The organism is Paracoccus sp. 08, assembly GCF_024105395.1.
Taxonomy (GTDB): domain Bacteria; phylum Pseudomonadota; class Alphaproteobacteria; order Rhodobacterales; family Rhodobacteraceae; genus Paracoccus; species Paracoccus marcusii.
Genome location: NZ_WEKR01000009.1, coordinates 55,199 through 112,869, shown reverse-complemented (window position 1 = coordinate 112,869; position 57,671 = coordinate 55,199). Strand labels below are relative to the sequence as shown.

Below are 57,671 nucleotides of genomic sequence, written 5' to 3'. Positions count from 1 at the left end.
CGCATCGCGCTGTTCCGCGCCGCCCCCGGCCTGACGATGACCGCCGACCACCGCTTCTCGATCGAGGAGTACAACACCTACTCCTGTCCCTGGCACCACAACCTGACGGCCGCTGTGGCATCCTTTCGGGTCGCCAAGGCGCTGGTACGCAACCCCGGATCGCGCGAACAGGTCCGCGACATGACCTGGCGCAATTCGCACCGCTTCGACTGGACCAGCCAGCAGCTGATGGACCTGGGCCTGATGGAGCCGGGACAGTGGTTCTAGACGGCTGCGGCTTGCCCTTGCGCGGGTCTTGCCCCGGATGATAGACCCTGCGGCAACCTGAAAAACCGACCGGCCCGCAGGGGCTGCACAGATGAAGGCATGACCCGGATGGCATTGACCCAGACCAGCTTCGACCGCGACGACCTGCTTGCCTGCGCGCGCGGAGAACTGTTCGGCCCCGGAAATGCCCAGCTGCCCGAACCGCCCATGCTGATGATGGACCGCATCACCGACGTGTCCGAGGACGGCGGCGCGCATGGTAAGGGCCATATCGTCGCCGAATTCGACATCACGCCCGACCTGTGGTTCTTCGGCTGCCACTTTCCCGGCAACCCGATCATGCCCGGCTGCCTGGGCCTGGATGGGCTGTGGCAGCTGACCGGCTTCAACCTGGGCTGGCGCGGCTGGCAGGGGCGCGGTTACGCCCTGGGCGTCGGAGAGGTCAAGCTGACCGGCATGGTGCGGCCCGACCGCAAGATGCTGCGCTATACCGTCGATTTCACCAAGGCCGTCCAGACCCGTCGCCTGACCATGGGCGTGGCCGATGGCCGGGTCGAGGCGGACGGAGAGCTGATCTATCAGGTCAAGGACATGAAAGTGGCCCTGTCGGCCAGCTGACCCCACCCATTCAAGGAGGCCCCCATGCGTCGTGTCGTCATCACCGGGCTTGGTATCGTATCCCCCATCGGCAACAATGCCGACGAGGTCACTGACAGCCTGCGCGCGGGCAAGTCGGGCATCGTCTTCGCCCCCGAATATGCCGAGCACGGCTTTCGCAGCCAGGTCCACGGCATGCCGCAGATCGTGCTGGAGGACCATATCGACAAGCGCAACCTGCGCTTCATGGGTCCGGGTGCCGCCTACAACTTCCTGGCCATGGAACAGGCCATCAAGGACAGCGGCCTGGAGGAAGGCGACGTGTCGAACGAGCGCACCGGCCTGATCATGGGATCGGGCGGGCCGTCCACGTCGAACTTCTTTCTGGCGCATCAGACGGTGATCGAGAAGGGCAGCCCCAAGCGCATGGGCCCCTTCATGGTCACGCGCTGCATGTCCTCCACCAATTCGGCCTGCCTTGCCACGCCCTTCAAGATCAAGGGCGTGAACTACTCCATCACCTCGGCCTGCGCGACGTCGGCGCATTGCATCGGCAACGGGGTCGAGCAGATCCAGATGGGCAAGCAGGACATCGTCTTCGCCGGCGGCGGCGAAGAGCTGGACTGGACGCTGTCGTGCCTGTTCGACGCGATGGGCGCGATGTCGTCGAAATACAACGACACGCCCGAGACCGCGTCGCGCCCCTATGACGCGACGCGCGACGGGTTCGTGATCGCGGGCGGCGGCGGCGTCTTCGTGCTGGAGGAACTGTCCCACGCCCTGGCGCGCGGCGCCAAGATCTATGCCGAGGTTACGGGTTACGGCGCGACCAGCGACGGCTACGACATGGTTGCCCCCTCCGGCGAGGGCGGCGAGCGTGCGATGCGCGTGGCCATGTCCACCCTGCCCGAGGACCGAAAGGTCAGCTACATCAACGCGCACGGCACCTCGACGCCCGTGGGCGATCTGGGCGAAATCAAGGCCATCCGCCGCATCTTCGGCGAGGGGTCGACCCCGCCCGTCAGCTCGACAAAGTCGCTGACCGGGCATTCCTTGGGTGCGACCGGCGTTCACGAGGCGATCTATAGCCTGCTGATGTTGCAGAATGACTTCATCGCGGCCTCGGCGAACGTCACGACGCTGGACCCCGAGATTCAATCGGGCGAGATTGCGACCAGCCGCGTGGACAACGCCGGGTTGGATTCGGTCCTGTCGAACAGCTTCGGCTTTGGCGGCACGAATGCCACCCTGCTGATGTCGCGCTATCAGGACTGAGGCAAAGGACCAACGCATGGGCGATCTTCTGAAGGGCAAGCGCGGGCTTGTGATGGGGGTCGCCAACGAGCGGTCCATTGCCTGGGGCATCGCGCGCGCGCTGGCCGACCAGGGGGCAGAGCTGGCGTTCAGCTATCAGGGCGAGGCGTTCGGCAAGCGGGTCGAACCGCTGGCGGCCTCCGTCGGGTCGGACCTGCTGGTCGATGTGGACGTGACGAACGACGCGTCGCTGGACGCGGCCTTCGCCGCGCTGGCCGACCGGTGGGGGTCGATCGACTTCGTGATCCACGCCGTCGCCTTCTCCAACAAGGACGAGCTGACCGGCCGGTTCATGAACACCAGCCGCGCCAACTTCAAGCACAGCCTGGAGATCAGCTGCTACTCGCTGATCGAGGTCGCGCGCCGCGCCCATCCGCTGATGTCCGAGGGCGGGTCGATCATCACCCTGACCTATGGCGGGTCGAACCGCGTGACGCCGTTCTACAACGTCATGGGCGTCGCCAAGGCCGCGCTGGAAAGCAGCGTGCGGTATCTGGCCAACGACCTTGGCCCGGACGGCATCCGCGTGAACGCGATCAGCCCCGGCCCGATGAAGACGCTGGCAGGCGCGGCCATCGGCGGCGCGCGCAAGACCTTCCGCCACACCGAGGCCAATGCACCCTTGCGCGCCAACGCCACGCTGGAATCCATCGGCGGCACCGCGGTCTGGCTGCTGTCCGACTGGGGCGCCTGCACCACCGGAGAGATCGTGATGGTCGATGGCGGCTATCATGTGCTGGGCATGCCGCAGAGCGAGAACCTGTAGCGGCGATCACGACAGGGGGGCGGCGGCATGGCGGTTTTCACGGCGGGTGACGGGGCGCGCATCGCCTTTTCCGATCAGGGGACCGGCCTGCCCGTCCTGTGCCTGGCGGGCCTGACCCGCAGCATGTCCGATTTCGACTATGTCGCGCCGCACCTGACCGGGGTGCGCTTGATCCGCATGGATTATCGCGGCCGCGGCGCGTCCGAATGGACCGGGGCCGAAACCTATACCGTCCCGCGCGAGGCGCGCGATGCGATCGACCTGCTGGATCATTTGGGGATCGACCGTGCCGCGGTGCTGGGCACGTCGCGCGGCGGGCTGGTCGGCATGGTGCTGGCCGCGACCGCGCATGACCGCCTGTCAGGCCTGTGCCTGAACGATGTCGGCCCCGAGATCGCGCGTGCCGGGCTGGACCGGATCTTCGACTATGTCGGACGCAATCCGGCGGCTGCCAGCCATTCCGAACTGGCGGCGCGCCTGCCCGGGCTGATGCCGGGCTTTGCCGACGTGCCGCCGGGACGCTGGCTGGAGGACGTGCGCCGCCATTACCGCGAAACGCCGGAGGGGTTGGGCATCACCTATGACCCCGCCCTGCGAGAGGCGTTCCTGGCCGCGTTCCAGGGCGATCCGGTCGATCTCTGGCCGTTGTGGCAGGCGACGGCCGGCTTGTCGGTCGCMCTGATCCGGGGGGCGAATTCGGACCTTCTGTCGCCTGCGGTGGCCGCGCGCATGAAGGACATGCGCCCGGACCTGATCCTGGCCGAGGTGCCCGGCCGCGCCCATATCCCCTGGCTGGACGAGGCCCCTGCCCTGGACGCGATCCGGCGCTGGCTGGCGGCCTGCGGCGCCTAGCCGCCGATCGCCCGCAGCGCCCAGAACAGCGCCCCCGACAGGGCCGCCGCCGCCGGAACCGTGACGACCCAGGCCGCGCCGATGGTCAGCACATGCGACCGGCGCACCAGCTTGCGGCGGCGACGCTCCTCGGGGGCGGTGCGGGGGCGTTCGGGGGCCTGACCCTGCACGGCGCGGGCGCGGCGTGCCGCGTCCCATTCGCGAAAGAAGCCCACCCCGAAGATCGCACCGACGGCGATGTGGGTCGAACTGACCGGCAGACCCAGCCAGCTGGCCAGGATCACCGTCAGCGCCGCCGACAGCGACACGCAATAGGCACGCATCGGGTTCAGCTTGGTGATCTGGCTGCCGACCATGCGGATCAGCTTGGGTCCGAACAGGAACAGACCGAATGACAGGCCGAACGCCCCGATCAGCATCACCCAAAGCGGGATCGCCACGGTCTCGGCCGTGCCGCCCGATCCCAGGGCCTGCACGATGGCGGCCAGCGGCCCGACGGCATTGGCCACGTCATTGGCACCATGCGCAAAGGACAGCAGCGCGGCCGACACGACCAGCGGGATGCCGAACAGCACCTTGAGCGACTTGTTGCGGTTCTCCAGCCCGCGCGACTGGCGGCGGATCACCGGGATCATGACGACCCAGCAGACCAGGCCCAGCACCGCGCCGATCATCAGCGCCCCGGAAAAGGTCACGTCGACGATCCGGCTGAGACCCTTCAGCGCCAGATAGGCCGCGAACGCGCCCGCCATGATGCCGATCAGGACCGGCACCCAGACGCGCGCGGCCGCGATCTTGTCGTTGCGATAGATGATGCGCGCCTTGATGAACCACAGGAAGGCCGCGGCGATCAGCCCGCCCAGCACCGGAGAGATCACCCAGCTGGCCGCAATGGTCGCCATCGTGGGCCAGTTGACCGCGCCGAACCCTGCCGCGGCGATGCCCGCGCCCATCACGCCGCCGACGATGGAGTGGGTGGTGGAGACCGGTGCGCCGATCCAGGTCGCCAGGTTCACCCACAGCGCAGATGACAGCAGCGCCGCCATCATCGCCCAGACGAAGATGCCTTCGGTCCCGATCGTCTGCGGATCGATGATCCCGCGAGAGATGGTGCTGACCACGTCGCCGCCCGCGATAAGCGCGCCTGCGGTCTCGAACACGGCGGCGATGGCGATGGCGCCCCCCATGGTCAGCGCATTCGCGCCGACCGCCGGGCCCATGTTGTTGGCCACATCGTTGGCGCCGATGTTCAGCGCCATGTAGGCGCCGAAGATCGCCGCGACCACGACGATCATCGTGTTGTCGGTCTGTCCGAAGGCGACCATCGCCCCCAGCCCGGCCAGCAGCACGAAGGCCAGCGCGACGCCCGGCGCGACCAGCGGGCGCGCGACATAGGCGGTAGCGTTTTCCAGCGCCGAGAACCGCCCCAGGTCGCGGTCCAGCGTATCGAGATGTCGGGCTTCCAGGTCGTTTTGGGCCATGATGTCCTCTGGTTGGCGCAGCGGGGGCCTAGGGCGAAACGGCGCTCAGCGCAAGCATTGCGGCGGCAGGGTGCCGATCCGGGCAGCAAAAAGCCGGGCCTGTGTGAATGTAATCCTTTTCAGAAGTAATGAAATCCATTACATCTATGGACAACCCCCGGAGGAGCGGGGACCAGAGGAGAAGATCATGACATTTGCAAGAACCGCCCTGATCGGTGGACTGGCCACGTTGGTGGCACCGATGGCGATGGCCCAGGATGCGGCCACGTCCGACCTGCCCATCGCGGTCCAGATGTATACGCTGCGCGACCACGGCACGCTGGATGACCAGCTGGCCGCCGTCCAGGCGGCGGGCGTGACCGCGGTGGAGACCGTCGGTATGCAGGACAGCACCGCCGAGGACCTGTCGGCCAAACTGCAGGAATACGGGATCGAGGCGATCTCGACCCATGCCCAGCTGGCCGATCTGCGCGCCGACGCGCAGGCGGTGATCGATTTCAACAAGGCGATCGGCAACGACGTCATCACCGTCCCCTATCTGGCCGAGGAGGACCGCCCTGCGGATGCCGCCGGCTGGACCGCCCTGGGCGAGGAGCTGGCCGCGCTCAGCGAGACGCTGGAGGCGGCGGACATGACGCTGGCCTATCACAACCACGATTTCGAGATGGTCGAGTTCGACGGCCGCACCGCGCTGGAGATCATGATGGAGGCCGCGGGCGAGGACGTCATGGCCGAGCTGGACCTGGCATGGGTCGCGCGCGGCGGGTTGGACCCGGTCGAGTATCTGGGCCGTTTCGACGACCGCGTCTTTGCGATCCACGCCAAGGACAACGCCCCCGAGGGCGAGGCCGAGGACGAGCGGGGCTTCAAGGCGCTTGGCGAAGGCACGCTGGACTGGGCCGCGATCCTGCCCGCCGCCGAGGAGGCCGGCGCGCAGTGGTACATCATCGAGCATGACCAGCCCCTGGATGCCGCCGAGGTCGTGATGACCGGTGCCACCTTCCTGACGGAAAACCTGCCGGACAGCGCCACGCGCTGAACCCTCCCTGCCGGACAGGTTGACTGGGGCCGCGACATCGTCGCGGCCCCTTTTTCCGTATCGCGATGCCGCGTGGCGATGCCGGGGCCCGCCGCGGGGGCGGACCCGGCCGGATCACATCGGGCGGACCCAGATGTTGCGGAAGCTGACATCCGCGTCATGGTCCTGCAGCTGGATCGGCGCGCAGTCATGCGCCTCGTATGCCGGATAGCCGATCCATTCGGTCACACCTTGGATCTGGGCGTGGTTCTGCACCACGACGCCGTTGTGCAGGACGGTGACATGGGCCGGACGGCGCAGCGCGCCTTCGTCCGAAAACATCGGCGCCTGGAAGATGATGTCGTAGGTCTGCCATTCTTCGGGTGCGCGCGAGGCGTTCACCAGCGGCAGGTGCTGCTTGTAGATCGACCCCGCCTGCCCGTTCGCATAGGTCGGGTTCTCGAAGCTGTCCAGAACCTGCACCTCATAGCGGCTCTGCAGGAAGATGCCGCTGTTGCCGCGGTCCTGGCTGTCATGCCCCTCGTTGTTCGGCGGAGAGCGCCATTCGACATGCAGCTGCACGTCGCAGAAGCTTTCCGTGGTGCGGATGTCGCCCGATCCGCGCGCGACGCGCATCGCGCCGTCCTCGACGACCCACTCGGCGGCGCCGCCGTTCACGGATTCCCACCTGTCCAGGTTCGTCCCGTCGAACAGCACGACCGCGTCCGACGGCGGCTCGCCCTCGGGGGTCTGGACCAACCGCGGCTCGGGGCCCGCGATCTCGGTCACGCGGGACTGGGCCTGGCGTTCCTCGCGCGTCGGCTCGGGGGCGTCCTGGGCCAGGGCGGGGGCGGCCAACGCCAGCAGCGCGGCCATCGATGTCATCAGTTTCATGGCAATATCCTTTGCGAAAGAATGCGGCCCCGGACATGCCGGGGCCGTTGGCGGGATCACGTGGCCCAGGCCGGGCCGCCGTCGTATTCCAGATCGCCGATGTACTCGCCCGGCACCGGCTCATAGCGCAGCACCTGCGTCGCACCGACTTCGGAGGTGAAGAACCCGACCAGCGTCAGCTGCTGGATCGGCGTGAACCAGTGCAGCGCCGGCAGGTCCGCCTCGGTCTGGGCCTGCGCGGTGGCCGCGGTGTCAGCCGACTGCTGCTGGTCGCGGGCCTGGATGCGCATCTCCTCCTTGGCCTGGGCCACGACGGCAGCCTGGGCGCTGGCGGCGACCATGGCCTCCTGCAGCATCTGCTGGCGCTCCTCGGCGGTCAGGTCCTCGAACGGCTTGCCGAACTGTGCCTGGGCCTCGGATTTCAGCGTGTCGATGCTGTCGCGGAACGCCGCCTGCTCCTCGGCGTCATAGCAGTCGCTGACGAACTGGGTCATGAAGGCGCCCACGCCCGCATCCTTGGCGCCCGGCGTGTCGGTGGCGGGAATGATCGTTTCGGCCACCTCGTCCAGGAAGGCCGCATCCTCGGGGGTGAAGAGGTTCTCTCCGGTCTCGGTCGGGACATAGGCCATCACCCGGCCCGCACCCAGCATGGCCGTCCCGGTGACGGCGGCGATCATCGTCAGAAGGTCGCGACGGTTCATCACAGATCTCCGTTCTTGAGGGCTTTGACGGCGTGATCCGCCGCACGCGCGGTAAGCGCCATGTAGGTCAGCGACGGGTTCACGCAGCTGGCCGAAGTCATGCAGGCCCCGTCCGTCACATAGACGTTCGGCGCATCCCACACCTGGTTGTTGCCGTTCAGGACCGAGGTCTTCGGATCGCGGCCCATGCGTGCCGTGCCCATCTCGTGGATGCCCATGCCGGGGGCATAATCGCGGTCGACCGGCTTGACGTCCTTGACCCCGGCGGCCTCCAGGATGTCGACGGCGTCCTGCTTCATGTCCTCGCGCATGCGCATCTCGTTCTCGCGCAGGTCGACGCTGACGGACAGGACCGGCAGGCCCCACTTGTCCGTCGTGCCCCGGTCAAGCGAGATGGCGTTGTCGTGATAGGGCAGCATCTCGCCAAAGCCGGTCATGCCGATGGTCCAGTTGCCCGGCGTCGACAGGGCCTGCTTCAGGTCCGCACCGATGTTCAGTTCGGCAATGTCGCGCTGCCAGCCTTGGCGGCTGGCCGATCCCTGATAGCCGAAGCCACGGGTATAGGGCCGCTCCTCGCCGTCGATGTTGCGGAAACGCGGGATGTAGAAGCCCGCCGGACGGCGCCCGAAGTAGTACTTGTCGTCGAACCCCTCGACCCGGCCCTCGGCGCCGACGCGGAAGTGGTGGTCCATGACGTTGTGGCCCAGCTCGCCCGACGACGACCCCAGGCCGCCTTCCCAGACATCGGTCGCCGAGTTCATCAGCACCCAGGTCGAATTGAAGCTGGAGGCGTTCAGGAACACCACGTCTGCGGTGTATTCATAGGTCATGTTCGTCTCGGCATCGATGATCTCGACACCGGTCGCGCGCTTGCGGTCCTTGTCGTAGAGGACCTCCTTGACGATCGAGAACGGCCGCAGCGTCAGGTTGCCCGTGGCCATCGCGGCGGGCAGCGTCGCGGACTGGGTGCTGAAATAGGCGCCATAGGGGCAGCCCAGCCAGCACTTGTTGCGATACTGACAGGCGACGCGGTTCTGGTCGGGCAGCGCCTCGGTGATGTTGGCCACGCGGCTGTTGATTAGGTACCGCTTGCCGCCAAAGGCATTGCGCAGGCGTGCGGCCACGTCCTTTTCGACGATGTTCAGCGGGATGGGCGGCAGGAACTGCCCGTCGGGCAGGATGTCCAGCCCCTCGTTCGTTCCCGAGATGCCGGCAAAGCGTTCGGCATGGTCGTACCACGGCGCGATGTCGGCATAGCGGATCGGCCAGTCGGTCGCGATCCCCTCGCGTTCGTTGGCGGTGAAGTCGGTGTCCGAGAAGCGATAGGACTGGCGACCCCACATCAGGCTGCGCCCGCCGACGTGATAGCCCCGGAACCAGTCAAAGCGCTTGGCCTCGACATAGGGGTTTTCCTGCTCGTTGGCCCACATGCCGAAGGTCTGCTCGTTCAGGGGATAGTCGCGCGACAGGACGGGATAGTTGTCCTTCATCTCCATGGTCGCGGTGCCGCGGTGGGGATAGTCCCAGGCCTCCTTGTCCGCGTTCACATAGTCGGTCAGATGCTCGATGTTGCGGCCGCGCTCCAGCATCAGGACCTTCAGGCCCTTCTCCGTCAGCTCCTTTGCGGCCCACCCGCCGCTGATGCCCGATCCGACGACGATCGCGTCGTAATGCATGTTGTCTGCCATCTGGCGTTCCTTTCTAGAAATTGCTTGAGGCGTTCAGACGTCGCAGGTCAGCACCGCGTCGCGCAGCGATGCGGCGGCGGCCTGCGGGGCGGGGTCGCGCGGGATGAACTCCTGCGCCACCCAACCCTGATAGCCCGTGTCCCGGATCGCCCTGCAGATCGCGGGATAGTTCAGTTCCTGACTGTCGTCGGGGTCGTTGCGGCCGGGATTGCCGGCGGTGTGGTAATGCCCGAACCAGCGATGGTCGCGCATGATGGTGCGGATCACGTCGCCCTCCATGATCTGCATGTGGTAGATGTCATAGAGCAGCTTGAACTGCGGGCTTTGCAGCCGTTCGCACAGCGCCACGCCCCATGCGCTGCGGTCGCACATGTAATCGGGATGATTGACGCGGCTGTTCAGCAGCTCCATCTGCAGCACGACCCCGGCATCGCGGGCGGCAGGCAGGATGCGCGACAGGCCCTCGGCGCAATGGCGCAGGCCGTCTTCGTCGGACATGCCCCGGCGGTTGCCGCTGAAGCAGATCAGGTTCACATGCCCCGCCTCCGCGACCAGCGGGATGTGACGCAGATAGCGTTCGGTCAGTTCGTCGTGGTTGGCAGGGTCCGCCCAGCCATCCTCTAGGCTGATCTCGGCGCCGTTGCACATCGAACTGGCCAGCCCGTGTTCGGCCAGCACCGGCCAGTCGTCCGGACCGCACAGGTCGATCGCGCCCAGGCCGGTCTGGCGGGCCAGCTGGCACAGGTCGGCCAGCGGCAGGTCGCCAAAGGTCCAGCGCGCCACGGAATGGTTGATGTTTCCCTGCAACCCCGCAGGCTGCGCATCCTGGGCCATCAGGGGCACCGCCCCCAGCCCCGCTCCAAGCGCCGCGAGGCCGCTAGCGCCGTGAAACAGTCCGCGCCGGGTCATGGTCGCGCGGTCCGACAGATCGGTCATGGTTATCCTCCCTTTGATGCAGGCCCCGGCCACGCCCGCGGGCGAAATATGAAACCGTTTACATTTCGGGGCGGAACGACCCCCTCCTCCGGGGTCGGAATGCGGCGCGGGTCACATCCCGCGCCGCGTCGTCGTCAGTACGGGCTGTCTTCGAAATAGAAGCTCTCGGCGTTCTCCGGGGTGATCAGCTCGGAGGCGATGATGAATTCGCCCGACATGGGCGCGCCGGAGGTCAGGCCCAAAGCGGTCATCTCGATCGCGGTCGAGATCATCGCCGGCGGATAGGTCACGTTCACCGGCACCGTCGGATCGCCGTCCTGGATGCGCTGGACCATTTCCTTCATCCCGGCGCCGCCGACGACGAACATCTCCTCGGTGCGGCCGGCCTGGTCGATGGCCGCCAGCGCGCCCACGGCCATGTCGTCATCCGCCGCCCACACCGCATCGATCTCGGGGAAGCGCGACAGCCAATCCTGCATCAGGTTGAAGGCCGTGTCGCGGTTCCAATTGCCGTGATCCATGGCCAGCACCTCGATGCCCGACCCTTCCAGCGCAGCCTCGAAACCCGCCACGCGCTCGTTGTCGACGGTGGAGGCGATGCCGCGCATCACGACGACCTTTGCACCCTCGTCCAGGGTATCGGCGAAATACGTTCCTGCGGTGCGGCCGAAGCTGTCGTTGTCGCCTGCGACATACAGGTTCTCGATGCCCTCCTGGGCCAGGCCGCGGTCGACAACGGTGACCCAGACGCCGCTGTCGGCGATGCGCTGGATCGGGCCGGTCAGGGGCTCGGATTCGAAGGGCAGGACGACCAGTGCGTCGATGCCGCGGGTGGCCACCATGTCCTCAAGGTCCGACACCTGCTGCCCGGGATCGGAGGTCGTGGTCAGCACGAATTCCAGATCGGGGTTCGCCTCGGACAGCCGCGCGACGGTGCGTTCGGCGTGAAAGTTCAGCGCCCCCGCCCAGCCATGCGTCGCCGCCGGGATCGAGATGCCGATGGTTTCCGACAGCGCCGGGACAGCGGTCAGGCCCATCAGGGCGGTCGTGGCAATCAGGGTCTTTCTCATGGTGGTTACTCCTCCCACAGGTGAAAATCAGCGTGCGGCGCCAGTGTTTCGCTGCAGCACGACGGCAAGGATGATGACGACGCCCTGGATGGCACCGTTCAGATAGGGGCTGACGAAGTCGGTCAGGTTCAGCAGGTTGCCGATCAGCGACAGGATCAGGACCCCCACGACCGTGCCCCAGACCCGGCCGAAGCCGCCCTTCAGCAGGGTGCCGCCGATGATCACCGCGGCGATCGCCTCCAACTCCCACAGCAGGCCCGTGGTGGCGGATGCCGATCCAAGGCGCGGCACGTACATCACGACCGCGATGCCGACCAGCGTGCCCAGCAGGACATAGGTCATCAACCGCACCCGCAGCACCGCGACCGAGGAATAGCGCGCGACCTTCTCGTTCGAGCCGATGGCGGCGCAGTGGCGGCCGAAGGCGGTGTGGCGCATGGTGATCTCTCCCAGGATCGCCAGCACGGCAAAGACGATGATGGGCCAGCTGATCCCCAGGATGCCCTCGTAGTAGACGGGGCGGTACAGCTCGCGCATCTCATAGCCCAGGGACAGCGTGCCGCCGTCGGCCAGCCAGGTCACCAGGCTGCGATAGATGCCCATCGTGCCCAGGGTCAGGATGAACGCCTCGATGCCGGCGCGGGTGATCAGGATGCCGTTGATGAAGCCCGCGGCCAGTCCCGTGAACAGCGCCAGCGCGATGCCGATCAGGATGACGGGCAGCCCGCCGCCCATGCTTTCGGTCAGCATGTTCATCACCAGGATCATCAGCCCGGCGACAAAGGCCGCCATCGACCCGACGGACAGGTCCAGCCCGCCCGCGGTGATGACGAAGGTCATGCCGATGGCGATGATGCCGATGAAGGCCGACCGCGCCAGGACGTTCGTGATGTTGGCAAAGCTGAGGAAGTTCGGGTTCAGCGCCATGCCGATCAGGACCAGCACGATCAGCGCCACGATGGGCGCGACGACGGCCAGATTGACCCTGGGACGCCGGGTCGGGGCGGTGGTTGCCATGCTCATGCGGCGCTGTCCTTTTCATGTCCGCCCTGGGAATGGTCCATCCCCATGGCCAGACGCACGATATTGCCCTCGGTCACGGCCGCGTCGGCCAGTTCGCCCACGATGCGACCAGCGTGCATGACGACCACGCGGCTGGCCAGACCGATCAGTTCGGGCATTTCCGAGGAGATGACGATGATGCTGCGGCCTTCGGCGGCCAACCGTGCGATCAGGGTATAGATCTGCTGCTTGGTGCCGATGTCGATGCCGCGGGTGGGTTCGTCGATGATGACCACCTGGGGGTCCGACAGCAGGGTCTTGGCCAACAGCAGCTTCTGCTGGTTGCCGCCCGACAGATCGCCCACCGCCATGCCGCGTTCGGGCGCGCGGATCGCGAAGTCGGCGATGGCCGTGTCCAGCGCGGCCTCCTCGCGCTTGCGGTCGATCAGGGGGCTGCCGAACCGGTCCAGCTGGCCCAGGGTCAGGTTCTCGCGAAGCGTCTTGTCCAGCAACAGACCCGCGCCCTTGCGGTCCTCGGTCAGATAGACCAGGCCGGCCCGCATCGCCTGCGCGACGTGGTTGGCGGGCAGGTCCTGCCCCTTCAGGCGCACGGTGCCGCTGCGCGGGCGCAGGCCCGCGATGGCCTCGGCCAGTTCGGTGCGCCCCGATCCGACCAGGCCGCCGATGCCAAGCACCTCGCCCCGGTGCAGCACCAGGGACGCGTCATGGACCACACCGGGCACGCTGACGCCCTGCGCCTCCAGGATCGGCTCGGCCCCGTGGGCGGCCTTGGGCGGGAACAGGTCCGACAGCTCGCGCCCGACCATGGCGGTGGCCATGTCGTCTTCGGTGACATCGGCGGTCAGGTCCGACCGCACCATCGTGCCATCGCGCAGGACCGTCACGCGGTCGGCGATGCGCTTGACCTCACCAAGCTTGTGCGAGGTGTACAGGATCGCCACCCCTTCCGCCCGCAGGCGGTCGATCTGGGCGAACAGCACCTCGGTCTCGCGTTCGGTCAGCACGGCGGTCGGTTCGTCCATGATCAAGACGCGCGCCTTGCGCGACAGGGCCTTGGCGATCTCGACCATCTGCTTGTCGGGGACCGAGATGCGGTTGACCGGCGTGCCCGGATCGACCCGGCACTGCAGCTGACCCAGCAGATCGGCCGTCTGCGCCCGCATCGCCTTGTGATCCAGCAGCAGCCCGCGCCGCAGTTCGCGGCCCAGAAAGACGTTCTGGTCGACCGACAGGTGTTCGGCCAGGTTGAACTCCTGATGGATCATGATGATGCCCAGATCCTCGGCCTCGTCCGACCCGGCAAAGGTGATGGGCTTGCCCTGCCACGTCACCTGCCCGCCCGTGGGGTCCAGGTATCCGGCCAGGATCTTCATCGTAGTGGACTTGCCTGCGCCGTTCTCGCCGATCAGGGCGTGGACCTCTCCGGGATGCAGGGCGAAATCGACGCCGTGCAGGATCTCGATGGGACCAAAGGACTTGGTGACGCCGTTCAGCGCCAGGATGGGATCGGTCATGGCGTCACCTGGACCCAGGCCGCATCCGCCGCGTTCGACCGGATGCAGGCGTCGATGAACTGCAACCCCTCCAGCCCGTCGCGGACGCCGGGAAGGGTGTCGGGCATGGTGCCGCTGCGGATCGCCTGCGCGGCCTCGGCATAAAGGTTCGCGAACCCCTCAAGGTATCCTTCCGGATGGCCCGGGGGCACGCGGCTGCCGTCCTGGGTGCTGCCCGGCCCGGCGCGGCGCAGGATCTGTGCCGGCTTGCCGAAGGGGGTGTATCTCAGCGTCTCGGGCGTGTCGTGCTGCCATTCCAGGCCGCCCTTGTCGCCATAGACCCGCAGCCGCAGGCCGTTCTCCGTTCCCGGCGCCACCTGCGAGGCCCACAGCATCCCCTTGGCCCCCGACGCATAGCGCAGCAGGATATGCGCGTTGTCGTCCAGCCTGCGGCCGGGGACGAAGCTGGTCAGGTCCGCAGCCAGCCGGTCGGGCAATTCGCCAGTAACGAACCGCGCCAACTGGAACGCGTGCGTGCCGATGTCGCCGATCGCGCCGCCGGCGCCCGCGCGCTCCGGGTCGCCGCGCCATGCGGCCTGCTTGCTGTCCGTGTCCTGGGTCAGCCAATCCTGGGCGTATTCGACCTGGACCAGCCGCAGCGTGCCCAGATCGCCGCGCGCGATCATTGCCCGGGCCTGCCGGATCTGGGGATAGGCGGAATAGTTGTGCGTCAGGATGAACAGCGCATCGGACCGCCCGGCCAGGTGGGCCAAGGCCTGCGCCTGATCCAGCGTCGCGGTCATCGGCTTGTCGCAGATGACATGGATGCCCTGTTCCAGAAAGGCGCGTGACACGGGTTCATGCAGGTGGTTCGGGGTGCAGACCGACACGGCCTCGATCCCGTCGGGACGGGCAGCCTCGTCACGTGCCATCTGGCGGAAATCGCCATAACTGCGGGTGATGCCCAAGGCACGCGCACTCTCGGCCGCGCGCGTCTCGTCCGAGGACAGGGCGCCGGCGATCAGGTCGAACCGGCCGTCCAGCCGCGCGGCGATGCGATGGACGTTGCCGATCATCGCCCCCTCGCCGCCCCCGACCATGCCCAGACGGATCGGGCGGTTCATCGGGACAGCCCCAGCATGCGGCGGTTGGCTTCCATGTCGGCACCCCCATCGGCGAAATCGTCAAAAGCGCGGTCGGTCACGCGGATGATGTGGTCGCGCACGAAGGCCGCCCCTTCGCGGGCGCCGTCCTCGGGGTGCTTGATCGCGCATTCCCATTCGACCACGGCCCAGCCGTCGAACCCCATCACCGCCAGCTTGGAAAAGATCGCGTCGAAATCGACCTGACCGTCGCCCAGGCTGCGGAAGCGGCCGGCGCGCTGCGCCCAAGGCTGAAATCCGCCATAGACGCCCTGCCGACCAGTCGGGTTGAATTCGGCGTCCTTGACATGGACCATGCCGATCCTGTCGGCATAGATGTCCAGGTTCTCAAGATAATCAAGCTGCTGCAGCAGGTAGTGCGACGGATCATACAGCATCTTGGCCCGCGGATGCTGGTCCAGACGGTCCAGGAACATCTCGAAGGTGACACCGTCGTGCAGGTCTTCTCCGGGATGGATCTCGAAGCAGATGTCGACACCGCGGCTGTCGGCATGGTCCAGGATCGGACGCCAGCGGGCGGCCAGTTCGTCGAATGCCGCCTCGACCAAGCCCGCGGGGCGCTGCGGCCAGGGATAGAAGTATGGCCAGGCCAGCGCGCCCGAGAACGCCGCCATCCGGTCAAGGCCAAGGTTGGCCGACGCATCGATGGTCTTGCGCATCTGGTCCACCGCCCATGCCTGACGGGCCGTCGGATTGCCCCGCAGCGTGGCCGGGGCGAACCCGTCGAACGCCTCGTCAAAGGCCGGATGGACGGCGACCAGCTGACCCTGGATATGGGCCGACAGTTCGGTGATGGCCAAACCGTTGGCTTGCCCCTTCAGATCGTCGCAATACGTGGTCGAGGTCGCGGCCAGATCCAGGTCGATCAGTGCCTCCGCCCCCGACGGCACCTGTACGCCCAGATAGCCGCAATCGGCAGCCCATGCCGTGATGGCGCCAAAGCTGTCGAACGGTGCCTGCGGGCCCACAAATTGGGCCAGGAAAAGGCCGGGGCCCTTGATCGTCTTCATACATCCTCCCGGAACTTCCCCTCCGAAGTTCCCCTTGCCCGATTCCGCATCATGTAATCGGTTTCATCCGACGTTCTCACAGGATGAAAAGGTTTACAACATCAATTTTTCCGCTAAGCCTGAAGCTGTCCCGAACAAAGGTTTCTTGTGTCAGATCAATCCCGTCCGCCCCGAATCCATGATGTCGCCAAGCTGGCGGGGGTGTCCGTGGCGACGGTCAGCCGGGCCATCTCGAACCCGTCGATCGTGTCGGAAACCACGCGCAAGGCGGTCGAGGCGGCGATCGCGCAGACCGGCTACACGCTGAACTTCACCGCCCGGAACCTGCGTCAGCAGCAGGTGGGCGGCGTGCTGGCGCTGGTGCCGAACCTGGCCAATCCGTTCTTCTCGCAGATCCTGTCGGGCATCTCCGAGGTGCTGCGCCGCCACAACCTCAGCCTTTTGGTGATGGACACGACCGCGGTGCCTGACCAGCCGGCGATGAAGGTGCTGGGCCCCTATCTGACGCGGTCGCGCTCGGACGGGGTGATCGTGCTGGACGGGCAGATGGAGGCGGGCCTGTTCGCCCGTCCCGGCTGTCCGCCCCTAGTGCAGGCCTGCGAATGGATCGACGGCCTGTCCGCCCCCCGCGTGCTGGCAGACAATGTCGAAGGGGGCCGCCTTGCCGCGCGGCATCTGACCGACCTGGGGCACCGCCGCATCCTGCACCTGACCGGGCCGCAGGGCAGTTCGCTGACCCTGTCGCGCCGCCAGGGCTTCCTGCAGGGTCTGGCGCAGGCGGGGCTGCCCGATCCCGGCCCCGGGGACAGCATCACCGGCGATTTCACCGCCCGGTTCGGCCAGCAGATGGCCGCGCAGGTGCTGGCCATGCCCGACCGTCCCACCGCGGTCTTCTGCGACAACGATGAAATGGCGATCGGCCTGATGCACGGGCTGATCGTGGCCGGGCTGCGGGTGCCGCAGGACATCTCGGTCATGGGGTTCGACAACATCGAGATGGCGGCCTACAGCAGCCCCGGCCTGACCACGATCCGCCAGCACCGCGCCCGCCTTGGCCGACGCGCCGCCGAAGTCCTGCTGGCCCGCATGCAGGGCCAGCAGGTCACCGACAGCATCACTCTGGGCGTCGATCTGGTGGTCCGCGCCAGCACCGGACAGGCGGCAAAAACGTGACTTGTTCCAGGCGGCGGGGATTAATATTGTACGGTTGAACGTCGGGGACATGGCCCGCCGCAACAGGATGACGATGCCCGACCCCACGCTGCCCGAAGCCCTGCGCGCCCAGATCGCGCGGTCGCGGATCGCCATTTCCCTGGCGGCGGCGATGCCCGACATGCCGCTGTGCATGGTCAACGACGCCTTCTGCCGGCTGACCGGCTTTGACGCCGATGACAGCCTGGGCCGCAACTGCCGCTTTCTGCAATCCTCCGCCACGCCGCGGGACCAGATCGGCGCGATGTCGCGGTTCCTGGCCGACGATGCACAGGACGACGGGCGGTTCCCGGTCCTGAACCGCACCCGCGACGGGCGGTCGTTCATGAACTTGGTGTTCATGTCCAAGCTGCGCGGCCGCGACGGCACGCTGCGTTTCGTGATCGGGTCGCAGTTCGACGTGACCGCATCCGACGCGGCAGGAACGATCGCGCGCGATGATGCTGCACTTAGCCGCAACATGGCGGACTTGCGCCGCGCCGCGGGACAGTTCGGACTGATCATGTCGGATTCCACGGGGCTGATCGCCCGTTCGATCAGCACGCTTGCAAGGATCACGTTGCGCGATGAATGACGCCTCGCCCGCACGCGCCACCACGCGTCCGCCCTTCGCCGTCGTCGGCATCGGCGCCTCGGCCGGGGGGCTCGAGGCGCTCCACGACCTCCTGCGTGACGTCCGGCGCGAGGACCCGGCCGCCTATGTCGTCATCCAGCACCTGGACCCAACGCATGACAGCGTTCTGGCCGAACTGCTGGACCGGCGCACCGCGCTCAGCGTGCAGCAGGCGACCGACGGCACGGTGCTGCAGCCGGGTCATGTCTATACCATTCCCCCCGGTGCGCGGATGCTGATCAGCGACGGACGCCTGCATCTGACCGATTTCGACCAGCCGCGCGGGCTGCGCCGCCCGATCGACGACTTTTTCGAAAGCCTGGCGCATGACCGCGGCCCGGCCGCTGCCTGCGTGATCCTGTCGGGCACGGGGGCGGACGGCACGTTGGGGCTGCGCGCGGTCAAGGAACATGGCGGCATCTGCGTCATCCAGGAACCGCGTACCGCCCGGTATGACGGAATGCCCCTCTCGGCGCAGTCGACCGGGCTGGTGGACTATGTTCTGTCGCCGAAACGGATCGTGCCCGCCATCCTGCAGTTCTTCGATTCCAGCGAAACGCAGCAGGCCGACGACGCGATGCTGGCCGATGCGCGGCTGATCTGCCAACACCTGCTGGACCGGTGCGGGCACGATTTCTCGGGCTACAAGATGACGACGCTGGTGCGGCGCATCCGCCGGCGGCTGCAGGTCCTCAACATTGCCGGCACGCGCGACTATCTGCGCCACCTGCAGCGCCATCCTGACGAATGCGAGGCGCTGCTGAACGAGTTCCTGATCAACGTGACGCGGTTCTTCCGCGACCCCGAGATGTTCCAGGCCCTGCGCGAACAGGCGATCCGCCCGATGGTCGCGGCCGCCGACGGAGAGGAGCTGCGCGTCTGGGTCGCCGGCTGCTCATCCGGCGAGGAGGCCTATTCCGTCGCGATGCTGATCGATACGGAAATGCGCGCCGCCGGATTGCGGCCCCGCTTCACCGTGTTCGCCAGCGACATCGATAAGAAGATGATCGAGATCGCCCGCGCCGGCACCTATCCGATCAGCGCCCTGGCCGACATCCCCGAGGAGATGCGCGCGGCCTATACTACACATCGCGACGCGCTGATGCAGATCACGCCGCAGCTGCGCGACCGGGTGCGTTTCTCGCTGCATTCGGTGCTGCGTGATCCGCCCTTTGCGCGGGTCGACCTGATCTCCTGCCGCAACCTGCTGATCTATCTGGACGAAGATCTGCAGTCGCAGGTGCTGCCGCTGTTCCACTATGCCCTGCGCCCCGGCGGCTACCTGTTTCTGGGCCCGTCCGAAGGGGTGCGTCGCGAATCCATGCACTTCACCGAACTGGACCGCCCCGCGCGGCTGTTCCAGCGCGACGCGACGCCCGCGCGCCTGCCGCTGGACATGCCGTTCCTGCGGTCCGAGGGCGACCGCCCCTCCCCCGGCCCCCGCAGCCGCAAGGCCGAGGACGGCGCGGCCCGCGACGGGGCCCTTGCCGCACAGCGCAGGGTGCTGGACCGGTTCGCGCCCGCCTCGCTGCAGGTGTCCCCTGCGGGAGAGGTCCTGTGGACGGCGGGCAGGCTGGGCCGTTTCCTAGCCGTCGATCCGACCGCCAGAAAGCCGATCCTAGCACCGCAGATCGTGCATCCGGGCCTCAAGGAGGCGGTGACCGCCGCGCTGGACCAGGTGGCCGGAACGGGCCGCGCGGCGATCCTGCGCAACCTGCTGGCGCGGTCCGACCTGGGGGCGCAGCCAGTGACCCTGTTCGCAGAGCCCCTGCCCGACCGAAGCGTCCTGCTGGTGTTTCACGACGCGGGCGCACAGGCCCTGCCCGACACGCTGGACGAGACGGATGAGCTGAGCGTCACCGAATCCCGGTCTGACCTGCTGGAGGAGCAGCTGCGCCTGACGCGGATCGAGCTGCACGGCGCCGTCCAGGAGCTTGAGACCGCGAACGAGGAGCTGAAGAGCTCGAACGAAGAAATGATGTCGATGAACGAGGAGCTTCAGTCCACGAACGAGGAGCTGAGCACCGTCAACGACGAGCTGAAGTCCAAGATCGACGATCTGACGGCCGCCAACAGCGACCTGCAGAACTTCTTTTCCGCGACCAAGATCCCCCTGCTGGTGGTCGACCGCGACGTGCGGGTGCGCAACTTCACCGCCGCGGCGCTGCAGATCTTTCCGCTGCGTCGGTCCGATCACGGCCGCCCCCTGGCCGACGTGTCCAACGTCTTCGCCAGCGACGTCCTGCTGTCGATGGCGGCCGAGGTGGCCCGCCAGGGCGAGGCGCAGGGAACCGAGCTGGTCGAGGCCGGCGGCACCCGTGTCTGGCGCGTCGATGCCAAGCCCTATCGCGGCCCCGAGGGGCATCTGGACGGCGCCATGCTGGTCTTCGAGGACGTCACCGCGCTGCGCGATCTGCGCGTCGAGGTCGAGCGGCAGGAGGAGCGGCTGAACGCGGTGCGGTCCATGGCGCGGATCGCGGTCTGGCATTACGACGCCGCATCGCGGATGCTGACCATCGACGACAGCTCGGACCTGCTGGGCCTGGGCCAGACGGCGCAGCTGCCGCTGTCGGCCTTCGAGGCCCTGATCGCGCCCGCCGACCGTGACGGGCTGCTGGCCGACCTGCAGGCCTGCGCCGCGGGCACGGCCTTTCGGCGGGTGGTGTCGCCTTCGTCCGACGCACGCTCCGCCGTGCGGTTGGAGACGGCGGCCGCGCGGTTCGGGACCGACGACGGCGATTGCCGCGTGCTGGGGGTCATGCTGGACGTGACCGCCGCGCAATCGGCCGCCACGCTGCGCGAAGCGGTGATTTCCGAGATGGACCACCGGGTCAAGAACCTTTTCACCCAGATCTCGGCGATGCTGCGGATGGCAGCCCGCGAGACCGACGACGCCCAGACCGTGGTCGAGGAGGTCTCTGCCCGGATCAATGCGCTGGCCAGCTCTCATGGACTGACCACGGCGCGGGGCACCAAATCGCAGCTGCCTCTGGCCGATCTGATCGCGACCACGCTGGCGCCCTATGACGGTGCGCGGATTGACAGCGGCGGTGACGACCTGACCATCCCGGCCCGCTTGGTGGTCCCGATGTCGCTGATCCTGCACGAACTGGCCACGAACGCGTTCAAGTACGGCGTCCTGGGGCCGGTCGACGGTGCGCTGACGATCACGTGGCGACGCGATGGCGACGGGGCGGTGCTGGACTGGACCGAACGCTATGACGCGCCGCGGGCGCAGGACGAACCCGATGCGGGCTTCGGCTCGACCCTGCTGGAGGGGGCGACATCGCAGATCGACGGCACGTTGCAGGTGACGCTGGACGCGGACAGCCGCCGCACCCGCCTGACCTTCTAGGTCAACAACGCGCCGACCTGCCGCATCTGCTGGCGCAGCATGTCGGGAATGTCGGATTCGGTCATCGTCTCGTCCCCCGCCCAGGTGCGCACGGCATGCGACAGCGCGTGGGTCGCCAGTTCGGCGATCAGCATCGCCTCGGCCTGGCGGTCGGGGCCCAGGCGGGCGTGCAGCAGCCCGCCGATCGTCAGGGCGATGTTGTCCATCGAATTGCGGAACACGGCCATCAGCTCGGGGGTGGTGTCCCAGACCTGTTCGATCATGCGGACGACCTGGCGGTCCAGGTCCTTCAGTTCCAGCATCCGTCCCAGCAACAGCGCCAGATCGTCGATCAGTGCCCCCTTGGACGTCACGATCCAATCGGCCGTGCAGGGTTCCAGCTGCGGCGGCATGCCCAGGACCGCAGCCTGCTTGTTGGCGTAATAGTTAAAGAAGGTGCGCGGACTGATCCCTGCCTCGGCGGCAATGGAATCGGTGGTGACCGCCGCATAGCCCGACCTGATGCTCAACCGCAGCGCGGCCAGCTGGATCTCTCGGGCGGTCTGCTGACGGCGGCGGTCGCGCAGGTTGCTGGTCATTTTCGGGGCAGTCTCCTCGTGCAGTCGAAGCAAACATTGCATAGTCCGCAAAAACATGCAATCAGCGCGCAACAGTGACGCCCCGTCGGGTGCTTATCCAGGACAAAGATGATGCCGAAACACAGCCTTGCGACCGGCGCCGCCATGGTCGCCGCGATTCTGTCCACCTCCGCGGCCTGGGCGCAGGCGCCTGAAGGGATGCCGCCCAAGCAGGTGGGCGTCATGCAGGTGGCGGTTCAGGACGTTCCGCGAATCGTGACCCTGCCCGGTCGCGCGGTCGCGGTGTCGGAGACCGCCATCCGCCCCCGCGTCGGCGGCATCGTGACCGAGATCCTGTACGATCCCGGCGCCGCGATCGAGGCGGGCACCCCGATGTTCCGCATCGAGGACACCACCTATCAGGCGAACCTGGCCAGTGCCGAGGCGCAGGTCGCCTCTGCCCGCGCCCAGGTGACGCAGTCGCAGTCGTCCTTTGACCGTACCCAACAGCTTCTGGGGTCTGGGACGACCCAGGCCCAGGTTGAACAGGCCCAGGCCGCGCTGGATCAGGCGACCGCCGCGCTGCAATCGGCCGAGGCCGACCTGACGCTGGCCCAGGCCGAACTGGGCTGGACCACGGTCACCAGCCCCCTGTCGGGCATCGCCAGCGTGTCGGCAGCGTCCGTGGGCGATCTGGTGACCGCCGGACAGGCCGACGCCATGGCTACCGTCACCCAGCTGGACCCGATCGAGGTCGACATGTACGAACCCTCGTCGCGCTTCCTTAGCGTGCTGGACGACATCAACGACGGCAACCTGCGCCTGAACGACGAACTGGCCGCGACCCTGACGCTGGAGAACGGCCGTGAATACCAGGCGGTTGGCCAGCTGGTCGCGCCCGGCGTGACCGTGTCGACCTCGACCGGGTCAATCGACACGCGGTTCCGGTTCGACAATCCCGACAACCTGCTGCTGCCGGGCATGTTCCTGCGCGGGCAGGTCGATCTGGGCGTGACCTCGGCGATCCTGGTGTCGCAGTCGTCGGCCACGCGTGACAAGGTCGGCACCCTGACGGCCTGGGTCGTCGAGGATGGCAAGGTCAGCCAGCGCCAGCTGACCGAGGACGGCACCTACAAGCACCAGTGGATCGTCACAGACGGCATCGAGGATGGCGAGACCCTGGTCGTCGACGGCCTGACCGGGCTGGCCGAGGGCATGGAGGTCGTCACCGTCCCCGTGACCATCGACGAAACTGGCGTCGTGCGCGAACAGGCCCCCGCCCAAAGCGCCCCCGCCGATGCGGTCCCTGCCGATGCAGCCCCCACGGATGCGGCCTCCGCCGACACGGCCCCCGACGCAGCCGCGGCCGACGCGGGAACCGACACCGGCCCCGCCGACGCAGCCCCCGCGGAGGCGGATGCCGCCCCCGCCGGCGCGACGGAGTAATCGCGCATGGCACGTTTCTTCATTCACCGGCCCGTCTTTGCATGGGTGATCGCCCTGATCACCATGCTGGTCGGCGCGCTTGGCCTGAACAGCCTGGCCATCGAACAGTATCCCCAGATCGCACCCACGACGGTGCAGGTCCGGGCCACCTATAACGGCGCCTCGGCCGAGATCGTCGAATCCTCGGTCACCACGGTGATCGAGGACGCGATGACCGGCATCGACGGCCTGACCTACATGACGTCGAATTCGACGCCGGGGTCGGCATCGGTCGCGCTGACCTTCGACGACACCGTCGACCCCGAGATCGCCCAGGTCCAGGTGCAGAACAAGCTGCAGCTGGTCACGTCGCAGCTGCCCGACGTCGTGCAGCAGCAGGGCGTGCAGGTCGAACGCTCGACCAGCTCGATCCTGCTGGTGGCAGCGCTGACGGCGGAAGAGGGCACCTATACCACCGTCCAGCTGGGCGACCTGATCTCGCAGTTCATCGAGGATCCGGTCAAGCGCACGCCGGGCGTCGGGTCGATCAACACCTTCGGCTCGGGCTATGCGATGCGGGTCTGGATGGACCCGATGAAGATGGTCCAGTACAGCGTCACGCCCGCCGACGTCACCGCGGCCGTGGCCGCGCAGAACACCAACGTCACCGTGGGCGACCTGGGCGCGCAGCCCGCCGCCGAGGGCCAGAGGCTGACCGTGTCGGTCACCGCGCAGTCGCAGCTGTCCACGGTCGAGGAGTTCGAGAGCATCCTGCTGCGCGTCGATCCCGACGGATCGACGGTCTTTCTAGGCGACGTCGCCCGGATCGAGATCGGCCAGGAAAGCTATGGCGGCAGCTCGCGCTACAACGGCAACCCGGCCGCGGCCGTCGCCGTGAACCTGGCAACCGGCGCGAACGCCGTGTCGACCGCCGCCGCCGTGCGCGACACCATCGACAGCCTTGCCGACGCCCTGCCCGCCGGGGTCGAGATCACCTATCCCTATGACACCTCCCCGTTCGTGGAAAAGTCGATCAGCCAGGTCTACAAGACCCTGGCCGAGGCCGTGCTGCTGGTGTTCCTGGTGATCCTGGTCTTCCTGCAAAGCTGGCGGGCGACGATCATTCCGGTGGTGGCGATCCCCGTCGTGCTGCTGGGCACCTTCGCCGTGCTGGCGGTGGCGGGCTTCTCGATCAACACGTTGACGATGTTCGCGCTGGTACTGGCCATCGGCCTTCTGGTCGACGACGCCATCGTGGTCGTGGAGAACGTCGAGCGGGTGATGGAGGAAGAGGGCCTGGGCCCCGTCGAGGCCACCGAAAAGAGCATGGACGAGATCACCTCGGCGCTGGTCGGCATCGTGCTGGTCCTGTCGGCCGTGTTCCTGCCGATGGCGTTCCAGACCGGCGCCACCGGCGTCATCTATCGCCAGTTCTCGATCACCATCATCACCGCGATGATCCTGTCGCTGGGCGTGGCCGTGATCCTGACCCCCGCCATGTGCGCAAGCCTGCTCAAGGCGCGCAAGCATGGCCAGGGCGGCATCGCCCCCGCCCGCTGGTTCAACCGCAACCTGGACCGGACCACGACCGGCTATGTCGGCATCGTCACGCGGCTGGTGAAGCGCCCGCTGCGGATGCTGATCGTCCTGGTCGCGATCGGGTTCGGCGTGATGACGCTGTTCGACCGCCTGCCCGGATCGTTCCTGCCCGACGAGGATCAGGGCGTGGCCCTGGCCATCATCCAGGGCCCGGACGGATCGACCACCCAGCAGACGCAGGCCCTGGTCGAGAAGGTTGAACAGTACCTGCTGACCCAGGAAACCGACACCGTGGAATCGGTCTTTGCCGCGCTTGGCTTCAGCTTCGGCGGGACCGGGCAAAGCAACGCGCTGGTCTTCATCAAGCTGCGCGACTATGCCGAACGCGACGGGTTCGACATCGCGTCGCTGGTGAACCGGGCGAACGGCTATTTCTTCACCACCAACCGCCAGGGCCAGATCTTTGCCCTGCAGCCGCCCGCGATCCAGGGCCTGGGCACGTCCTCCGGCTTTACCATGTATCTGGTGGACCAGACGGGTCAGGGCCAGGACGCGCTGGCCGCCGCCGCCAACCAGCTTGTCGCCGATGCGCAGGCGGGTGGCCAGGTCACCAACCTGCGCGGCAACGAGACCGCCAACACCCAGACCGCCCTGCGCCTGGACATCGATCAGCAGAAGGCCGCGGCCTTTGGCCTGAACATCGGTGACGTGAACGCGATGCTGTCGGTGATCTTTGCCGGGCGCGACGTGAACGACTTTGCGCTTGGCAACGACCTGCGGCCCGTGGTGGTCCAGGGCGAGGCCGCAAGCCGCAGCCAGCCCGAGGACATCGAACGCTGGTATGCCCGCAACAGCCAGGGGGAAATGGTGTCCTTTGGCGCCTTCGCCGATCAAAGCTGGCAGCAGGAACCGCAATCGCTGGCGCGTTTCGGCGGCACACGGGCGCTGGAGCTCAGCGGGGCGGCCGTTCCCGGCCTGTCCTCGGGCGAGGCGATGGACGTGATGGAACAGATGGTGGCGGACATGGACGGCGGCTATGGCACCGCATGGACCGGGCTGTCGTTCCAGGAACGTCTGTCGGGCAACCAGGCGCCACTTCTGTTCGCGCTGTCGGCGCTGGTCGTGTTCCTGTCGCTGGCCGCGCTGTACGAAAGCTGGTCGGTGCCGCTGGCGGTCATGCTGACCGTTCCGGTGGGCATCCTGGGCGCCCTGGCGGCCGCGCTGTTCTTCGGACAGTCGAACGACGTGTACTTCAAGGTGGGTCTGCTGACGACCATCGGGCTTGCCGCCCGAAACGCCATCCTGATCGTCGAATTCGCCGAGGCGCAGGTCAAGGAGGGCAAGACCGTGGTCGAGGCCGCCCTGATCGCATCGCGCCAGCGTCTGCGCCCGATCCTGATGACCACGTTCGCGTTCATGCTGGGCGTGCTGCCGCTGGCCATCGCGTCGGGCGCTGGTGCGGGGGCGCAGAACTCGATCGGCATCGGCGTTCTGGGCGGCATGGCTTCCTCTGCCGTCATCGGGATCTTCCTGGTGCCGGTCTTCTATGTGGCCGTGCTCAAGATCCGGTCGCTGCTGTCGCGCAAGAAGGAAAAGACCTCGTGACGTTTCCCCGTATGACCCGCGCGACGCTGTCGCTGACGGCGCTGTTGATGATCTCCGCCTGCGCGGCAGTGGGGCCTGACCCCACCACCCTGCCCGACACCCGTGTCCAGGGCGCCTTCGCCGAGGGCGGCGGCGGCCCCGTGGGCCAGGTCGGCACCACTGCCTTCTGGTCGGGCTATCAGGACCGCACCCTGTCGCGGCTGATCGCGGACGGGCTGGACACCAGCCTGGACATCATCACCGCCAACGAACGCATCCGTGCCGCGGCGGCCGACCTTCAGGCGACCCAGCCCCTGGCGGCCCAGATCAGCGGAGAGCCCGCATCGGCCAGCCGCGTGCGGTCGGGCGGCGACGGTCAGGCGACCGGCTATACCAGCAGCGCCAACCTGTCAGCGGGCTTCGTGTTCGACCTGTTCGGGGGCGCGCGCCGTGCCCGCGAAGGGGCCGCCGCGGGCGTCGCATCGGCCGAGGCGCAGGCCCAGGTCACCCGGCTGGCATGGCTGGCCGAGGTCATCAGCGCCTATTCCGACGCACGCTACAACCAGCAGGCGCTGGCTCTGACCCGCGACACGATCGAGGCGCGCCAGGCCACCCTGCGCGTCACCCGCGACAGCCAGGCCCTGGGCCTTGCCACCGATTTCGACATCGCCCAGACCGAGGCACTGCTGCAGACCGCGCAGGCCGACCTTCCCGCCTTCGAGGCACAGTTCAACGCGCAGGTCTATCGCCTGTCGACGCTGCTGAACCAGCAGGCGGGGCCGCTGATGTTGCAGATGCAGGGCGGATCGGGCGCGCTGCGCATCCCGCCCGGCCCCGGCACCGGGGTACCGGCCGAACTGCTGCGCAACCGTCCAGACGTGCGCGCGGCCCAGCAGGATCTGGTGCAGGCGCTGGCGGCAGTGGGGGTCGCGACGGCGGACATGCTGCCCTCGCTCTCGCTGACCGGCACGGTCAGCGACACGGGCGGGGCGACGGGCTGGGGCTTTGGCCCGCGCATCAGCCTGCCGGTGGCCAACCAGGGCATCCTGGGCGCGACCCGCACCCGTCGCGTGTCCGAGGCGCGCCAGGCCGATCTGGCATGGCGCAGTCAGGTCGCGGCCTCGGTCGAGGATGTGCAGACCAGCCAGTCGAACCTGCGCCGCCTGCGCCAGCGCGTCGATGCGCTGGACCGCGCGGCGGCCAGCTATGACCGGGCCTATGCCCTGGCGCGCACGAACTTCGAGGCGGGCGCCCTGCCGCTGGTCGATCTGCTGGACGCCGACCGCCAGCGGGCGGCGGCACGCCTGCAGGCCGCATCGGCCCGCAACGACGCCGCCAAGGAATGGGCCGCGCTGCAGATCGCGACCGGTGCCGGTGCCGCCGTGGCGCGGATCGCCGACTAAGCCCGTGGCGGCAGCAGGTCGCTGCCGCCGCTTTCGTCCTTCAGCGCGATGCCCGTCGCGCCGATCCGACGCCCCTGCATCACCAGCCAGGCCAGCCGTTCGGCGGCGGCCTGATGGGACAGCCCCCCGTTCGGATGAATGTTCGAAACACAGTTACGCGCATTGTCGCGCAGCCCGATCCGGGGCGCATGGGTCAGATAGGCGCCAAGGCTGTCGGCCACCGACAGTCCGGGCCGTTCGCCGATCAGCATCAGCACCATGCCCGCCCCCGTGGCCGCCCCGATCGCATCGCCTAAGGCCACCCGCGCACCCTGCGCCAGGATCACCGGACGCCCCGCCAGTTCCGGCAGGCAGGCGAGCAGCGCCCGCATCACGCCCGCGGCCTGCGCCATGACCGCGGGCGCGGACAGCCCATCCCCGATCACCACCTGCAGCGGCGCGTCCAGCCGGGGCAGGTCATGGGGCGCCAGCTGCCGCCCCAGGTCGGGGCGGCGCAGATAGGTGGCGCGGTCGGTCGCCATGCTGTCCACCCGCAGCACCGGCAGCGGGCCAAGGTCCCGCGCCAGCGCGTCCCAATCCACCTGCCCGTGGATCGCATCGCGCGCCGCCGCGTGGTCCTGCTGAAACCGCAGCAGGTCCGGCAGGGCGGTCGGCCCGGCCGCCGCCTGCAGCCGCACCCGCGCCGGGGTCAGGGCGGACAGGCGGCGCAGGTCCGGCGCGCTCATGCGGACAGCCCAAGGCGGTGGGCCATCGCGCCGGTATCGGGCAAAGCCCCGTCCGCAAGGCCGAACGCATCCAGCCAGGCCGCGAATTCGGGTGCCGGGGTCAGGCCGGTGGTTTCGCGCAGGTAGGCGATGTCCTCGAATGCCAGGCTTTGATAGCCCAGCATCACGTCGTCGGCGCCCGGCACGGCGATCACGAAATTGACCCCCGCCTGCGCCAGCAGCGTCGACAGCGTGTCCATGTCGTCCTGGTCGGCCTCGACATGGTTGGTATAGCAGACATCGACCCCCATCGGCAGGCCCAGCAGCTTGCCGCAGAAATGATCCTCCAGCCCCGCACGGATGATCTGCTTGCCGTCGAACAGGTATTCCGGCCCGATGAAGCCCACGACGGTATTGACCAGCAGCGGCGCATAGGCGCGGGCGACGCCCTGGGCGCGGGCCTCCATCGTCTGCTGATCGACGCCGTGATGGGCGTCGGCCGACAGGGCGGACCCCTGCCCCGTCTCGAAATACATCACGTTCTGGCCGACCGTTCCCCGCCCCGCCGCCAGCCCCGCCTGATGGGCCTCCTCCAGCATCGACAGGGTGATGCCGAAACCTTCGTTGGCGGCCTGGCTGCCCGCGACCGACTGGAAGATCAGGTCCACGGGCGCGCCCCGCTCCAGCAGGGTCAGGGCGTTGGTCACATGGGTCAGCACGCAGGTCTGCGTGGGGATGTCCAGCGCTTGGCGCATCTCGTCCAGGGCGGTCAGCAGGGCGTGGCAGTTGGCAAGGTTGTCCGACGCCGGGTTGATCCCGATCACCGCGTCGCCCACCCCCTGCAACAGCCCGTCCAGCACCGCGACCGCAATGCCGCGCGGGTCATCCGCCGGATGGTTGGGCTGCAGCCGCGAGGCCAGCACCCCCGCCCCTCCGATGGTGTTCCGGAATGCCGTGATGACCCGCACCTTGCGCGCCACGCGGATCAGGTCCTGGTTGCGCATCAGCTTGCTGACCGCGGCCACCATCTCCGGCGTCAGGCCGGGGGCGACGGTGGCCAGCGCCGCACCGTCCGTGGCGGGTGACAGCAGCCAGTCGCGCAGATCGCCCACGGTCATCGACGCGACCGGCGCAAAGGCCGCGCGGTCGTGGCCATCGATGATCAGGCGTGTGACCTCGTCATTCTCATAGGCAACCAGCGCATCGGAGAGGAAGGTGGTCAGTGGCAGGTCCATCAGCACGCGCCGCGCCGCCACGCGTTCCAGCGCGCTGCCCGCCGCGATCCCGGCCAGCAGATCGCCCGACCGTTCCGGCGAGGCCGCGGCCATCACCGCAGCCAGGCTGTCAAAGCGAAATCTGTGGTCGCGCGCTGTGGCGGCATACGTGGCCATGACCATCCCCGGTTGTCCGGGGACAGAATGACCCGAACGGCATCGGGGTCAAGGCATCGATGAAAGTGGGGGTTGGTGCGGCCGAGATGCAGCATCTTTCCATATCTCTGCCTCTCACCTCGTCTTACTGCAGAAATTTTTCTTAGTGACAACAAGCAGTTCTTATCACGCACCATCTTGCTACGTCTCCCCGCATCGCATATTAATTGGGGGATAATTTGGGGGATCGGAATGCATAAGTTGAACGCCTTCGCTGTGAAGTCGCTGCGTGCCGGCAAGCACGAAGACGGGGCTGGTCTACGGCTGGTGAAGCGTGAGGACGGCAGTGGCCGATGGGTCTTCCGCTACACCTGCCATGGTCGTCGTCGCGAGATGGGGCTAGGCAGCCTGCAGACCGTGAGCCTCAAGCAAGCCCGGGAAAAGGCCGCTGAATACCGGGCTATGATTGCCAACGAGGTTGATCCAATCAACGCAAGGGACCGGCTCCGCGCCGAGAGAAAGCACGACCACAATCTCCTCACAGCTGTGGCCCACGACGCCTTTGACAGCCACAAGGCCAGTCTCAAGCGCGATGGTGCGGCGGGGCGCTGGTTCAGTCCGCTGGAGCTGCACGTTCTGCCTAAGCTGGGAAAGACGCCGATTGCCGAAATCACCCAGCGCGATATCCGCGACGCGCTCCAGCCCATCTGGCACGAGAAGGCGTCTACGGCTATGAAGGCCGTGGACCGCCTGAATATCGTATTCCGGCATGCAGCCGCCCTGGGGATCGACGTTGACTTGCAGGCCGTGGCGAAGGCCAAGGCGCTCTTGGGCAAGCAGCGTCATCGCGTGGAGGCCATCCCAAGTATGCCGTGGGCCGAGGTGCCTGACTTCTATCGCAGCGTTGCGGAGCCGTCCGTTTCTAATCTGGCCCTGCGGCTGCTCATCCTGACGGGCATGCGCTCCCATCCCGTGCGCTTCGCGCATGTGGACGAGTTCGACGGCGATACCTGGATTGTGCCCGCAGAGAAGATGAAAGGGCCAGCGGGCGCCACCGAGAGTTTCCGGGTGCCCCTTTCGCCCGAGGCGCAGGAGGTTGTCCGTCTAGCCCGCATGCATGAGCGGGATGGCTATCTGTTCGTCGCCAGACGGAGTGTGATCAGTGATGCCACCATGTCCCGGCTGATGGAGCGCAGGGGCCTGCAGGCTCGCCCTCATGGCTTCCGCGCCAGCCTGCGGACCTGGCTAGCAGAATGCACGGACGCGCCCCATGAAGTGGCTGAGACAATGCTGGCCCACGTCAATGGCAGCAAGGTCGTGCGGGCTTATCGTCGGACGGATTATCTGGAACAACGGCGGACCCTGTTGGAGCGCTGGGCGAACCACTGCGTGACTCCATCATTGACCTCGTCTGGTACGGACTGACCACACGCAAAAAATTCGTCGTCTCAGGAACGACCAGGACGACCCATGGTGATTCGTGTGGATAGTGGGGTGTGTTCGTAATGATAGGACACACCAATGAACGCTGTTTTTTCTCGCCAGGATCATCAGATTGACCGGCTTCTGAACCTCCATGAGGTTACCCACCTGACGGCCCTTAGCAGGGCCACTGTCTACCGCGCCATCGCCAGCGGTGATTTCCCGGCCCCCGTCAAGATCGGTCGCGTCTCCCGCTGGCCAGCCTCGGAGGTCAGCGATTTTCTGTCGGCGCTGGTAGCCAGTCGGACTACTAAAAGTCCTTCTACCTGCTCTGGCAGCGTGAACGAGGAGAAACGCTAATGCAGTCCTCGGCATCTAAGCATATCAAAGTCATCGCCAGTGGAAGTCTTCTCGAGGCGGCAGTTGCCTATTTCGAATTGGGCCTCAAGCTTACCCCATGCGGCCCATCTCCCGCCTATGAGCTTTGGCAAGAAGACCTTAGGGATCGACGGCGAATTGAAACCTTGTTTAGCGATGATGAAGTCCAGATCGGGATTCTCTGTCGATCCAGCAACATTGTTGTTCTTGACGTCGAGGCCCATCATGCTCTGCGTCAATACGTCCGCGATCGCGGTCTGACCCTGCCTGTCACGTTCACAGTGAGGACCCCTAGTGGGGGTCTTCAGTACTACTATAGGGCGACCACGGGGGCTTCTTATCCTGAAGCTTTGTGCCCTGGCGTTAGAATTAACGGTAATGGGACTGTTATTGCGGCACCTTCACTGGGTCGCGTTGGTGATTCTGGCGCGGGAAGGTACTCCGTCATTGAAGTTGCCGATATTGCTCCAGCACCCGAATGGCTTACGGGAAAGGCTTCGAGCTTGATACCCCCTAGTCCGGCCCTGGCTGGAGAAGCAGTGAAAGACGGCATCGAAATCTGGGAGCTGCTTCAAAGCATCAGCCCTGATCTTCCATATGATCAGCGGATGGGCGTTCTGGTAGCCGTACACCAGGAAACACAGGGCGCGGACCCCGGGCTGCACCTTGCTATTGAATGGTCTCAGGGTAGAGCTGGATTCACGCCAGGGGAAATCGAGTGCAAGTGGCCAAGCTTGGCAGCGTACAGGGCTTGCGCAGGCGAGACCTTGGCCACTATCGCTATGACCCATGGGGCAGACCTCCCGGCAATTCGGGGGCGAGCTGTAATACGTCAACGGGCAAAGCTGCGGAAAACCCACGATCAGTGGACGCTTCAGGACTTGGACCTGAGCAATGTCCTCCCACTTTCGCCTTTGAGCGACTTGGACATCGAACGTGACTTGACCATGTTTGAGGATACGTCCAGCGACGCCCTAGACGTTCCCGTGGCCGGGGCGATCCGCATTCTTCCGCCGCCCACGCCGGCTGCAATGAAACGGGTGGAGGAGTTTTGCTTCTCTGCTCTTCCAGCCGACGCTGCAAAGCCCAGGCTTACCCAGAACCATCTCATCGAAGGGATTCTGCAGCACCCCAGCCTTGCGGTCCTCTATGGCCCTCCTGGAGCCGGAAAAACCTTCTATGCCCTGGGTATGGCCCATGCCGTGGCCAGCGGCGAAGCCTTTGGTGAACACAAGGTGCGCCAAGGGGCAGTGATCTATATTTCGGCAGAAGGAACGGGAGGCATCGAGAACCGACTTGCTGCAATCCCAGGGCCCCGCTCTCCCAAGCTCGTCGTGCTGCGGTCGCAAGTCGATCTGTATAGCAGTGACGCGGACGCCTCCGCGATCGTGGCCTATGCGCAGCGCGTCACAAGAACTCAAGGAAAAGTCGGGTTGATCGTCATTGACACGCTGGCCCAGTGCTTTGGGGGAGGAGATGAAAATACGGCTGCAGATATGGGCGTCGTTCTAAACCGGATTGCGGCCATCAAGGACACACTCGGCGCGACGGTCGTGATTATCCATCACACAGGTAAAGACACTGAACGGGGTGCTCGTGGCAGCAGTACGCTTCCCGCGAAAGCTGAGACAGTGCTGGAAGTCCGCCGAGAGGGAGACCATATCGAGGTGAGAGCAACCAAGCAGCGCGATCTTGAACTTGGTTGGAAGCACTACTTCTGCCTCGAAACTGTCGAACTCGGACTTGATGATGGGCGCCGGAGGGTAACGTCCTGCCACATCAAGTTTGTGGAGGGCAATTCCAGCGTGACTGCCAAGGCGGGCGGCTTTGCCCAAGCTGCCGTCCTGAAGCTGCTCCCTGCATTCTTGGCAGCATTTGGCACCGAGTACCGTCTTTCGGAAGGGTGCGACGCAGGGGGTCTTATTCAGAAGGCCGATCGCGAAGCGTTTCGCAGGTATGCTCTTTCGCTTTCTGCCTCAGACTTCAAGGGCAAGCTCACCCCGAGAAACGTCAACGAGGCTATTTCTTCTCTCCTCAAACGGGGGGTTCTCCAAGGAAGCGGTGACGAAATCTGGCTGAAGGCGTAGAACGTTCGACGTATGTACGTCGAAGCTTCTGGCCGAACCGAGGCCTTAGTCAAACCGGGCCGACAAACGTACGCTACGCCCCCCCTAAGGGGGCGTAACGTACGTCGTCTCGGGGACCTGTTTCGTGGCAGGGCCCCCGATTAAATGGCCCATTTCGGGTCCTATCGATAAGCTGTGAGGGCACCGCTTCCGTCACCAGCCGTCCACCCGTCATCATCGTAGTCAGCATCAACGCCGGTCATGCTACCAACCAATTCCTCCAGTTCTGCCCTGGACATTTCCTTTACGGATTTTTGAACCCGCTCCTCTTGGATAACTCGCCGTGGAGGCACCCAGCCCAAGCGGTCGAGGATGTCTCGCGCAGCATGCAGCCGGGTTTGCGCTGAGACCTGCTCGCTCAAGAGGATGTCTCGCACTACCCCGATAGCAAGCGGCCCCAGCGCCTTGAGGCGGTCGTTCATGGCGTCCCGTACAAGTTCCACCACCCGCTGGTCGCGCAGCCATTTATAGCCCATGCTGTGCGCGGACTGATCCGGCACACCCGCCTGTCGCGCGGCACGGGAGGCGTTTCCGCAATCAGCATATGCTCGCGCAAATGCCTCGCGCTTAGCCGTATCGATCTCGCTCTGATGTCTTTTTTCAAGCATTTTTTCATGCGTCTTCAGACGCCATGGCGTGTGCTGCCGTTTTGACGCCCAAGGGTGGGCACGAGGTCTGAAGACGTCGGTGAACAAGCTCTGATGCGCGGGTTGGATACCGCATGACCGATTGTGCGTCTCGGGGCTATTCCTGTCTTACAACGGGCGTCAGCGTTGAGCCGGCCACAAAGCGAGTGTCGGATATTCCCCTACCGTTGACCTCGCGCCCGCCATTGGGCGTTTATAGGGCCTCGTTCAGTGCGTAGGTGTGGTTCGTCGAGCGATATCCCACATGAATGCGGCCATTTCCCGCGCAATAGCGGTTGTCACGACAGTTGATCTCTTTCCGCGCTGAATAAGTTTGCGATATCGCGCGGTCAGGCGTGACTGGGCTTTCCAGGCAATGTCCTGAACGTCCGGTGCCTGCTCCCTAAGGATGTAAAGCTTCCGCTCGCCGGGTCGCGCCTGCAGACGGTAGGTCCAAGCCCCCTCGATCAGTTTGTGGCGCACGCGGGCGTTGCCTGCTCTGGTTATGCCGCCACGTCTTGTCGTTTTGCCTGTCGAGTATTCGCTCGGCACGAGCCCCAGGTAGGCCATGAGTTTCACTGGCGACTCGAAACGACGCACATCGCCGATCTCGGCCATGAAGGTGACGGCGCTGATCAATGCCACGCCTCTCAAGGCCTGAAGCGCATTCACCGCCGGGGCAAGGTCCCACTCCGGCACCAGTGCCTCGATATGCCCGGTCAGCCGGTCGAGACGTTCTGTCGCGTTTCGTTCGGCCTGCAGCATTTCCTGAAGGGCGATCTGATGGGCGGGGTGATCAAAGGTCAGGCTTTGAAGCCATAGGCGATACCGCATCGTCCACGGCCTGGTCCGTTGGTAGACTCGACCGTGGCGCAGCACGAAAGCCGACACGAGTTGGCGTTTATGCCTCTGGTCTTCTGCGGCACTTTCCCGGGCGCGGACCAGATCGCGCATTGCTTCGTGGGTTTCGTCAGGGACCCAGACAGCCGTCAATTCTCCTGCGCGTAGCAGGCGTGCCAGACGCATGGCGTCAGCAGCTTGCTGACACTGGCAGGAGTGTTCTCGAACGTGCCTAGGCTCAGGACGTCATCACGACGTTCACCACCGGCTATCGCAACCGCGAGTTTGTCCTTGGAAACGTCGATTCCAACATAGATCGTTGACTGTTCGCTCGTCATGCCTTTCTCCATCGCAAAAACGACGGCACCTGCCGCCATGCGATCAGAATACAGGCTGATCCATCACGCGCGGGCCGATGAAAAAGACATGCGGTCTTACCGCTTTTGCTGCTAATCCATTGCAGGTAACGCGATCAGTTGATGCGATGGCTAAGTGGAAAGGCCCTGGTACCCAGCGCAGAGACGCCACCGACTCGCGTGCTGGCACTGCTTTCCTTCAGCTTAAGTCAGCAGAGGACGACTTAGTGACGTCGAACCCACCTTCTTCCTTGGACCAACGTAACTGACGCTATTGCTAAATTGAGCCATATTAGACAAAAGCTTAGTGGACCAAACGCAGGAACAACATGCAGACCCGGAGCGCGAAAGACACGGAATTTGGCTTCGGACAGCTGACCAGTCTGGCCGGAGTTGAGCTAATGGCCATTGCCGAGTAGGGCAAAAGTGATCGTGACGATAGCGATTGAAAAATACGAGCGGTTAAAGGCGATTAAGGCGGATCGAATGCTTCCAAACATCGGATCGCCTCAAGGAATAGAGCAGAAAACACATGGCAGTTAAAAAGTCCGAAATCTACAGCTCTCTCTGGGCAAGCTGCGATGCGCTTCGAGGCGGAATGGATGCGTCGCAGTACAAGGACTACGTTCTCGTCCTGCTCTTCGTAAAATATGTTTCAGATAAGTACGCTGGCGATCCGGACGGGCTGATCGAGATCCCCGAGGGCGGTAACTTCGCTGACATGGTGGCGCTGCGTGGCAACAAGGATATCGGCGAAAAGATCAACATCATCATCGCTAGGCTGGCCGAAGCGAATGACCTAAAGGGTGTGATCGACGTTGCCGACTTCAACGACCCGGAGAAGCTCGGCACTGGCAAGGAGATGGTCGATCGGCTCTCGAACCTTGTCGCTATCTTCAATCGCCCGGAGCTGGATTTCCGCAAGAACCGCGCGGATGGCGACGATATCTTAGGCGATGCCTATGAATACCTGATGCGCCACTTCGCCACCGAGTCGGGCAAGAGCAAGGGGCAGTTCTACACCCCATCCGAGGTGTCGCGGATTATGGCAAAGGTAATAGGGATCGGCGCTGCCCGCAGCGCGGATCAGACGATCTACGACCCCACCTGCGGTTCCGGCTCGCTGCTGCTCAAGGCGCATGACGAGGCGCCCTATGACCTGACCATCTACGGCCAGGAAAAGGATGTCGCCACCCGCGCCCTGGCGAAGATGAACATGGTCCTGCACGATTGCCCGACCGCGGAAATCTGGAAGGGGAACACGCTTTCAGCCCCCCACTTCGTGAACCCGGACGGCAGCCTGAAGACCTTCGACTACGTGGTCGCCAATCCGCCCTTCTCGGACAAGGCGTGGTCGACGGGTGTTTTCGATGAGGGCAAGACCAACCTCACTGCCCGCTTCACGGTCGAGGGCGAGCGCCCGCCACAGAAGAACGGCGATTTCGCTTATCTGCTGCACGTGATCGCTTCGCTAAAGTCCACGGGCAAGGGCGCTGTCATTCTGCCCCACGGCGTCCTCTTCCGCGGCAATGCCGAGTCCACCTTGCGCCGTTGGATCGTCAAGCGCGGCTATATCAAGGGCATCATCGGCCTGCCGGCGAACCTGTTCTACGGTACCGGCATTCCCGCCTGCATCGTCGTGCTGGACAAGGAATACGCCCAGACTCGTACCGGCATCTTCATGATCGACGCCTCCAAAGGCTTCGTAAAGGACGGCAACAAGAACCGCCTGCGCAGCCAGGATATCCACAAGATCGTCGATGCCTTCACCAAGCAGGTCAAGATCGACAAGTACTCGCGCATGGTCCCGCTGGCCGAGATTGAGGAGAAGGACTTCAACCTCAACATCCCCCGCTACATCGACGCCTCGGAACCCGAGGACCTGCAGGATATCGAGGCGCATCTGAATGGCGGCATCCCGGTGCGCGATGTGGATGCGCTGGGTGACTTCTGGCAGGTCATGCCCGCCGTGCGTCACGATCTCTTCGCTCCCGGCGACCGGCCGAGATATCTGACGCCGAAGGTCGAGGCGGCCGAGGTCAAGCGCGCGATCCTGAACCACGCCGAATTCGCCGCCTATGCCGACACCGTCACCACGATCTTCGACGCATGGCGCGCGGCGCATATCGACCGGCTGCGCGGCATTGCCATCGGCGACAAGCCCAAGGACCTGATCCATGTGATCTCCGAGGATCTGCTGGAACGCTTCAAACCCGTGCCGCTGATCGACGGCTATGACGTGTATCAGCACCTCATGACCTATTGGTCCGAGGTCATGCAGGACGATGTCTATATCCTTGTGCAGGACGGCTGGAAGGCAGGGCGCGTGATCCGCGAACTGGTAAAGAACGCCGAGGGCAAGTTCACCGAAACGCCCGACATCACGCTGGGCCGGCGCAAGCTGAAAGCCGAACTGATCCCGCCCGCGTTGATCGTGGCCCGGTTCTTCGCAGCTGAAAAGGCCGCGTTGGAGGCGCTGGAAGCCAAGGCCGAGGAAGCCGCCCGCGCGATCGAGGAACTGGACGAGGAACACGGCGGCGAGGATGGGCTGTTGGCCGACGCCAGGACCGAAAAGGGCAAGCTGACCACGAAGTCTGTCAAGGACCGGATCAAGGACATCCGCCACGACCGAGACGCGGCCGAGGAGATGGCCATGCTCAAACAGGCGCTGCGGCTGATCGAGGCCGAGGCGAGTGCGGCCAAAGCTGTGAAGGAGGCGCAGGCGGCGCTGGATGAGGCCACGGTCAAGCACTACGCGAAACTGACCGAGGATCAGGTGAAGACGCTGATCGTCGAGGACAAGTGGCTGGCGCGGGTGCAAGGCGATGTGGCGGCCGAGGGTGATCGCGTCAGCCAGGCGCTGGCCGGGCGGGTGAAGATACTGACCGAACGCTATGCCGCGCCGCTGCTGGTGTTGGAGGATCGCGCGCAGGCCCTGGGCGCGAAGGTGGCAGAGCACCTGAAACGGATGGGGTTCGCCGCGTGACGATGCAGGAGAAGATCAGGCCGGGCTACAAGCAGACAGAGGTTGGGGTGGTTCCTGAAGACTGGGTCTGCGCGCCTCTAAACAGCCTTGGCGAAATCTTGACTGGTGGTACACCACCTACCGGTATCCGCGACCTTTGGGGGAGTGGGTATCCTTGGGTGACCCCAAGCGATATAAAGGGGTATCGAGACATATTTGAAACTGAAAGGTCAATAACTGCCGCGGGCATTGGACGTTTGCGTGCTCTTCCCCAAAATACAGTGCTGGTCACATGTATCGCAAGCATAGGGAAAAATGCGATACTGAGGAGGGCCGGATCATGCAATCAGCAGATTAATGCCGTCGTTCCGCGCTCCTCGTGTTCTCCTGAATTCATCTACTATCTGATGGAGCATAGTGTCGACCGACTAAAAGCGAACGCAGGCATCACGGCAACCGCGATAATTTCTAAGAAGACTTTTGGAAGCCTTCTTTTCGCGGTGCCCGATTTTTTAGAGCAAAGTGCGATCGCAGAGGCGCTTTCAGATGCGGATGCGCGGATTGCGGCGTTGGAGGCGTTGATTGCCAAAAAGCACGACCTCAAGCAGGCCGCCATGCAACAGCTCCTAACCGGCAAAACCCGCCTGCCGGGCTTCTCGGGCGACTGGGAGGTGAAGCGGTTGGGGGAGTTGGGTTCGACTTATGGTGGGCTGACTGGGAAATCCAAGGTGGATTTTGGGCATGGTTCTGCAAAATATATTCCTTTCATGAACATAATGGCCAATGTCGTTGTCGACCCCAATAGTTTAGAGAGAGTCGACGTAAGGCCCGGGGAGACCCAGAACCAAGCCCGCGCTGGCGATCTTTTCTTCAACGGCTCTTCGGAAACGCCTGAAGAGGTTGGAATGTGTGCGCTGCTGGCAGAAAATGTCGAGGACCTATACCTTAACAGCTTCTGCTTTGGTTTCCGGCTTAAGTCGGATGCCGCTGCAAATGGTTTGTTTCTGGCTGGCTACTTCCGCAGTCAGCAAGGCAGAGACCTGCTCGCGTCGCTTGCACAGGGAGCAACACGCTATAATCTTTCAAAGCGGGCTCTTCTAAAGGTAGAATTCGCTTGTCCGCCTCTGGATGAACAAGTCGCAATCGCCGAGGTGCTCTCCGACATGGACGCAGAGCTCGCCGCTCTGGACGCCGAGGCCAAAAAGGCCCGCACCATCAAGCAGGGCATGATGCAGAACCTGCTGACTGGAAAGGTGCGGCTGGTATGACGGTGGTCGATGCCCAGCGCGAACACTTGTTCGTCGGCTGGGATGTCGGCGGCTGGAACTGCGACAAGAACCAGAACAGCCGCGACGCGCTGGTTGTGCTGGATCACACAGGCCAGTGCATCGGGCAGCCCTGGCGGGGCAATTTGCGCGAGACGATCAACAGTGCAACCACGCCCGCGGCGTTCCTCGCCGAGCTGCTCGCGCTCTGCAAGCTTGGCAATCCCGGGCAGTCCCCACACGCCACGCTCGCTATCGACGCGCCGCTTGGCTTCCCCGAGGCCTTCGCCAGTTTGATCGCGGGTGGCACCCCGGTCGATCAGATCGGTCGATCGGCGGCGAACCCCTACCTTTTCCGGCACACCGAGCGGCGGCTGGTGGCCGAAGGGGTCACACCGCTCTCGGCAATCAAGGACATGATCGGCAGCCAAGCGACGAAGGCCATGCACGTGGTCGCCCGCTTTGCCCCACAGCGCCTGTCGCCCGGCATCTGGACAGATGGAAAGCATCTGACCGTGATCGAAACTTACCCGGCACTCTGCCGCGCCCGCCTCGGGTTGCAGGTTGGAACTGAACCGATCCCGAAAACCGGCCGCGACGCAGATATCCATGACGCCGAGGTCTGCGCGCGCATCGCCCGAGATTTCGATTTGAACCGCGAGCGCCTTGAATCCCCAACCGATGACACCCCGGCATCGGAAGGTTGGATTTGGGCGCCGCGCCGCGTTTCTGTTGAGGCATAGTTCACGATGAGCACCGTTGGCCAGATTGAGAGAAGAACCCAGAAGCGCGTTGTCGACCTGTTTCGGAATTCGTTGGGCTATCACTACCTAGGCAACTGGATCGATCGCGCCGACAAGATCGGCCGCCCAAACCGCAACATCGAGGACGAGTATCTGCGCTCCTTCCTGCAAAGGCAGGGCTATTCCCCAGAACTAATCACTCGCGCGATCCAGCAGCTGACGAAGGTCGCCAGCGACCAATCCCGCAGCCTCTACGACACCAATCGCGCGATCTATGACCTGCTGCGCTACGGGGTAAAGGTGAAGGCCGATGTAGGCGACCAGACCCGCACCGTCTGGCTGATCGATTGGGCAAACCCTGATGCCAATCATTTCGCCATCGCCGAAGAGGTCGCGGTGAAGCCCGCAGGCGACAAATCCTTCGGCAAGCGCCCGGACGTTGTGATCTATATCAACGGGATTGCGCTGGGCGTGCTGGAGCTGAAGCGGTCGACCGTATCGGTGTCCCAGGGCATCCGGCAGAGCCTCGACAACCAGAAGCGGGTCTTCATCCAGCCGTTCTTCACCACCATTCAACTGGTCATGGCCGGGAACGACACCGAGGGGCTGCGCTATGGCGTCATCGAGACGCCCGAAAAGTACTGGCTGACATGGAAAGAGGAAGGCGGGCCAGAAAACCCCCTGGACCGCGCGCTGGTCCAGATGTGTGCCAAGCCCCGGTTCCTTGAACTGATCCACGATTTTCTGGTGTTCGACGCCGGCGTGAAGAAGACCTGCCGTCACAACCAGTATTTCGGTGTGCACGCAGCGCAGGACCACATCCGTCGACGTGAGGGCGGTATCATCTGGCACACTCAAGGGTCGGGCAAGAGCCTGACGATGGTATGGCTGGCCAAATGGATACGCGAGAACGTGCCCGACAGCCGGGTGGTGGTGATCACCGATCGCACTGAGTTGGACGAGCAGATCGAGAAGGTTTTCAACGGCGTTAACGAGGAAATCCTGCGCACGAAATCCGGCGCTGACCTGATCGCCCGGCTAAACGACACGAACCCATGGCTGCTGTGCTCGCTGATCCACAAGTTCGGCGGCAAGGAGGACAGCGAGGCGGACGTCGAAGGCTACGTCGAGGATTTGAGGAGCGCGCTGCCTAAGGATTTCCGGGCCAAGGGCAACATCTTCGTCCTCGTGGACGAGTGCCACCGCACACAAAGCGGCGATCTGCATAAGGCGATGAAAGCGATCCTGCCCAGCGCGATGTTCATCGGTTTCACCGGCACGCCGCTGCTGAAGGCCGACAAGCAGACTAGCCTCGAAGTGTTCGGCCCTTATATCCACACCTACAAGTTCGACGAAGCGGTGTCGGATGGCGTGGTGCTGGACCTGCGCTATGAGGCCCGTGATATCGATCAGAACATCACGTCGCAGGCGAAGATTGACAAATGGTTCGAGGCCAAGACCAAGGGCCTGACTGATATGGCCAAGGCGCAGCTGAAGAAGCGCTGGGGCACGTTGCAAAAAGTCCTCTCTAGCCAGTCACGGCTGGAAAAGATCGTAGCCGATATCCTGATGGACATGGAGACCCGGGACCGGCTGCAAAGCGGCCGCGGCAACGCCATGCTGGTGTCTTCGAGCATCTATCAGGCGTGCAAGTTCTACGAGCTGTTCGATAAGACCGATCTGGCCGGCAAATGCGCGATTGTCACCTCCTACAAGCCCTCGCCGAACGACATAAAGGGCGAGGAAAGCGGCGAGGGACTGACGGAACGCCTTCGACAGTACGAGATCTACAACAAGATGCTGGGTGGGAAGGAGCCCGAGGCATTCGAGAAGGATGCGAAGCGGAAGTTCATCGACGAACCTGGGCAGATGAAGCTGCTGATCGTGGTCGACAAGCTCCTGACCGGATTTGACGCCCCCTCGGCCACGTATCTCTACATCGACAAGAAGATGCAGGACCACGGGCTGTTCCAAGCGATCTGCCGGGTGAACCGGCTCGACGGGGATGACAAGGAATACGGCTACATCATCGACTACAAGGACCTGTTCAAGAGCCTTGAGACCTCGATCAAGGATTACACGGCCGAGGTTTTCGATGGTTATGACAAGGCGGATGTCGCGGGCCTGCTGTCTGATCGGCTTGAAAAGGCACGCGAGAGACTGGACGAGGCCTTGGAAGCCGTCCGGGCGCTATGCGAACCGGTTGGGCCGCCCCGCGATACCCTCGCCTACCAGCGCTTCTTCTGCGCAAAGGACACCACCGACAAGGCGGCGCTGAAGGAGAACGAGCCGAAGCGGCTGACCCTCTATCGGCTGGTGGCCTCGTTGTTGCGCGCCTATGCCGATGTGGCAAACGAGATGGAAGAGGCCGGCTATTCCGAGGCCGAGGTCGCTAGCATCAAGGCGGATGTCGACCACTTCGAGAAGGTGCGGAACGAGGTGAAGCTGTCGAGCGGCGACTATATCGACCTAAAGATGTACGAGCCCGCCATGCGGCACCTGATCGACACTTATATCCGCGCTGAAGAAAGCGAAGTCATCTCAGCCTTTGACGATGTTTCGCTGATACAGCTGATCGTTGAGAGGGGGGCGGATGCCGTGAACGCCTTGCCCCAGGGCATTCGCGAGAGCAAAGAAGCAGTTGCGGAGACGATCGAGAACAACGTCCGCAAGCTGATCATCGACGAGACGCCGATCAATCCGAAATACTATGAGAAGATGTCCGAACTGCTGGATGCCCTGATCGAGCAGCGCAAGCGGGACGCGCTGAATTATCAGGAGTATCTTGCTCAGATTGTTGATCTCACAAAAAAGGCCCAAGGCATTGAAACAGTCGCTTCTTATCCAGCCGCGCTGAATTCGAAAGCGAAGCGTGCGCTTTTCGACAATCTCAATGGGGACGAGGACCTCGCGTTGGCAGTCGACGATGAAATTCGCCTAACGAAAAAGGATTCGTGGCGCGGCAACAAATTCAAAGAAAAGGAGGTGCGGAATGCAATCAGGAAACATGTCGCTGACCCTGGGAAGCTCGACGTAATCTTTGAGCTGGTGTGGAATCAGGATGAGTACTGACGCCGACCAGCTATCTGTGGGAGGCTTCGAGGTAGAGGTAGTTCGAAAGCCGATCAAGAACTTGCACCTGGGGGTCTATCCGCCACATGGACGGGTCCGAGTTGCGGCGCCGCTAGAGATGAGCGACGAGGCCGTGCGCCTCGCTGTGGTCACCCGCCTTGCTTGGATCAAGCGCCAGCAGGCCAAGTTTACGGCGCAACCGCGCCAGTCCGAGCGACGCTATATATCAGGCGAAACCCACTTCTTTCTAGGCCAGCGGTACCGATTGAACCTGATTGACGGCTGCAAGGCGGGACAGGTCACAGTTCGCAACAGCACGACAATTGATCTCTATGTGCGCAAGGACAGCGATCTTGCTATTCGAAAGCGGGTGTTCATTAACTGGTACCGACAAGAGCTTCGTTCGCGAGCTCAACCCTTGATGGAGCGCTGGGCGACAGAATACGGCATCACCCCGCCAATCTGGGGTATCAAGCGAATGAAGACTAAATGGGGCACTTGCAACATTGAGGCGCGCCGGATTTGGTTAAACCTCGAACTGATCAAAAAGCCACCACAATGCTTGGAGTACGTGATCGTTCATGAGCTTGCGCATTTTTTTGAGAGAAATCACACCAAACAGTTCGTCGCCCTTCTCGATCAGATGCTGCCACAGTGGCGGATCGTCCGTGACGAGCTGAGCGCGGAACCTCTGGCGTATGAAGATTGGGGTTCCTGACGATGGGAGCTGCACATTTCCAATGCATCACTAGTACCAACGTCAATATCAAAAAAATTAGGTAATTTCGATCACGATCGAAGCGGACGCATCTAGGCCTGAAATTAGAACTATTTCAAAAGCACGCATGTCTCCTAGGTGACTATTTACCTATACTACTGGGACCACTTCAGCGCGGTTACGAGGGTCCTGACCGAATTGGCCTAGGGTCGCTACCGAGATTTTTGGCACCAAGGCCATTTGCTCAACCCTCCCCCATTCCTATCAAAAACACTGGAGACATCCCAGCGTAGACAAGATGCGAGACGCTCTCGGGAAACAAGGTGGCGGAACAGTCCCTCATCTAGCGTCGTTATTCGCAGTGAAATCTGATTTGGTAATGGCGTAAATACTTCCTCTAAGTTGCCGCCGCGCCGCTACCCATCGCCCAGGTATACTTCGCTAGCAAAAACGTGTGAATTGTAGAGTTTACGATTTCAAGAATTTAGGACCGGCGCTTGAGGAGGTAGACTCTATGCGGATGGGACCCTAGGCGCCTCCAGCCCTCCCCCCCCCCGGAGATATCGAATCCTTTGATGCGCCAGCACCTGCACTAACCAAGACCTTCTAACAAGATAGCTTGTTCATCTCAAACGTAGAGGCATAGGTCCCCAGACCTACGTTCGGAGCGCCTACGAATGTCTTCCCTAAATGCAAGAAGCAGTGCAGCACAAAAGGGGGGATAAGGTGGGGGATTGAGTACTATCCCACCATCTCAACCAGCTGTAAATGAACAATTTTTCTCAAATAAATGGTGCGGCCGAGAAGACTCGAACTTCCACTCCGGTTAAGGAACAGCGACCTCAACGCTGCGCGTCTACCAATTCCGCCACGGCCGCATCCGGGCAGTGCGCGCCTGATAGCCGAGGCCGGTTGCAAAGAAAAGCGGTTTCTGCGGATGCCGACGGATGTTGACGGGGACGGACGAAGAGGCCACATCGCAACCATGGTTGAATGGATCATCAGCAGCGGCCTGACCGCGCATGCCGACGCCGTGGCCCTGATGGAGGATCGCGTGGCGCAGATCCATGCAGGCCAGGCCCTCGAGGCCGTCTGGCTGGTCGAACACCCGCCCCTGTACACGGCCGGGACCAGCGCCCGCCCCCAGGACCTGCTGGACGCGCGCTTTCCGGTGCACCAGACCGGGCGGGGCGGTCAGTACACCTATCACGGGCCGGGCCAGCGCGTGGCCTATGTCATGCTGGACCTGAACCGGCGTGGCCGCGACGTGCGCGCCTTTGTCGGACAGCTGGAGGGGTGGGTGATCGACGCGCTTGCCAGCTTCGGCGTGTCAGGCCAGATCCGCGAGGGGCGCGTGGGCGTCTGGGTGCCGCGTCCCGACAAGCCCCCCCTGCCCGATGGCCAGATGCGCGAGGACAAGATCGCCGCCATCGGCGTCAAGCTGCGCCGATGGGTCAGCTTTCACGGCATCGCCGTCAACGTGGACCCCGACCTGTCGCATTACGGCGGGATCGTGCCCTGCGGGATCAGCGGGCACGGCGTGACCTCGCTGGTCGATCTGGGGCTGCCGGTGGGGATGGCCGATCTGGACGTGGCGCTGCGCCAGGGTTTTGCGCGCACATTCGGCTAGGCCGGCGATCAATTCTTTCCATGCGACCTTTCGATGGCTGGATTTCCGGGGCGCGTTGGTCCTACGGTGCCCTTCGGGAGACCACGGCCCCTCCAGGGCCCAGCGAGGAACTACGCATGAAATCAGCCATTGTCGGCGCCCTGTTGGGCGCGACCCTAGCCATCCCCGCCGTCGCGCAGGAAGCGGGCGACGCCGCCGCGGGCGAGGGCGAATTCCGCAAATGCCGCGCCTGCCACATGATCCAGGACGACAGCGGGACCGACATCGTCAAGGGCGGGGCCACCGGTCCCAACCTGTGGAACATCGTCGGCGCGCCCATCGCCCACATGGAAGGCTTCAACTATGGCGACGGCCTGCTGGCCGCCAAGGAAGCCAACCCGGACATGGTCTGGACCGAGGAGGAGCTGGTCGCCTACGTGACCGATCCGACGGCCTGGGTGAAGGAAAAGTCGGGCGACGATTCGGCCCGCAGCAAGATGACCTTCAAGCTGAACCGCAACCAGGCGGACGTCGCGGCCTATCTGGCCTCGGTTTCGCCGGACGCGCCTGCCGAATAACACTCTGACGCGGCCCCGTGCCGCCTTGGCGCCCCGGCCGGGTTTTTCGGACCCGGCCGGGGCGTTTGCCTCCGGGGCCACTGTGACGCATTGCCCGGTGCCGGCAGGTGGTCTAAAGAATGCGTGATAATGACGGTCGACAGGCCGGATCGACGACATCTTGAGGGAGTTCGGGTATGGCAGACGCAGCCGCACACGGCCACGACGACCATCATGACACACGCGGGTTCTTCACCCGCTGGTTCATGTCCACCAATCACAAAGACATTGGTATTCTTTACCTTTTCACCGCCGGCCTGGCGGGCCTGATCTCGGTCAGCTTCACCGTCTACATGCGGATGGAACTGCACGAGCCGGGTGTGCAGTACATGTGCATGGAAGGCGCGCGATTCTTCGCGGATGCCGCGGCCGAATGCACCCCCAACGGTCACCTGTGGAACGTCATGATCACGTATCATGGCGTGCTGATGATGTTCTTCGTCGTCATTCCGGCGCTGTTCGGCGGTTTCGGCAACTACTTCATGCCGCTGCAGATCGGTGCACCGGACATGAGCTTCCCGCGGATGAACAACCTCAGCTACTGGCTCTATGTCGCGGGCCTGCTGCTGGGCATCGCCTCGCTGCTGGCACCGGGCGGCAACCAGCAGCCCGGTTCGGGCATCGGCTGGGTGCTGTACCCGCCGCTGTCGACGACCGAGGGCGGCTATTCGACCGACCTCGCGATCTTCGCGGTTCACGTCTCGGGCGCCTCGTCGATCGTGGGTGCCATCAACATCATCACCACCTTCCTGAACATGCGCGCCCCCGGCATGACGCTGTTCAAGGTGCCGCTGTTCGCCTGGTCGGTGTTCATCACCGCCTGGCTGATCCTGCTGGCCCTGCCCGTCCTGGCCGGCGCCATCACCATGCTGCTGATGGACCGCAACTTCGGCACGAACTTCTTCAACCCGGCCGGCGGCGGTGACCCGGTGCTGTACCAGCACATCCTGTGGTTCTTCGGCCACCCGGAAGTGTACATCATCATCCTGCCCGGCTTCGGCATCATCAGCCATGTCATCGCGACCTTCTCGCGCAAGCCGATCTTCGGCTACCTGCCGATGGTACTGGCGATGGCCGCGATCGGGATCCTGGGCTTCGTCGTCTGGGCGCACCACATGTACACCGTCGGCATGTCGCTGACCCAGCAGAGCTACTTCATGCTGGCCACGATGACGATCGCCGTGCCTACGGGCATCAAGGTCTTCTCGTGGATCGCGACGATGTGGGGCGGCTCGGTCGAGTTCAAGACGCCGATGCTCTGGGCCTTCGGCTTCCTGTTCCTGTTCACCGTCGGCGGCGTGACCGGCGTGGTGCTGAGCCAAGCGCCGCTGGACCGCGTGTATCACGACACCTACTATGTCGTGGCGCACTTCCACTACGTCATGTCGCTTGGCGCGGTCTTCGCGATCTTTGCGGGCATCTACTACTGGATCGGCAAGATGTCGGGTCGCCAGTACCCGGAATGGGCCGGCAAGCTGCACTTCTGGGCGATGTTCATCGGTGCGAACCTGACCTTCTTCCCCCAGCACTTCCTGGGCCGTCAGGGCATGCCCCGCCGCTACATCGACTATCCGGTGGAATACGCCTTCTGGAACGCGATCAGCTCGTGGGGCGCCTATCTGTCCTTCGCGTCGTTCATCTTCTTCATCGGCGTAATGTTCTACACCCTGTTCGCCGGCAAGCGCGTCACCCAGAACAACTACTGGAACGAGTACGCCGACACGCTGGAATGGACCCTGCCCTCGCCCCCGCCCGAGCACACGTTCGAGCAGCTGCCCAAGCGCGAGGACTGGGACCGCAGCCCGGCCCACTAAGGCACATCCCTCGATGCCCTATCGTTGGACAGAAACGGCCCCGGACACGTCCGGGGCCTTTTTGCAAACCGTGACCCTGTGGCCGCACCGATCGCTGCCCAAACGGGGCTTCGTGTGGTTCATCGGAACGACGGCCACGCTGCTGCTGCTACCGATTCTGGCGGTTCTGGGGACGCAGGTGCTGTGGGGGCTGCTGCCCTTCATGATGCTGACGGTGGGGGGCGTGTGGATCGCCCTGCACCAAACCTATCGCACCGGACAGACGCACGAGGAGCTAGTCATGGACCGCAGCCGCCTGCAGATCCGGCGCAACGATCCGGGACGTCCAGAGCGCCTGTGGCAGACCAACAGCTATTGGGTGCGCCCCGGCCTGCGCAATGGTCCGGTCGAGGCCTATCTGACCCTGTCCAACGGCCAGCGCGAGATCGAGCTGGGCGCGTTCCTGACCCCCGATGAACGCCGCGACCTGTGCGACGACCTGATGCGGCGGCTGGCGCGGCTGCGCTAGTCGTCGTCGGCGCGCTCCGGCAGGTCGTCGTGGTCGGTCTTGGCAAAGTCTTCCAGGTCTGCCTCGGTCATGCTGTGATACATGTCCTTGGACGCGCCCTGAAGGTCGCCGACCTTCGTCTCGCCGCGCTTGGCGGACAGGGCGGCGCCTGCGGCGCGTTGCTGGGCTTTGGATCGTGCGGGCATGGGGTCACCTCCTGCCCGCACAACGCGTGATGCGACGCGCGGGTTTCAGGCCAGCAGGCGCGCCTTGACGGCCGGACCCACCGCACCGAAATCCATCTGGCCGGCATGGCGCTCCTTCAGCGCGGCCATCACGCGACCCATGTCGCGGATGCCCTCGGCACCCAGATCGGCGATGGCCGCGTCGATCGCGGCGGTCGTCTCGACGCTGTTCATCTGGCGCGGCAGGAACTCCTGGATCACGCCGATCTCGTCCTCCTCCTTGGCGGCCAGCTCCAGACGGCCGCCCTCCTCATAGGCCTTGGCCGATTCCTGGCGCTGCTTGACCATGCGCGACAGGATCATGACCAGGTCGCCCTCGGTCAGGGTGCCGTCGGTGTCCCCGCTGCGCGCGGCGATCTCGCGGTCCTTGACGGCGGCGGCGATCAGGCGCAGCGTCGACAGCCGGGCGCTGTCGCGGGCCTTCATCGCCTCTTTGGTGGCGGCTTGCAGCTTGGCGCGCAGATCCATCTTCGTCTCCAACCCAAGGCGCGGGATGCGCCCGAAAGAACCGCATCTAGCCCCCCGGCGCCTGCGTTTCAAGCGCGGCTCCCGGGCCGCTGCGGGTTGACCTTGGGGCGTCCGCCCCCTATTCACCGGCTGATTTCATTCCAGAGGTGCCGACATGGCTGCTAAACCGACCGCCTGCCTGGCGCTTGCCGACGGGACCGTCTTCTATGGCATGGGCTTTGGCGCCCCCGGCGAGGTCGTCGCCGAGCTGGTCTTCAACACCGCGATGACCGGCTATCAGGAGATCATGACCGATCCCTCCTATGCCAGCCAGGTCGTGACCTTCACCTTTCCCCATATCGGCAATACCGGCGTCACGCCGGAGGATGACGAGGCTCCCGATCCGGTCGCAAGCGGCATCGTCGTGCGGTGGGACCCGACCGAGCCGTCGAACTGGCGCAGCACGTCCGAACTGACCGACTGGATGGCCCGCCGCGGCCGCATCGGCATCGGCGGCGTGGACACCCGTCGCCTGACCCGCGCGATCCGTCAGCAGGGTGCACCCCACGTCGTCCTGGCGCATGATCCCGACGGCACTTTCGACATCGAGGCGATGATCGCCCGCGCCCGCGACTGGCAGGGGCTGGTCGGCCTGGATCTGGCCCGCGGCGTCAGCTGCGCGCAAAGCTATCGGTGGGATGAGGGGTCGTGGGAATGGGGCGCAGGCTTCGGCACCGCACCCGGCGACAAGCCGTTCAAGGTCGTGGCGCTGGATTACGGTGCGAAACGCAACATTCTGCGCTCTCTGGTGGCCCATGGCGCCGATGTCACCGTCCTGCCCGCCACCGCCACCGCCGAGGAGGTGATGGCGCACGAGCCCGAGGGCGTGTTCCTGTCGAACGGCCCCGGCGATCCGGCGGCCACGGGCGAATATGCCGTCCCGATGATCAAGGACCTGCTGGGCCGCGACATGCCGATCTTCGGCATCTGCCTGGGTCACCAGATGCTGGCGCTGGCGCTCGGGGCCAAGACGGTCAAGATGGGCCACGGCCATCACGGTGCGAACCACCCCGTGCGCGACGTCGAGACGGGCAAGGTCGAGATCACCTCGATGAACCATGGTTTCGCCGTCGATTCGCAAAGCCTGCCGGTCGGTGTGATCGAGACCCATGTCAGCCTGTTCGACGGCAGCAACTGCGGCATCCGCATGCAGGACAAGCCGGTCTTTTCCGTCCAGCACCACCCCGAGGCTTCGCCCGGTCCCCAGGACAGCCTGTACCTGTTCAAGCGGTTCACCGATTCGATGCGCGCGCGCCGCGCCTGATGACGAATTCATCCCGTGCGACCGGATTTTGCCGGTCGCGCGGGATCGCTTAATCTTCTGTTAACGCTTCACGTGCCAAGACGGGTCGATCCTGATGGGAAACGACCATGGCGCAGCCTGCCTCCCTGCCCCGGCCTGCCAACCTGCCCGATCCGGCCACCGCCGGCAGCGCGGTCCTGTGCGGGCCGACGCTGGCGCCGCGTGACCGGCGGTCGCTTGGGCAGATCCTGCTGGAAGACGGGGCGGTCGATGCGGGGGACCTGCTCAAGGCGACGGTGATCCAGCAGAAGCTGCGCCTGCGGCTGGACCAGGTATTGCTGGCCCAGGGGATGGTCCAGCCCGCCGCCCTGGCCCGCGCACTGTCGCGGCAGTGGCGCACCACCGCCATCGACCCCGACGTGACGCCCGCCGACCCGCGGCTGATCGACGACGCAGGGGCCGGGTTCTGCCTGACGCACGGGCTGCTGCCTTGGCGGCGAATCGGCGGGGTGACCTGGATCGCGACGGCGCGGCCCGATGATTTTGCGGCCGTGCTGCCCCTGCTGCCGCGCCAGTTCGGCCAGGTCCGCATGTTGCTGTGCAGTGCGGACCAGGCCCAGGGCGGGGTGCTGAACTCCCGCCGGACTCGCCTGATCCGCGAGGCGGAGACGCGCGTCCCCGCCATCGAAAGCTGTCGCACGCAGGATCAGGCCCGGACGGCACGCCTGGCGATCGCGGCGCTGGCCCTGACCGCGGCCGGCCTGATCCTGGTCCCGACGCTGATCGTGGGGCTGCTGACGTTCTGGGCCGTGCTGACCCTGCTGACGCAGAGCGGGCTGAAGCTGGCGTCGTTCCTGGCCGCGCGGCGGGCGCTGCGCGAGCAGGATGCCCATGCGCTGGCCATCCGACAGGGTCATCCCGTCCCCCTGCTGATGGAGGCCGCGCTGCCGCTGATCTCGGTCATGGTGCCGCTGTTTCACGAAAAGGACGTCGCGGGCAAGCTGGTCGCACGGCTGGCGCGGCTGGACTATCCGCGGGAACTGACCGACATCCTGCTGGTGATCGAGGCCAGCGACGAGATCACCGAGGGCGCGCTGGACGGCGTGCGCCTGCCGCATTGGATCCGCGTCGTGCGGGTGCCGGACGGGCCGATCAAGACCAAGCCCCGGGCGCTGAATTATGCGCTGAACTTCTGCCGCGGCCAGATCGTGGGCATCTGGGACGCCGAGGACCGACCCGATCCCGATCAACTGCACAAGGTTGCGCGCCGCTTTCATGTTGCGCCTGCGGACGTCGCATGCCTGCAGGGCGCGCTGGATTACTATAACCCGCGCACCAACTGGCTGGCGCGGTGCTTTACCATCGAATACGCAAGCTGGTTCCGCATCCTGCTGCCGGGGGTCGCGCGTCTAGGGCTGATCGTGCCCCTGGGCGGCACCACCCTGTTCTTTCGCCGCCACCTGCTGGAACAGGTCGGCGCATGGGATGCATGGAACGTGACCGAGGACGCCGATCTGGGCGTCCGCCTGGCCCGGCGCGGATACCGGACAGAGATCATCGAGACCACGACCGATGAGGAAGCGAACTGCCGCGCCCTGCCCTGGGTCAAGCAGCGGTCGCGCTGGCTCAAGGGATACGCGATGACCTGGGCGGTGCACATGCGCGATCCTGCGGCGCTCTACCGCGATCTGGGGGCGTGGCGCTTCTGGGGCTTTCAGGTCCAGTTCTTGGGGGCGCTGTCGCAATACCTTCTGGCACCGATCCTGTGGAGCTTCTGGCTGCTGACCTTTGGCCTGCCGCATCCGCTGCGCGCACCGCTGGAAACCGGGGTAGGCTCTTGGGCGATCGTCGGCCTGTTCGGATTGTTCGTCGCGTCCGAGGCGCTGAGCATCTTCGTCGGCATGCGTGCGGTCAGTGGGGCAAAGCACCGCCATCTGATGCCTTGGGTGCCGACGCTGCATCTCTATTTTCCGCTTGGATGCCTGGCCGGATGGAAGGCCATCTACGAGGTCGTGGCCAAGCCCTTCTACTGGGACAAGACCGCCCACGGCCTGTTCGTCGAGGCGGCGGATGCCCCCGTCATCCCCCTGGCACCGGGCATGGTCTCGATCCCGGTCCTGGGCCAGATCGGCGGCCGGTCCCTGGCAGAGGTGGCGGCGGACCTGCAGAGCAGCGCCGGACAGGCCACCGCGGGACAGCCCAACCTGGTCCAGATCGATGCGCCGGCAGTCGAACCGGATCCCATGCGCTATGCTCAGGACCGCGCCGCCAGCGGCTAGTCGGGCGGACTTTCGTCCGACAGATGTCCCTGGACGAGGGCCTGCACCGTGGCGAAATCGTCGGACAGCCGATCACGCAGGGTATCGGGGCTGTCGGCCTCCACCTCGCGCAGCAGGAAATCCTGGCCTCCGCGCCCGATCACGTCCATGTCCAGCGGCCTGTCCGTCAACAGGCGGGCGGCGGCATGCACGCGCCACAATCCCCGCCAGATCGACGACAGGCGGTCCGCCTGTTCCGCCGTCAGCAGCCCCGCCCGGCGACCCGCCCGCAACTGCGCCAGCGTCGACCGTGCCGGATCTCCCGCCCGCAAGGCGCAGCTCTGCGCCAGCAGGTCGATGTCCTGCAGCCGCCCGGCCCCCTGTCGCACGTCAAAGGCTCCGCCAGGCGGCTTCGCGGCGAACAGGCGGTCACGCATCTGGCCCGTATCGGTCAGCACGCGCGGATCGATGCCGCGTTCGGCCAGCACTTTCAGGCGCAGGGTCTCGATCTGCTGGCACAGCATATCCGCATCGGGTCCGATCTGCGCGACGCAGCGCGCGCGGGTCAGGGCCAGATGCTCCCATGTCCAGGCCTCGGTCATCTGGTAGGTGCCGAAGCTGTCGATCGAGGTCGCCACCGGCCCTTGCCGCCCCGACGGGCGCAGCCGCATGTCGACCTCGTACAGCCGGCCTTCGGCCGTGGGCGCGGACAGGGCGGTGACCATCGCCTGCGTCAGCCGGGCGTAATAGGGACGCGCGGCCAGCGGGCGCGGCCCGTCCGAGCCATCGACCCCATCCGCGTCATAGATCACGATCAGGTCCAGGTCCGACCCGGCGTTCAGCACCCGCGCGCCCAGGGAACCCATGCCCACCACGACCGCGCCGCGGCCGGGCGGCGGGCCATGGCGGCGCGCGAAATCGGCGGCGGTCACCGGCAGCAGCGCCGCCMCGCAGGCGCCCGCAAGGTCCGCGTATTGCACCGCCGCCTCGTCCGCGCCGATCAGGCCGCGCAGGTGATGGACGCCGATGCGGAACTGCCATTCATGCGCCCACCGCCGCGCCGCATCCAGCGCCCGTTCATAGCCACCGCCAGGCTGGCTCAGGGCCCGTTGCAGGACCGCGTCCAGTTCCTGAACCAACCCGGCCTCCCGCGGCCAGGGTGCGAAGAAGCTGCCTGCCAGCACGCCGTCCAGAACGGACGGATGGCGCGCCAGATAGGCGGCCAGCGCGGGCGCCGTCCCGCAGATGTCGACGATCAGGTCGATCAGCTGGGGATTGGCCTCGAACAGCGAGAACAGCTGGACCCCCGCAGGCAGGCCTGTCAGGAAACTGTCGAAGCGGGCCAGCGCCTCGGCCGGGTGGCCCGCGCGGGCCATGCGCGACAAGAGCGGCGCCTCGATCCGGCGAAAGATCTGGCGCGCCCGGTCGGACCGCAGCGCGGGATAGGTCTGCCAGCGCTGGATCACCGCCCGCGATTCGTCCGACAGGTCGGGCAGGCTTTCGGTCGGTTCGGTCGGGGCGAAGAACCGTTCGGTCAGCGCATGCACGCGTTCCAGCCGCGATTTCAGCCGGGCGCACCAGGCTTGGACATCGCCCTCGCCCATCAGGGCGGCGATCGTGGCCAACCCCTGATCGTCCTTGGGCAGGCTGTGGGTCTGGGCGTCGTTCACCATCTGGATGCGGTGTTCGATGTCGCGATGGTCGCGGTAATGCGCCGTCAGTTCCTCTGCGACGTCCCGGGGGATCCAGTTCTTGGCGGCCAGCGCCGCCAGCCCGCCAACCGTGTCGCGGCATTGCAGGTCGCGGTCGCGCCCGCCCGCGATCAGCTGGCGGGTCTGGGTGAAGAACTCGATTTCGCGGATGCCGCCGCGGCCCAGTTTCAGGTTGTGGCCCGCCACCTCCAGCCGCCCGCCCAGACCCTTGTGGTCGCGGATGCGCAACCGCATGTCATGGGCGTCCTGAATGGCCGCGAAATCCAGGTGCTTGCGCCAGACAAAGGGCCGCAATTCGCGCAGCAGCCGTTCGCCCGCGGCGATGTCGCCCGCCGCCGCGCGCGCCTTGATGAAGGCGGCGCGTTCCCAGGTCCGCCCCTCGGCCTCGTAATAGGCCAGCGCCGCGGCGGTCGAGATGCAGACCGGCGTCACCGCCGCGTCGGGCCGCAGCCGCAGGTCGGTGCGAAAGACATAGCCGTGATCGGTCACGTCGGACAGGGTCGCAGCCATCCGCCGCGTGGCCCGGATCAGGGCGGCGCGCGCCTCCATCTGGTCGGCCTCGGCATAGGCGGTCTCGTCGAACAGGACGATCAGGTCGATGTCCGAGCTGTAGTTCAGTTCGCGCGCGCCGCCCTTGCCCATCGCCAGCGCGAAGATGCCGCCCGCATCGGCGTCCGTGGCGGGCAGCTTGCCGCGACGGATCTCGGTCGCGACATGGGCGCGCAGGGCCAGGTCGACGGCGCGGTCGGCCAGGTCGGACAGCGCGCCGGTCACCTGCTCCAGCGTCCAGACGCCGCCCAGATCGGCCAACGCCGCCAGCAGCGCCACCCGCCGCTTGGCGCGGCGCAGCGCCACACCCAAGGCATCCGCGTCCAGCGATTGCAGGCCCGCCGTCTCGCGCGCGACGACGTCGTCATGGTCCAGCGCATCGGGCAGCCAGTCGGCCTCGGACCGCAGCAGGCCGGCCAGATAAGGGCTGCTGCCCGCGGCGCCCGCGATCAGGGCACGCATCCGGTCGGACAGGGTCGGGAACAGCGCCGCCGCATCCGCCCCGCGGGCGGCGTCGACAGGCAGCGGAAGGCGGGTGATACGGGACTGAAAGCTCATGCGCGCCACCTTGCCGGGGTCGCCCCGGCCCGTCAACGCAACGCGCGGTAAACCATGTTGCGCGGAACCGGCGGGCCCGCTGCTTTCCACGCTTGGCCTGCCGGGAAATCGTTGCTAGGCTTTCGCGCACACCAACCCGCGATACGGAACCTTCTGCGCCCGCATGATCAGTCGCGACCTGACCAGATGCTGCAAGGGGCGCACCTGATGCGCCATACGCTGCCCCATGCGCCGCAGTTCTATGTGACCGCGCCACAACCCTGCCCGTACCTGCACGGGCGGGCCGAACGCAAGCTGTTCACCGCGCTGCAGGGCGACAATGCGGCGGAACTGAACAACGCGCTGTCGCGGCAGGGATTCCGCCGGTCGCAGAACGTGCTTTACCGACCCAGCTGCGAAAGCTGCGTGGCCTGCATGTCGGCGCGCATCCGAGTGGCCGATTTCCGCCCCTCCAAGACGCAGCGCCGCATCACGACCCGTAACGTCGCCCTGCGCCGCCTGGCCACCAGTGCCTGGGCGACCGAGGATCAGTTCGAACTGTTCCGCCGTTATCTGGACAGCCGCCATGCGGATGGTGGCATGGCGGACATGGACATCTTCGAATTCGCCGCGATGATCGAAGAGACGCCGGTCAAGACCCGCGTCATCGAATACCGGTGCAGCGACGATGCGATGCCGGCGCTGGCGCAGGGCGACGATCACCTGGCCGGTGTGTGCCTGACCGACGTGCTGGATGACGGGCTGAGCCTTGTCTACAGCTTCTACGATCCGCTGCTGCGGCCGGCCAGCATGGGCACCTACATTATCCTGGACCATATCGAGATCGCGCGGGCCGCGGGCCTGCCCTATGTCTATCTGGGCTATTGGGTGCCGGGCAGCCGCAAGATGGACTACAAGGCCCGCTTCAGCGCGCTAGAGATCTACAAGGGTGGCGTCTGGCAGGATATCGGCAACCCCGAGGATCATTCGAACGAAGCGCATCCCCTGTCCGTCGATCCGATCGTCGAACAGGTCGCCCGTATCGCGCTGCCGCAATTCGACCGATAGCGTCCGTCAAACCGCGAAATAAAGTTTCAATTTCCGGCGTGCCTGCGTCACTTTCTCCGCCAAATGCCATTGACCCTGTCCGAACCTGACCCTAGGTTGCGCCGACGCGGGGCCGCGACGGGTGCGCTTTGCGGGTGTTTTTGATGGATGGAGCAAGACGATGTCCCGAACAATGACGGGTGCGAGAATGGTGGTCGAGGCGCTGCGCGATCAGGGCGTCGATACCGTATTCGGCTATCCGGGCGGGGCCGTCCTACCCATCTATGACGAGATCTTTCAGCAGAACGACATCACCCACGTCCTGGTCCGCCACGAACAGGGCGCCGTCCACATGGCCGAGGGCTATGCCCGCGCGACCGGGAAACCGGGCGTCGTGTTGGTCACGTCGGGCCCCGGCGCCACGAACGCGGTCACCGGGCTGACGGATGCGCTGCTGGACTCGATCCCGCTGGTCGTCCTGTCGGGCCAGGTCCCGACCT

Annotated in this window: 45 protein-coding genes, 1 tRNA gene and 2 pseudogenes (2 of these 48 running past the window's edge); 29 read left to right on the top strand and 19 right to left on the bottom strand. The window is 65.2% G+C overall.

All coding sequences use genetic code 11. The features are described 5' to 3' along the window. From GBO37_RS05065 to GBO37_RS05045, 5 genes are all read left to right on the top strand, one after another. A protein-coding gene (locus tag GBO37_RS05065) for a glycosyltransferase family 2 protein (RefSeq protein WP_371927490.1) crosses the window boundary here: on the top strand, positions 1–267 show its end. The gene continues 600 nt to the left of window position 1, outside the view; 267 of the gene's 867 nt are visible here — the last part of the coding sequence; the start codon falls outside the window, past its left edge; it ends in the stop codon at positions 265–267. Between the two features lie 108 nt (positions 268–375). Further along, positions 376–885: a bifunctional 3-hydroxydecanoyl-ACP dehydratase/trans-2-decenoyl-ACP isomerase gene (gene fabA, locus GBO37_RS05060; protein WP_045983185.1), complete on the top strand. Its 510-nt coding sequence runs from the start codon at positions 376–378 to the stop codon at positions 883–885. 24 nt (positions 886–909) lie between these two features. Next, the gene (gene fabB, locus GBO37_RS05055; protein WP_252927589.1) at positions 910–2,139 is read left to right on the top strand and encodes a beta-ketoacyl-ACP synthase I; all 1,230 of its coding nucleotides are present in this window, start codon (positions 910–912) and stop codon (positions 2,137–2,139) included. Between the two features lie 16 nt (positions 2,140–2,155). After that, positions 2,156–2,944 (top strand): enoyl-ACP reductase, encoded by a 789-nt coding sequence (locus GBO37_RS05050; protein ID WP_252927588.1) that lies wholly within the window; start codon positions 2,156–2,158, stop codon positions 2,942–2,944. Positions 2,945–2,971: 27 nt separating this feature from the next. Continuing rightward, entirely contained in the window at positions 2,972–3,796 is an 825-nt protein-coding gene (locus GBO37_RS05045) for an alpha/beta fold hydrolase (RefSeq protein WP_252927587.1), read from the top strand. On the opposite strand, the gene GBO37_RS05040 is transcribed toward GBO37_RS05045, so the two are convergent. Next, complete coding sequence (locus GBO37_RS05040; protein WP_252927586.1) at positions 3,793–5,277, bottom strand: inorganic phosphate transporter; 1,485 nt, start codon at positions 5,275–5,277, stop codon at positions 3,793–3,795. The genes GBO37_RS05045 and GBO37_RS05040 overlap by 4 nt on opposite strands. 187 nt (positions 5,278–5,464) lie before the next feature. Between GBO37_RS05040 and GBO37_RS05035 the strand changes: the two genes are divergently transcribed. Beyond that, on the top strand, positions 5,465–6,316 hold the full coding sequence (locus GBO37_RS05035) for a sugar phosphate isomerase/epimerase (protein ID WP_045983173.1): 852 nt from the start codon (positions 5,465–5,467) through the stop codon (positions 6,314–6,316). A gap of 114 nt (positions 6,317–6,430) precedes the next feature. Here GBO37_RS05035 and GBO37_RS05030 read toward each other — a convergent pair whose 3' ends face one another. The 9 genes from GBO37_RS05030 to GBO37_RS04990 all read right to left on the bottom strand — a co-directional run bounded on the left by GBO37_RS05030 (position 6,431) and on the right by GBO37_RS04990 (position 16,273). Beyond that, positions 6,431–7,189 (bottom strand): DUF1080 domain-containing protein, encoded by a 759-nt coding sequence (locus GBO37_RS05030; protein WP_252927585.1) that lies wholly within the window; start codon positions 7,187–7,189, stop codon positions 6,431–6,433. 56 nt (positions 7,190–7,245) lie between these two features. Beyond that, the gene (locus GBO37_RS05025; RefSeq protein ID WP_252927584.1) at positions 7,246–7,890 is read right to left on the bottom strand and encodes a gluconate 2-dehydrogenase subunit 3 family protein; all 645 of its coding nucleotides are present in this window, start codon (positions 7,888–7,890) and stop codon (positions 7,246–7,248) included. Next, positions 7,890–9,578 carry a GMC oxidoreductase gene (locus tag GBO37_RS05020; RefSeq protein ID WP_045983176.1) on the bottom strand — a complete coding sequence of 563 codons (1,689 nt, stop codon included), beginning with the start codon at positions 9,576–9,578 and terminating at the stop codon, positions 7,890–7,892. The genes GBO37_RS05025 and GBO37_RS05020 overlap by 1 nt, the downstream gene beginning before the upstream one ends. A 33-nt stretch (positions 9,579–9,611) precedes the next feature. Continuing rightward, a complete protein-coding gene (locus GBO37_RS05015) occupies positions 9,612–10,514 on the bottom strand; it encodes a hydroxypyruvate isomerase family protein (RefSeq protein WP_139598465.1) in 903 nt (300 codons plus the stop codon). A gap of 134 nt (positions 10,515–10,648) precedes the next feature. Further along, positions 10,649–11,584 carry an ABC transporter substrate-binding protein gene (locus GBO37_RS05010; protein ID WP_139598464.1) on the bottom strand — a complete coding sequence of 312 codons (936 nt, stop codon included), beginning with the start codon at positions 11,582–11,584 and terminating at the stop codon, positions 10,649–10,651. Positions 11,585–11,611: 27 nt separating this feature from the next. After that, positions 11,612–12,607 carry an ABC transporter permease gene (locus tag GBO37_RS05005; RefSeq protein WP_148912060.1) on the bottom strand — a complete coding sequence of 332 codons (996 nt, stop codon included), beginning with the start codon at positions 12,605–12,607 and terminating at the stop codon, positions 11,612–11,614. After that, positions 12,604–14,121, bottom strand: coding sequence for a sugar ABC transporter ATP-binding protein (locus GBO37_RS05000; protein ID WP_252927583.1), 1,518 nt, complete (start codon positions 14,119–14,121; stop codon positions 12,604–12,606). Before GBO37_RS05000 ends, GBO37_RS05005 begins: the two co-directional genes overlap by 4 nt. Continuing rightward, entirely contained in the window at positions 14,118–15,224 is a 1,107-nt protein-coding gene (locus GBO37_RS04995) for a Gfo/Idh/MocA family protein (RefSeq protein WP_252927582.1), read from the bottom strand. Before GBO37_RS04995 ends, GBO37_RS05000 begins: the two co-directional genes overlap by 4 nt. Beyond that, entirely contained in the window at positions 15,221–16,273 is a 1,053-nt protein-coding gene (locus GBO37_RS04990; RefSeq protein ID WP_252927581.1) for a sugar phosphate isomerase/epimerase, read from the bottom strand. The genes GBO37_RS04995 and GBO37_RS04990 overlap by 4 nt, the downstream gene beginning before the upstream one ends. Positions 16,274–16,420: 147 nt before the next feature. Here GBO37_RS04990 and GBO37_RS04985 point away from each other — a divergent pair, with 147 nt between their 5' ends. From GBO37_RS04985 to GBO37_RS04975, 3 genes are all read left to right on the top strand, one after another. Beyond that, complete coding sequence (locus tag GBO37_RS04985) at positions 16,421–17,446, top strand: LacI family DNA-binding transcriptional regulator (RefSeq protein ID WP_045983182.1); 1,026 nt, start codon at positions 16,421–16,423, stop codon at positions 17,444–17,446. Between the two features lie 73 nt (positions 17,447–17,519). Beyond that, positions 17,520–18,059: a PAS domain-containing protein gene (locus GBO37_RS04980; protein ID WP_252927579.1), complete on the top strand. Its 540-nt coding sequence runs from the start codon at positions 17,520–17,522 to the stop codon at positions 18,057–18,059. Continuing rightward, positions 18,052–21,453, top strand: a complete 3,402-nt coding sequence (locus GBO37_RS04975; RefSeq protein WP_252927578.1) for a chemotaxis protein CheB — start codon at positions 18,052–18,054, stop codon at positions 21,451–21,453. The genes GBO37_RS04980 and GBO37_RS04975 overlap by 8 nt, the downstream gene beginning before the upstream one ends. Here GBO37_RS04975 and GBO37_RS04970 read toward each other — a convergent pair. After that, on the bottom strand, positions 21,450–22,031 hold the full coding sequence (locus GBO37_RS04970; protein WP_052714870.1) for a TetR/AcrR family transcriptional regulator: 582 nt from the start codon (positions 22,029–22,031) through the stop codon (positions 21,450–21,452). The genes GBO37_RS04975 and GBO37_RS04970 overlap by 4 nt on opposite strands. 108 nt (positions 22,032–22,139) lie before the next feature. On the opposite strand from GBO37_RS04970, the gene GBO37_RS04965 reads away from it, so the two are divergent. The 3 genes from GBO37_RS04965 to GBO37_RS04955 are packed head-to-tail and all read left to right on the top strand — an operon-like array spanning position 22,140 to position 27,961. Then, positions 22,140–23,456 (top strand): efflux RND transporter periplasmic adaptor subunit, encoded by a 1,317-nt coding sequence (locus GBO37_RS04965; protein ID WP_252927576.1) that lies wholly within the window; start codon positions 22,140–22,142, stop codon positions 23,454–23,456. A 6-nt stretch (positions 23,457–23,462) separates the two neighbouring features. Then, the gene (locus GBO37_RS04960; RefSeq protein ID WP_139598460.1) at positions 23,463–26,579 is read left to right on the top strand and encodes an efflux RND transporter permease subunit; all 3,117 of its coding nucleotides are present in this window, start codon (positions 23,463–23,465) and stop codon (positions 26,577–26,579) included. Next, entirely contained in the window at positions 26,576–27,961 is a 1,386-nt protein-coding gene (locus tag GBO37_RS04955; RefSeq protein ID WP_252927573.1) for an efflux transporter outer membrane subunit, read from the top strand. The genes GBO37_RS04960 and GBO37_RS04955 overlap by 4 nt, the downstream gene beginning before the upstream one ends. Here GBO37_RS04955 and eutC read toward each other — a convergent pair. After that, the gene (eutC, locus tag GBO37_RS04950; protein ID WP_252927571.1) at positions 27,958–28,686 is read right to left on the bottom strand and encodes an ethanolamine ammonia-lyase subunit EutC; all 729 of its coding nucleotides are present in this window, start codon (positions 28,684–28,686) and stop codon (positions 27,958–27,960) included. The two genes, GBO37_RS04955 and eutC, sit on opposite strands and share 4 nt — an antisense overlap. Then, a complete protein-coding gene (locus tag GBO37_RS04945) occupies positions 28,683–30,056 on the bottom strand; it encodes an ethanolamine ammonia-lyase subunit EutB (protein ID WP_252927569.1) in 1,374 nt (457 codons plus the stop codon). The genes eutC and GBO37_RS04945 overlap by 4 nt, the downstream gene beginning before the upstream one ends. A 231-nt stretch (positions 30,057–30,287) precedes the next feature. Between GBO37_RS04945 and GBO37_RS04940 the strand changes: the two genes are divergently transcribed. From GBO37_RS04940 to GBO37_RS04935, 4 genes and pseudogenes are all read left to right on the top strand, one after another. Then, complete coding sequence (locus GBO37_RS04940; RefSeq protein WP_252927566.1) at positions 30,288–31,460, top strand: integrase arm-type DNA-binding domain-containing protein; 1,173 nt, start codon at positions 30,288–30,290, stop codon at positions 31,458–31,460. A gap of 96 nt (positions 31,461–31,556) precedes the next feature. Continuing rightward, on the top strand, positions 31,557–31,817 hold the full coding sequence (locus GBO37_RS21590; protein WP_371927484.1) for a helix-turn-helix transcriptional regulator: 261 nt from the start codon (positions 31,557–31,559) through the stop codon (positions 31,815–31,817). Then, a pseudogene (locus GBO37_RS21585) lies at positions 31,817–32,593 on the top strand (bifunctional DNA primase/polymerase); the annotation flags it as partial. The gene GBO37_RS21590 and the pseudogene GBO37_RS21585, both read left to right, overlap by 1 nt. A 189-nt stretch (positions 32,594–32,782) precedes the next feature. Next, a complete protein-coding gene (locus GBO37_RS04935) occupies positions 32,783–33,922 on the top strand; it encodes an AAA family ATPase (RefSeq protein ID WP_252927564.1) in 1,140 nt (379 codons plus the stop codon). A 161-nt stretch (positions 33,923–34,083) separates the two neighbouring features. On the opposite strand, the gene GBO37_RS04930 is transcribed toward GBO37_RS04935, so the two are convergent. After that, positions 34,084–34,569, bottom strand: a complete 486-nt coding sequence (locus GBO37_RS04930) for a terminase small subunit (protein ID WP_252927562.1) — start codon at positions 34,567–34,569, stop codon at positions 34,084–34,086. Positions 34,570–34,815: 246 nt separating this feature from the next. Next, positions 34,816–35,765, bottom strand: a pseudogene (locus GBO37_RS04925) (IS110 family transposase). A gap of 550 nt (positions 35,766–36,315) precedes the next feature. Here GBO37_RS04925 and GBO37_RS04920 point away from each other — a divergent pair. From GBO37_RS04920 to GBO37_RS04900, 5 genes are read left to right on the top strand one after another with little or no spacing between them, the layout of a single operon-like run. After that, positions 36,316–38,769 (top strand): type I restriction-modification system subunit M, encoded by a 2,454-nt coding sequence (locus tag GBO37_RS04920; protein WP_256479926.1) that lies wholly within the window; start codon positions 36,316–36,318, stop codon positions 38,767–38,769. 2 nt (positions 38,770–38,771) lie between these two features. Beyond that, positions 38,772–40,016: a restriction endonuclease subunit S gene (locus GBO37_RS04915; protein WP_252927598.1), complete on the top strand. Its 1,245-nt coding sequence runs from the start codon at positions 38,772–38,774 to the stop codon at positions 40,014–40,016. Then, entirely contained in the window at positions 40,013–40,756 is a 744-nt protein-coding gene (locus GBO37_RS04910) for a DUF429 domain-containing protein (protein ID WP_252927558.1), read from the top strand. The genes GBO37_RS04915 and GBO37_RS04910 overlap by 4 nt, the downstream gene beginning before the upstream one ends. A 6-nt stretch (positions 40,757–40,762) precedes the next feature. Further along, entirely contained in the window at positions 40,763–43,828 is a 3,066-nt protein-coding gene (locus GBO37_RS04905; RefSeq protein ID WP_252927556.1) for a type I restriction endonuclease subunit R, read from the top strand. Beyond that, positions 43,818–44,546, top strand: a complete 729-nt coding sequence (locus GBO37_RS04900) for a M48 family metallopeptidase (RefSeq protein ID WP_256479919.1) — start codon at positions 43,818–43,820, stop codon at positions 44,544–44,546. The genes GBO37_RS04905 and GBO37_RS04900 overlap by 11 nt, the downstream gene beginning before the upstream one ends. A gap of 791 nt (positions 44,547–45,337) precedes the next feature. Here the strand turns inward: GBO37_RS04900 and GBO37_RS04895 are convergent. Then, positions 45,338–45,424, bottom strand: a tRNA-Leu gene (locus GBO37_RS04895). Between the two features lie 107 nt (positions 45,425–45,531). Between GBO37_RS04895 and lipB the strand changes: the two genes are divergently transcribed. From lipB to GBO37_RS04875, 4 genes are all read left to right on the top strand, one after another. Then, positions 45,532–46,176, top strand: coding sequence for a lipoyl(octanoyl) transferase LipB (lipB, locus tag GBO37_RS04890; protein ID WP_252927552.1), 645 nt, complete (start codon positions 45,532–45,534; stop codon positions 46,174–46,176). A 116-nt stretch (positions 46,177–46,292) separates the two neighbouring features. Further along, the gene (locus tag GBO37_RS04885) at positions 46,293–46,733 is read left to right on the top strand and encodes a cytochrome c family protein (protein ID WP_045981595.1); all 441 of its coding nucleotides are present in this window, start codon (positions 46,293–46,295) and stop codon (positions 46,731–46,733) included. A 176-nt stretch (positions 46,734–46,909) separates the two neighbouring features. Next, complete coding sequence (locus GBO37_RS04880; protein WP_252927551.1) at positions 46,910–48,586, top strand: cytochrome c oxidase subunit 1; 1,677 nt, start codon at positions 46,910–46,912, stop codon at positions 48,584–48,586. A 13-nt stretch (positions 48,587–48,599) separates the two neighbouring features. Continuing rightward, a complete protein-coding gene (locus GBO37_RS04875) occupies positions 48,600–49,094 on the top strand; it encodes a DUF2244 domain-containing protein (protein ID WP_252927550.1) in 495 nt (164 codons plus the stop codon). Here GBO37_RS04875 and GBO37_RS04870 read toward each other — a convergent pair. Further along, entirely contained in the window at positions 49,091–49,279 is a 189-nt protein-coding gene (locus GBO37_RS04870) for a DUF3008 family protein (RefSeq protein WP_252927549.1), read from the bottom strand. The two genes, GBO37_RS04875 and GBO37_RS04870, sit on opposite strands and share 4 nt — an antisense overlap. A 45-nt stretch (positions 49,280–49,324) precedes the next feature. Further along, positions 49,325–49,786, bottom strand: coding sequence for a GatB/YqeY domain-containing protein (locus GBO37_RS04865; protein WP_046001160.1), 462 nt, complete (start codon positions 49,784–49,786; stop codon positions 49,325–49,327). 154 nt (positions 49,787–49,940) lie between these two features. Between GBO37_RS04865 and carA the strand changes: the two genes are divergently transcribed. Continuing rightward, the gene (gene carA, locus GBO37_RS04860) at positions 49,941–51,089 is read left to right on the top strand and encodes a glutamine-hydrolyzing carbamoyl-phosphate synthase small subunit (RefSeq protein ID WP_252927548.1); all 1,149 of its coding nucleotides are present in this window, start codon (positions 49,941–49,943) and stop codon (positions 51,087–51,089) included. Positions 51,090–51,196: 107 nt separating this feature from the next. After that, complete coding sequence (locus GBO37_RS04855) at positions 51,197–53,347, top strand: glycosyltransferase family 2 protein (RefSeq protein WP_252927547.1); 2,151 nt, start codon at positions 51,197–51,199, stop codon at positions 53,345–53,347. Here GBO37_RS04855 and GBO37_RS04850 read toward each other — a convergent pair. Further along, on the bottom strand, positions 53,344–56,145 hold the full coding sequence (locus GBO37_RS04850) for a glutamine-synthetase adenylyltransferase (protein WP_252927546.1): 2,802 nt from the start codon (positions 56,143–56,145) through the stop codon (positions 53,344–53,346). The two genes, GBO37_RS04855 and GBO37_RS04850, sit on opposite strands and share 4 nt — an antisense overlap. Before the next feature lie 207 nt (positions 56,146–56,352). Here GBO37_RS04850 and GBO37_RS04845 point away from each other — a divergent pair, with 207 nt between their 5' ends. Then, positions 56,353–57,192: an arginyltransferase gene (locus GBO37_RS04845; RefSeq protein WP_252927545.1), complete on the top strand. Its 840-nt coding sequence runs from the start codon at positions 56,353–56,355 to the stop codon at positions 57,190–57,192. Positions 57,193–57,352: 160 nt separating this feature from the next. Next, on the top strand, positions 57,353–57,671 hold the beginning of the coding sequence (locus GBO37_RS04840; protein WP_045981602.1) for an acetolactate synthase 3 large subunit. 1,436 nt of this gene lie beyond the right edge of the window; only the first 319 of its 1,755 coding nucleotides appear in the window; its start codon is at positions 57,353–57,355; its stop codon lies off the right edge, out of view.

What these genes read in the sequence shown, in the direction of transcription:
- fabA (WP_045983185.1), top strand. Translation starts at nt 376, where the DNA reads ATGGCATTGACCCAGACCAGCTTCGACCGCGACGACCTGCTTGCCTGC.
- fabB (WP_252927589.1), top strand. Translation starts at nt 910, where the DNA reads ATGCGTCGTGTCGTCATCACCGGGCTTGGTATCGTATCCCCCATCGGC.
- GBO37_RS05050 (WP_252927588.1), top strand. Translation starts at nt 2,156, where the DNA reads ATGGGCGATCTTCTGAAGGGCAAGCGCGGGCTTGTGATGGGGGTCGCC.
- GBO37_RS05040 (WP_252927586.1), bottom strand. Translation starts at nt 5,277, where the DNA reads ATGGCCCAAAACGACCTGGAAGCCCGACATCTCGATACGCTGGACCGC.
- GBO37_RS05035 (WP_045983173.1), top strand. Translation starts at nt 5,465, where the DNA reads ATGACATTTGCAAGAACCGCCCTGATCGGTGGACTGGCCACGTTGGTG.
- GBO37_RS05030 (WP_252927585.1), bottom strand. Translation starts at nt 7,189, where the DNA reads ATGAAACTGATGACATCGATGGCCGCGCTGCTGGCGTTGGCCGCCCCC.
- GBO37_RS05025 (WP_252927584.1), bottom strand. Translation starts at nt 7,890, where the DNA reads ATGAACCGTCGCGACCTTCTGACGATGATCGCCGCCGTCACCGGGACG.
- GBO37_RS05020 (WP_045983176.1), bottom strand. Translation starts at nt 9,578, where the DNA reads ATGGCAGACAACATGCATTACGACGCGATCGTCGTCGGATCGGGCATC.
- GBO37_RS05015 (WP_139598465.1), bottom strand. Translation starts at nt 10,514, where the DNA reads ATGACCGATCTGTCGGACCGCGCGACCATGACCCGGCGCGGACTGTTT.
- GBO37_RS05010 (WP_139598464.1), bottom strand. Translation starts at nt 11,584, where the DNA reads ATGAGAAAGACCCTGATTGCCACGACCGCCCTGATGGGCCTGACCGCT.
- GBO37_RS05005 (WP_148912060.1), bottom strand. Translation starts at nt 12,607, where the DNA reads ATGAGCATGGCAACCACCGCCCCGACCCGGCGTCCCAGGGTCAATCTG.
- GBO37_RS05000 (WP_252927583.1), bottom strand. Translation starts at nt 14,121, where the DNA reads ATGACCGATCCCATCCTGGCGCTGAACGGCGTCACCAAGTCCTTTGGT.
- GBO37_RS04995 (WP_252927582.1), bottom strand. Translation starts at nt 15,224, where the DNA reads ATGAACCGCCCGATCCGTCTGGGCATGGTCGGGGGCGGCGAGGGGGCG.
- GBO37_RS04990 (WP_252927581.1), bottom strand. Translation starts at nt 16,273, where the DNA reads ATGAAGACGATCAAGGGCCCCGGCCTTTTCCTGGCCCAATTTGTGGGC.
- GBO37_RS04980 (WP_252927579.1), top strand. Translation starts at nt 17,520, where the DNA reads ATGCCCGACCCCACGCTGCCCGAAGCCCTGCGCGCCCAGATCGCGCGG.
- GBO37_RS04975 (WP_252927578.1), top strand. Translation starts at nt 18,052, where the DNA reads ATGAATGACGCCTCGCCCGCACGCGCCACCACGCGTCCGCCCTTCGCC.
- GBO37_RS04970 (WP_052714870.1), bottom strand. Translation starts at nt 22,031, where the DNA reads ATGACCAGCAACCTGCGCGACCGCCGCCGTCAGCAGACCGCCCGAGAG.
- GBO37_RS04965 (WP_252927576.1), top strand. Translation starts at nt 22,140, where the DNA reads ATGATGCCGAAACACAGCCTTGCGACCGGCGCCGCCATGGTCGCCGCG.
- GBO37_RS04960 (WP_139598460.1), top strand. Translation starts at nt 23,463, where the DNA reads ATGGCACGTTTCTTCATTCACCGGCCCGTCTTTGCATGGGTGATCGCC.
- eutC (WP_252927571.1), bottom strand. Translation starts at nt 28,686, where the DNA reads ATGAGCGCGCCGGACCTGCGCCGCCTGTCCGCCCTGACCCCGGCGCGG.
- GBO37_RS04945 (WP_252927569.1), bottom strand. Translation starts at nt 30,056, where the DNA reads ATGGCCACGTATGCCGCCACAGCGCGCGACCACAGATTTCGCTTTGAC.
- GBO37_RS04940 (WP_252927566.1), top strand. Translation starts at nt 30,288, where the DNA reads ATGCATAAGTTGAACGCCTTCGCTGTGAAGTCGCTGCGTGCCGGCAAG.
- GBO37_RS21590 (WP_371927484.1), top strand. Translation starts at nt 31,557, where the DNA reads ATGAACGCTGTTTTTTCTCGCCAGGATCATCAGATTGACCGGCTTCTG.
- GBO37_RS04935 (WP_252927564.1), top strand. Translation starts at nt 32,783, where the DNA reads ATGTTTGAGGATACGTCCAGCGACGCCCTAGACGTTCCCGTGGCCGGG.
- GBO37_RS04930 (WP_252927562.1), bottom strand. Translation starts at nt 34,569, where the DNA reads ATGCTTGAAAAAAGACATCAGAGCGAGATCGATACGGCTAAGCGCGAG.
- GBO37_RS04920 (WP_256479926.1), top strand. Translation starts at nt 36,316, where the DNA reads ATGGCAGTTAAAAAGTCCGAAATCTACAGCTCTCTCTGGGCAAGCTGC.
- GBO37_RS04915 (WP_252927598.1), top strand. Translation starts at nt 38,772, where the DNA reads ATGCAGGAGAAGATCAGGCCGGGCTACAAGCAGACAGAGGTTGGGGTG.
- GBO37_RS04910 (WP_252927558.1), top strand. Translation starts at nt 40,013, where the DNA reads ATGACGGTGGTCGATGCCCAGCGCGAACACTTGTTCGTCGGCTGGGAT.
- GBO37_RS04905 (WP_252927556.1), top strand. Translation starts at nt 40,763, where the DNA reads ATGAGCACCGTTGGCCAGATTGAGAGAAGAACCCAGAAGCGCGTTGTC.
- GBO37_RS04900 (WP_256479919.1), top strand. Translation starts at nt 43,818, where the DNA reads ATGAGTACTGACGCCGACCAGCTATCTGTGGGAGGCTTCGAGGTAGAG.
- lipB (WP_252927552.1), top strand. Translation starts at nt 45,532, where the DNA reads ATGGTTGAATGGATCATCAGCAGCGGCCTGACCGCGCATGCCGACGCC.
- GBO37_RS04885 (WP_045981595.1), top strand. Translation starts at nt 46,293, where the DNA reads ATGAAATCAGCCATTGTCGGCGCCCTGTTGGGCGCGACCCTAGCCATC.
- GBO37_RS04880 (WP_252927551.1), top strand. Translation starts at nt 46,910, where the DNA reads ATGGCAGACGCAGCCGCACACGGCCACGACGACCATCATGACACACGC.
- GBO37_RS04875 (WP_252927550.1), top strand. Translation starts at nt 48,600, where the DNA reads ATGCCCTATCGTTGGACAGAAACGGCCCCGGACACGTCCGGGGCCTTT.
- GBO37_RS04870 (WP_252927549.1), bottom strand. Translation starts at nt 49,279, where the DNA reads ATGCCCGCACGATCCAAAGCCCAGCAACGCGCCGCAGGCGCCGCCCTG.
- GBO37_RS04865 (WP_046001160.1), bottom strand. Translation starts at nt 49,786, where the DNA reads ATGGATCTGCGCGCCAAGCTGCAAGCCGCCACCAAAGAGGCGATGAAG.
- carA (WP_252927548.1), top strand. Translation starts at nt 49,941, where the DNA reads ATGGCTGCTAAACCGACCGCCTGCCTGGCGCTTGCCGACGGGACCGTC.
- GBO37_RS04855 (WP_252927547.1), top strand. Translation starts at nt 51,197, where the DNA reads ATGGCGCAGCCTGCCTCCCTGCCCCGGCCTGCCAACCTGCCCGATCCG.
- GBO37_RS04845 (WP_252927545.1), top strand. Translation starts at nt 56,353, where the DNA reads ATGCGCCATACGCTGCCCCATGCGCCGCAGTTCTATGTGACCGCGCCA.